Origin of the sequence: Kitasatospora sp. NPDC087271 (assembly GCF_044744605.1) — a bacterium.
Classification (GTDB): Bacteria; Actinomycetota; Actinomycetes; order Streptomycetales; family Streptomycetaceae; genus Kitasatospora.
The window spans coordinates 560386-618056 of the sequence record NZ_JBIUYQ010000002.1; the positions used below are offsets into that span (position 1 = coordinate 560386).

Genomic DNA, 57671 nt, shown 5'->3' on the forward strand with positions numbered 1-57671 from the left:
CCCGGCCTTAGGCCCCCGGGCCGGCCCCTGTTGCCGCCTTAAAATTCGTCCCCCGGGGCGCCCCCCTCCGGGGGGGGGGCCCCCCCCCCGGGGCCCCCCCGCCGCCGTCGTTTCCACCCGCCTCAGAACGGCCGCAGCGCCGGCTCCTTGCGCGCCCCGCCGAGCAGCCGCTCCAGCGCCACCTCCACATCGCCCCGCCAGGACAGCGTGGTGCGCGCCTCCAGCCGCAGTCGCGGGTAACGGTGATGCGAGCGGACGGTCTTGAAGCCGACCGCGAGCAGGTGGTCGGCCGGCAGCACGCAGCTGACCGGCTCAGGACCGGCCGAGCCGAAGGCCTCGATCGCCCGCACCCCGCGCCCGAGCAGGTCCTTGGCCACGGTCTGCACCAGCACCCGGCCGAGCCCCTGCCGCTGGTAGCCCGGAACCACCCGGCTGACCATCAGCTGGACGGCGTCCGGCGAGACCGGACTGGTCGGGAAGGACTGCGACCGGGGGACGTAGGCGGGCGGCGCGTACAGCACGAAGCCGGCCGGCTGGTCGTCCACGTAGACGATCCGGCCGCAGGACCCCCACTCCAGCAGCACCGCGGAGATCCACCCCTCCTTCTCCAGCTCCGGCTTCCCGGACTCCACCGCCGCCTTCCCGCTGACCGGGTCCAGCTCCCAGAACACGCAGGAGCGGCAGGTCGTCGGCAGATCGGCGAGGTTGTCCAGGGTCAGCGGAGCGATCCGGCGTCCCATGCCCCGCACCTCCTCCTCCACTTCACGGTCGAGCATGCCCCCACAGACGCCGACGGGTGCATGTTTCACGTGAAACAGTGCTCACGCGGAACATGCACCCATCGGGTGTCGTCCCCGGCCCGGCTCAGCCCTGCGACAGCCGCAGACCGTCCTCGCCCGGGGCCAGGCTGTCCAGGATCCGGTTCAGGTCCTCCACCGAACCGAACTCCAGCACCACCTTGCCCTTGCCCAGCTTGCCGCCGCGCTGCGACACCTCGACCTTGACCCGGGTGTCGAAGCGGTCCGACAGCCGGCTCGCCAGATCGTTGAAGGCCGGGGAGATCAGCTTGCCCGCCTTCGGCGCCTGGCGCTTCGGCTTCCGGTCCTCCTCCTCGGCCATCAGCGCGACGATCTCCTCGGTGGTCCGCACCGAGAGGCCCTCCGCGACGATCCGCTTGGCCAGCAGCTCCCGCCGCTCGTCGTCCGGCACCCCGAGCAGCGCCCGGGCGTGGCCGGCGGTCAGCACTCCGGCGGCGACCCGGCTCTGCACGGTGGGCGAGAGCTTCAGCAGCCGCAGCGTGTTGGAGACGTGCGAACGCGAGCGGCCGATCCGGTCGGCCAGCTCGTCGTGGGTGCAGGAGAAGTCCCGCAACAACTGGTCGTAGGCGGCCGCCTCCTCCAACGGGTTCAGCTCGGCCCGGTGCAGGTTCTCCAGCAGGGCGTCCAGCAGCAGCTTGTCGTCCTCGGTGGCGCGGACGATCGCCGGGATCTGCTTCAGCCCGGCCTCCTTGGAGGCGCGCCAGCGGCGCTCGCCCATGATCAGCTCGAAGCGGTCGGGCGCGACCTGGCGCACCACGATCGGCTGGAGCAGACCGACCTCCTTGATCGAGACGACCAGCTCGGCCAGCTTGTCGTCGTCGAAGACCTCACGCGGCTGACGCGGGTTGGACGTGATCGCGTCCAGCGGCAGCTCCGCGAAGAAGGCACCGGCCGCCGGCGCCGGCTGCGCCTGCTCGGCCCGCTTCTCCGCGGCCGCCCGGGCCGCCACCGTGCCGCGGCCGGTCGGCAGCGTCGGTACCGAGGTGGGGGACGTCGCACCGGTCGCCCCCACCGGGGCCGGTGCGGGCGCGGCCCCGCCGTCCACCGGCACGGCGGGGCGGATCAGCGCCTCCAGCCCTCGTCCCAAACCCCTGCGACCGCTCACCGATGACCCTCCGTCGTACCGTGCTGTGCCACCGGGGCTCCGTGCCCCGTACCGCTGCCGTGCCGCTGCTGCCCCAGGAGCGGGCCGCCGCCCGTCCCCGCCGCGCGCAGCCCGAGCTCGCGGGCGGCCTCCAGGTAGGAGAGCGCCCCGGTCGAGCCCGGGTCGTAGGTGAGGACCGTCTGGCCGTAGCTGGGCGCCTCCGAGATGCGCACCGAGCGCGGGATCGCGGTGCTCAGCACCTCCTGCGGGAAGTGCGTCCGGACCTCCTCGGCGACCTGGGCGGCCAGCCTGGTCCGGGCGTCGTACATGGTGAGCAGGATGGTCGAGACGTGCAGCGCGGGGTTGAGGTGCGCGCGCACCAGTTCGACGTTGCGCAGCAGCTGGCCCAGGCCCTCCAGCGCGTAGTACTCGCACTGGATCGGGATCAGCACCTCCCGCCCGGCCACCAGGGCGTTGACCGTCAGCAGGCCCAGCGAGGGCGGACAGTCGATCAGGACGTAGTCCAGCGGCTGCTCGTAGGCGGCGATGGCGCGCTGGAGCCGGCTCTCCCGGGCCACCAGCGACACCAGCTCGATCTCGGCGCCGGCCAGGTCGATGGTCGCGGGGACGCAGAACAGCCCCTCGACGTCCACCACCGGCTGCACCACGTCGGCGAGCGGCTTGCCCTCGACCAGGACGTCGTAGACGGAGGGCACCTCGGCGTGGTGGTCGATGCCGAGGGCGGTGGAGGCGTTGCCCTGCGGGTCGAGGTCGACGACCAGGACGCGCAGTCCGTGCATGGCGAGCGAGGCGGCCAGGTTGACGGTGGTGGTGGTCTTGCCGACCCCGCCCTTCTGGTTGGCGACCACGATCACCCGGGTGGCGCCGGGGCGGGGAAGACCCTCACCCGCTCGGCCGATCGCCTGAACCGCAGCCTGGGCAGCCCTCGCGATGGGCGTGTCATCGATCTGGTCGATGGTCTCCGAGTCCTGCATGAGGGTCAGTGTTTCACGTGAAACCGGAGCGGCAACAGTCGCCGCCCGGCTGCGGCCGAGGATTCCCGAGAGCAAGGAGCGACGTTTCACGTGAAACACCATGCCCGCTATGTCGGAAATCTGACGTTGCGACACACCGGTGTCCTCCCGTCGACCGGCCGTCACCCCGACGGCCACCGGAACGCCGACGGGCGGGCGGCTCCCCCCTCAGGAGGAACCACCCGCCCGTCGTCGAGCCTGTCCGGCGTCACCCGCCTCAGCGGCTGCGGCGCCGCCCGCCCCGGCTGCGCTCGCCGGTCCGGGCGCCCGCGTTCCGTCCGGCCCGGGCCGCCTTCGCCCGCCGGGTCGCGGCCTTCACCCCGCCGGGGCTCTCCCCCGCCTTGACCTGGACCACCCGGGTCGAGGTCTCCAGGGTGCCCTCGCCGACCGAGATCACGCTCCACTCGACCGCACCCAGCTTGGTCAGCCCGGCCCGCGAGTCGGCCAGCTCCTGCTCGGCGCTGTCGCCCTTGAGCGCCAGCATCTGCCCGTGCGGACGGAGCAGCGGCATCCCCCAGCCGGCCAGCCGGTCCAGCGGCGCCACCGCCCGGGCGGTCACCACGTCCACCGCGAGCTTGCCGACCATCTCCTCGGCGCGGCCGCGCAGCACCGTGACGTTCTCCAGCCCCAGCTCCCGGACGACCTCCTCCAGGAAGGTGGTCCGCCGCAGCAGCGGCTCCAGCAGCGTCACCGAGACGTCCGGACGGGCCAGCGCCACCGGGATGCCCGGCAGGCCGGCGCCGGAGCCGACGTCGCACAGGGTGGAGCCGGCCGGCAGCAGCTCGGCGAGCACCGCGCAGTTGAGGACGTGCCGGTCCCAGAGCCGGGGCACCTCGCGCGGCCCGATCAGCCCGCGCCGCACGCCCGCGGTGGCCAGCAGCTCGGTGTAGCGGACCGCGGCGTCGAAACGATCACCGAAGACCTCCCGGGCGACGGCCGGGGCCTCGGCCAGCTCGGGCACCTCGGTCGCCTCGACCGCCTCGGCGGCCGGCCCCGCAGCGGCCGGATTCACGTCGTCCGCCCCCGGCCGGCCAGCGGCCGCGTTCTCCGTGTCCATCTCGACCTCTCCGATCCCCGGATCCACCGACCCGCTCTCCGCACAGTTTCACGTGAAACATCTCGCGCCGGGCCCACGCCCCGCGAAGGGACGACGACCCCGCCCGCACGAGGCGGACGGGGTCGCGTCCGGTGAAGCCCACCGGCCGCCTCGGCGGCCGGTCGTCGTACCGCCGGCCTCAGACCGGCAGCACGACCACGCACCGCTCGGGCTCCTCGCCCTCCGACTCGCTGCGCAGACCGGCGGCCGCGACCGCGTCGTGGACGACCTTGCGCTCGAAGGGCGTCATCGGCCGCAGCTTGACCTGCTCGCCGCTGCTCTTCGCCTGCTCGGCGGCCTCGGCACCGAGCGCGGCCAGCTCGGAGCGCTTGCGGGCCCGGAAGCCGGCAATGTCCAGCATGAGGCGGCTGCGTTCCCCGGTCTCCCGGTGGACAGCCAACCGGGTCAGCTCCTGCAGCGCCTCCAGCACCTCGCCGTCCTGGCCGACCAGGCGCTGCAGCGCGCGGTCGTTGCCCTCACCGACGATGGAGACCAGGGCGCGGTCGCCCTCGACGTCCATGTCGATGTCACCGTCGAGGTCGGCGATGTCGAGCAGACCCTCCAGGTAGTCCGCCGCGATGTCGCCCTCCTGCTCCAGTCGGGCGATGACGATCTCGTCGGTGCTGGCGGCGGCCTCGGCCTCGACGGCGGAGGTGGTGCCTTCCGTCACTGATGGACTCCTTCGGAGATGGGCCCAGATTGGTGGGCCGGGAACGAAGCTCTGCGCGCTGTCACAACGGGTCCAGGGCCGGTCAGGACTTCTTCTTCGGCCGCTGGCCGCCACGCTTGGGCTGCTGCCGAGCGGTGCCCGGCTTGGCCGCGCCGGGCTTGGCCGGGCCCTGCTGGGCGGCCGCCGGCTTGGCACCGGAGTCGGCCGGGACGGTGTCGGCGGGCTCCTCGGCCGGGGCCTCGGTGTCCTTGGTCAGGTCGGCGGTCTGCTGACCGGCACCGCTCTGCTGGCGCTGCGCCTTGGTCTGCTTGCGGGGCTGCTGGCGGCGTGCCTGCGCCGACTCCTCGACCACGGCGGCCGCCGCCGAGGCGGCGTCGAGGGTCGACTTGGACGGGGGCAGCAGGCCCCAGAGCGCGCCCTTGATCTCCGAACCGTCCGGGTTCAGCCGGCCGGCCTTCTTCAGGCGGACCTGCCGCTCGTCCCACGCCTTGCTGCCCGGGGTCGGGTTGTTGTGGATGACGATCAGCTGCTGGCCCATCGACCAGACGTTAGTGGTCAGCCAGTAGACCAGGACACCGACGGGGAAGTTGATGCCCATCACGGCGAACATCACCGGGAAGACGTACATCAGCATCTTCTGCTGCTGCATGAACGGCGTCTTGACCGTGAGGTCGACGTTCTTGGTCATCAGCTGGCGCTGGGTGATGAACTGCGACAGCGACATCATGATGATCATCACCGCGGTGACGATCTTGACGCTGGTCTCGTGGCTGCTGACGAAGGTCGCGGAGAGCGGGGCACCGAAGATGTGCGCCTTGCCGGCGCTCAGCAGCAGGTCGCCGTGGATGACGCCGATCGGCTCGCTCTTGGCGACCTTGGCGAGCACGCCGTAGAGGGCGGTGAAGAACGGCGCCTGCACGATGATGGGAAGGCAGCTGGAGAACGGGTTGGTACCCGCCTCCTTGTACAGCTTCATCATCTCTTCGGACTGGCGCTGCTTGTCGTTCTTGTAGCGCTCCTGGATGGCCTTCATCTTCGGCTGGATCGCCTGCATGGCCCGGGTCGCCTTGATCTGCTTCACGAAGAGCGGGATCAGGCAGATCCGGATGACGACCACCATCGAGGCGATGGCCAGACCCCAGGCCCAGCCACCGTCCGGGTCGAAGATGTTGCTGTACAGCGAGTGGAACTGGACGATGATCCAGGACACCGCTGTGTACAGGGGATTCAGGAAGGAGAAGGTCACCGGTCAGGCTCCTTGGACATGTGGATTGGCCCCTCGGGGCCAATGGTCGCCGGGCCCTCGGGGTCCGGACCGGCGGGGGTCGTGGTCACCGGCTGTCCGGTGGCGGACCGGCTGCTCAGCCAGTCTCGCAGCCGCCGGTGCCACACCGGATGCTTACGCGGCGGAACGTGATCGACCCCGCCGGGCGTCCACGGATTGCAGCGCAGGATGCGCCACACGGTCAGTCCGCCGCCCTTGACCGCCCCGTGCACCTTCACGGCCTCGTAGCCGTAGTGCGAGCAGGAGGGGTAGTAGCGGCAGACCGGACCGAGCAGTGGGCTGATGGTCCACTGGTAGACCCTGATCAGACCCATCAGCAGGAACTTCATCGTCCTGCTCCCGTCGGCGCCGTCGTGGCGGACTCCACCTTCAGCAACCGTTTCAGCGCCGCGTCCAGGTCACGTTCGAGGTCCTGGTACGAGGCGGTCGCGGCCTGGGGCAGCGCACGCACCACTATCAGGCTACCGGCGGGCAGCCTGGACAGACGATCACGAACGAGGTGCCGCAACCGGCGCTTGACCAGGTTGCGAACGACCGCCGGGCCGACGGCCTTGCTCACGACGAAACCCGCACGCGCCGAAGGAGTCCCCTCGGCGACGTGCGGGCGGGAGTCGCTGGTCCGGTCGGTCTGCCCCTTGGGGTCGCCTTCTCTGCTGAGATGGACGACCAGAAGGGGCCGGCCGGCCCGGCGACCGCGTTTCACCGCGGTCGCGAAGTCCTGGCGCCGCCGCAGCCGATTCTCGGAGGGCAGCACAACAGACTCTGTCGTGGATCAGGCGGACAGGCTGGTGCGGCCCTTGCCACGGCGGGCAGCCAGGATGGCGCGGCCGGCGCGGGTACGCATACGCAGCCGGAAGCCGTGGGTCTTCGCGCGACGACGGTTGTTCGGCTGGAAGGTGCGCTTGCTCACTCGGGGGCTCCTGAGGTGAATCGTAGGATGACGGGGGATCGCTTGGCCGTCACCGTGCGTCCGCGTGATCTCCCCTGATTCGGAAATCCGACCCATCGCCCCAGTTCGGCTGGGGTTCAGGGCAATCCACGGCGCCCGTGCTGCGCGCCTTATGGAGCGGGTGGACCCGCGGACATGCGGCAGCGGCCATCGACAACTCGACCTGGTTACGGTACGCGGGACGGGGCACGAGGGTCAAACCAGCTTTTTCGAGCGGCCCCCCGGAGGGCGCCCGGAGTCCCCTTCGCCCACAGCCTGTGGACAACGACTTGATCCGGCTCTGTTCGCTGACTACCGTTGCAGGACTTGTCTGGTTTGTTCTTCGAGTTCTTCCTCGTGGGGTCGGTCCGCCGGAGACGGACCCGCCGATCCACAGTCTCCTGATCCACCACCCCCTGCTGGAGCCGCGGGGAACCGAGAAAGCGTGCACCAGTGGCTGATGTCAACAGCGACCTCGTCCCGGTCTGGGCGAGAGTCGTCGAGCGGCTGGTCAGCGACCCGGACGTCGGGGAGATGGACAAGCAGTGGGTGCAGCGCACCCAGCCGATGTGGATGATGCACGACACCGCCCTGCTGGCGACCCCCAACGAGCGGGCCAAGCAGGTGCTGGAGGGCCGGCTGCTGCCGCAGCTCACCGAGGCCCTCAGCCGCGAGCTCAGCCGTCCGGTGCGGATCGCCGTGATGGTCGACGCCAACGCCGTCCCGACCACCCCCGCACCCGCCGCCCAGGCCCCGGCCGAGCCGTACCCCGGCCCGACCGGGGAGGATGCCGGCGGCTACGGCGGCCAGGACTACCAGCAGCCGTACGAGCAGGACTACGACCGGCCCCGCTACGACACCGGCGGCTACGAGCAGCGCCCCGCGCCGTACGGCGGCCCGGCGGCCGGCCCGGCCTGGCCCGGCTACCCCGAGCAGGGTGGCTACCCGGAGCAGGGCGGCGGCTACCCCGACCAGAACGGGTACCAGGAGCAGGGCGGCTACCCCGAGCAGGGCGGCGGCTACCAGGAGCAGCCCCCCGGCTACCGCGACGCCGACGAGCCATCCCGGCCGGCGCCGCGCCCGATGCCCGGCCCGCCCGCGACCACCCAGGGCGACCTGTTCGGCGGCGCCTACGGCCCCGGCCCGAACGAGCAGCCCCGCGCCGGCGCCGGCCGCCGCGCCCCCGGCTCACGCCCGGCCGGCGGCCGTCCCGCGGACAAGAACGCGCCGGAGCGCGCCACCGAACGCCCGGCCGTCCCCGGCGTGCCCGCCCCGCCCGGCGCCCCGCCGGCCGGCGGCTCCCGCAAGGACGAGCCGGCCGCCCGGCTGAACCCCAAGTACCTCTTCGACACCTTCGTCATCGGCGCCAGCAACCGCTTCGCGCACGCGGCGGCGGTGGCGGTCGCCGAGGCCCCGGCCAAGGCGTACAACCCGCTCTTCATCTACGGCGAGTCCGGGCTGGGCAAGACCCACCTGCTGCACGCCATCGGGCACTACTCGCGCAGCCTCTTCCCGGGCACCCGGGTGCGCTACGTGTCCTCGGAGGAGTTCACCAACGAGTTCATCAACTCGATCCGGGACGGCAAGGCGGACACCTTCCGCCGGCGCTACCGGGACATGGACATCCTGCTCGTGGACGACATCCAGTTCCTCGCGAGCAAGGAGTCCACGCAGGAGGAGTTCTTCCACACCTTCAACACCCTGCACAACGCGAACAAGCAGATCGTCCTCTCCTCGGACCGGCCGCCCAAGCTGCTGACCACGCTGGAGGACCGGCTGCGCAACCGCTTCGAGTGGGGCCTGATCACCGACGTCACCCCGCCGGAGCTGGAGACCCGGATCGCGATCCTGCGCAAGAAGGCGATCCAGGAGCAACTCAACGCCCCGGCCGACGTGTTGGAGTTCATCGCGTCCCGGATCACCCGCAACATCCGGGAGTTGGAGGGCGCCCTGATCCGGGTCACCGCCTTCGCCAACCTCAACCGGGCGCCGGTGGACCTGGAGTTGGCCGGGATCGTCCTCAAGGACCTGATCCCGGGCGGGGACGAGGACGCCGGGCCGGAGATCACCGCGCAGGTCATCATGCAGCAGACCGCCGCGTACTTCGGGCTGGGTGTGGACGACCTCTGCGGATCCTCGCGCAGCCGCGTCCTGGTGACGGCCCGTCAGATCGCCATGTACCTCTGCCGGGAGCTGACCGACCTCTCGCTGCCGAAGATCGGCGCGCAGTTCGGCGGCCGCGACCACACCACGGTGATGCACGCGGACCGCAAGATCCGCTCGCTGATGGCCGAGCGCCGGTCGATCTACAACCAGGTCACCGAGCTGACCAACCGCATCAAGAGCTAGCCGCAGGGCCGGTGGCGGGGCCGGGGCCGGGGCCGGGTCCGGCGCCGAGGTGGCCGGAAAGGGCGTCAGGAGCGATCCTGACGCCCTTTTCTCATGTCCGCAGGTGTGCCTCGGGCGCCGGCTGGGCAGAGATGCCGTCGACGGACGTTGCGCCAGTCCACAGCCCGCGCCGAACATCTGACCGGTGATTCGAAAACCGGGGCCGCGCAGGGCAGTTGTCCACAGGGCGGGCACCTTCCCCGTAGTCCACAGGCCGGGGCGTCCGAAGTTATCCAGAATTCGTCCACAGGCGTGTCGCCGCTACGCTCTTCCGCGCAGGTCAGGTGCCTGTGGACTTGTGCACAACCGTTATCCACAGGGTGTGGACAATTGACGGGCCGCCAATGGGCCATCCGGGTTGTCCACCGGTTGTCCCCAGGGGAGGGACGGTTATCCCCAGGTTGTCCACAGCATGATCCACAGTTCGACAAGCGTGGGGCGGCGTTCATGCCCTGGTGTGAAAGGCGTCACGTAAAGTTGACCGGCGCCCGTGGATAACCGGGCCCGGATCTGGGGACAGCCCTGGGGATAACCTGTGGATACCCAGCGTGCCCTGTGGGTAACGCTCCGCTGTCCACAGCACCGCGTGTTCGTCCACAGCCGCCGTCCACACCCGCTGTGGACAAAAAAGTGGGTCTGACCTGGGGAAACGGGGTTATCCACGGTTTCCACAGGCCCTACTACTACCACTACACATTTAGACCCATCGACTCGCTTGAAAGTGGGTGGGCCCCGAATCTGTGGACAACCGCGCCCCGACATCTGTTCGGCTTGCTTCCGCCCGTCTGCCCCGTCTGTCGGCGGAGTACGTCAGACTGTCCTCGGCGACTGGAAGCGGAGTGGCACAGCTCGGTGGACAGCCCGACCGACGATCAAGATCAGACGAACCAGAGTGCGAGCGGGAGCGCTCGATCCAGGAGGCGGTTACCGGTGAAGTTCCGGGTGGAGCGTGACGTCCTCGCGGAGGCGGTGGCCTGGGCTGCCCGCAGCCTCCCGGCACGGCCGCCGGTGCCGGTGCTGGCCGGCCTGCTGCTGACGGCACAGGACGGCAGCCTGGCACTGTCCGGCTTCGACTACGAGGTCTCGGCCCGGGTCGAGCTGGAGGCCGACATCGAGGAGGCCGGCACCGTCCTGGTCTCCGGTCGGCTGCTGAACGACATCTCGCGCAACCTGCCGAACCGGCCGGTGGAGATCTCCACCGACGGCCAGCGGGTCAGCGTGGTCTGCGGCAGTTCCCGATTCACCCTCCCCACCCTCCCGGTGGACGAGTACCCGGCGCTGCCCCAGATGCCGACCGCCACGGGCACCGTCTCGGGCGACGTGTTCGCCTCCGCGGTCAGCCAGGCCGCGGTGGCCGCCGGCCGCGACGACACCCTCCCGGTGCTCACCGGTGTCCGGGTCGAGATCGAGGGCGACCGGATCACCCTGGCCGCCACCGACCGCTACCGCTTCGCGGTCCGCGACCTGCTGTGGAAGCCCGAGCAGTCGGACATCTCGGCCGTCGCCCTGGTGCCCGCCAAGACGCTGCAGGACATCGCCAAGTCCCTGGGCAGCGGCGACAACGTCTCGATCGCGCTCTCCTCGGGCGGCGCGGGCGAGGGCCTGATCGGCTTCGAGGGCGCCGGCCGCCGGACGACCACGCGGCTGCTGGAGGGCGAGTTCCCCAAGTTCCGCAGCCTGTTCCCGACGGAGTTCAGCGCCGTCGCCGCGATCCAGACCCAGCCCTTCCTGGAGGCGCTCAAGCGCGTCTCGCTGGTCGCCGAGCGCAACACCCCGGTCCGGCTCAGCTTCGAGCAGGGCGTGCTGACCCTGGAGGCGGGCTCGGGCGACGACGCCCAGGCCACCGAGCGGATCGACGCCGACCTGGAGGGCGACGACATCTCGATCGCCTTCAACCCGGGCTACCTGGAGGAGGGCCTCAAGGCCATCGACTCCGCCTACGCCCAGCTGAGCTTCACCACGCCGACCAAGCCCGCGCTGCTCAGCGGCAAGGCCTCGGTGGACGCCGAGGAGGACAAGGCGTACCAGTACCTGATCATGCCGGTCCGCCTCTCCGGCTGACCTCGCGGCCGCTGCCCGCAGGCCGTCACCCACAGGCTGTGCACACCGGCTGTGCACAGCCTGTGGGCGTCCTCCCCCGGTCGGCCCGACCACAGGGAGCCGCCACCGCCGCAGCGCGTAGGCTCGGGGCGTGCGGCAACGGCGCCGCCGGCAGGCACGTCACCACAGGTAAGGACTTGGTCATGGAGCTCGGCCTCATCGGTCTCGGCAAGATGGGCGGCAACATGCGCGAGCGGATCCGCCGCGCCGGCCACACCGTCATCGGCTACGACCGCAACCCGGACATCTCCGACGTCGAGAGCCTCCAGGAGCTCGTCTCCAAGCTGCAGGGCCCGCGGGTGATCTGGGTGATGGTCCCGGCCGGCGCCGCCACCCAGGCGACCGTCGACGAACTCGCCGAGCTGCTCTCCCCCGGCGACGTGGTGGTCGACGGCGGCAACTCCCGCTGGACCGACGACATCAAGCACGCCGAGGCGCTGGCCGCCAAGGGCATCGGCTTCGTCGACTGCGGCGTCTCCGGCGGCGTCTGGGGCCTGGAGAACGGCTACGCCCTGATGTACGGCGGCGACGCCGAGCACGTGGCCCGCGTCCAGCCGGTGTTCGACTCGCTCAAGCCCGAGGGCGACTTCGGCTCGGTGCACGCGGGTGCCGTGGGCGCCGGCCACTTCGCCAAGATGGTCCACAACGGCATCGAGTACGCGATGATGCAGGCGTTCGCCGAGGGCTGGGAGCTGCTGGAGGCCGCCCCCGAGGTCACCGACGTGCGCGAGGTCTTCCGCAGCTGGCAGGAGGGCACCGTCATCCGCTCCTGGCTGCTGGACCTGGCCGTCCGCGCGCTGGACGACGACGAGCACCTGGCGAAGCTGCGCGGCTGGGCCGCCGACTCCGGTGAGGGCCGCTGGACCGTCGAGGCCGCGATCGACCACGCGGTGCCGCTGCCGGCGATCACCGCCTCGCTGTTCGCCCGCTTCGCCTCCCGCCAGGACGACTCGCCGCAGATGAAGATGATCGCCGCGCTGCGCAACCAGTTCGGCGGCCACGCGGTCGAGTCCAAGTAACCCGCACCCCCCAGAAGGCGAGCGCAGTCCACAGCCATGCACGTCGCGCATCTGTCGCTCGCCGACTTCCGGTCGTACGCCCGGGTCGAGGTTCCCCTCGACCCGGGCGTGACGGCCTTCGTCGGGCCCAACGGCCAGGGCAAGACCAACCTGGTCGAGGCGATCGGCTACGTCGCCACGCTGGGCAGCCACCGGGTCGCCACCGACGCCCCGCTGATCCGGCTGGGCGCCGAGCGGGCGGTGGTCCGCACCTCGGTGGTGGACCGCGGCCGCACCACCCTGGTCGAGCTGGAGCTGACCCCGGGCAAGGCCAACCGGGCCCGGATCAACCGCTCCGACAACGTCCGCCCGCGGGACGTGCTGGGCCTGCTGCGGACCGTCCTGTTCGCCCCCGAGGACCTCAGCCTGGTCAAGGGCGACCCGGGTGAGCGCCGCCGTTTCCTGGACGAGCTGCTGACCGCCCGGGCCCCCCGGCTGGCAGGGGTCCGGCAGGACTACGAGCGGGTCCTCAAACAGCGCAACGCCCTGCTGAAGACCGCCGCGATGGCCCGCCGGGCCGGTGGCGGCAAGGGCGCCGACCTCTCCACCCTGGAGGTCTGGGACGGCCATCTGGCAAGGGCCGGAGCCGAGTTGACGGCGTTCCGGATCCAGCTGGTGGCTTCCCTCCAGCCGTTGGTGGCGGCCGCGTACGGGCAGCTGGCCCCGGGCGGCGGCGACACCGTCCTGGAGTACCGCAGCTCCTTCGAGGGCGGGCTGCCGACCAGCCGCGAGCAGGCCGAGGAGCAGCTGCTGAACGCGCTGCAGGCGGTCCGCAAGCAGGAGGTGGACCGCGGCATCACCCTGGTCGGCCCGCACCGCGACGAGCTGGTGCTCAGCCTCGGCCCGCTGCCCGCCAAGGGCTACGCGAGCCACGGCGAGTCCTGGTCGTTCGCGCTGGCGCTGCGGCTGGCCTCGTACGAGCTGCTGCGCGCCGACGGCGGCGAGCCGGTGCTGATCCTGGACGACGTGTTCGCCGAGCTGGACGCGGCCCGCCGGGACCGGCTGGCCGAACTGGTGGCCGGCGGCGAGCAGGTGCTGGTCACCGCGGCGGTCGCCGAGGACGTGCCGAAGGCGCTGGCCGGCGCCCGGTTCGCGGTCGCCGACGGCGCCGTCCGCCGGATCGACGCCTGACTCCCCCCGCACCTTCGCAATCGCCGTCCGGGCACTCCCGTAGGCTGGACGGCTCACCGGCGCGCGTCCGCGACCGTTGTCCACAGGCTGGGGAAAGGAGATCGCCGTGAGCGAGCCGGCGGAGCACTCCCCCCGGCCGGGCGACCCGGCGCCGACCGGCGCCGACCTCGCCCGCTCCGCGCTGCGGGCGGCCCGGGCCCAGGCGCGGCAGCGCGGCGAGCAGGTCCGGGAGAAGCGCGAGGCGAAGCGGCACGGCCTGCGCAGCGGAGCCCGGTCGGACGGCCGCGACCCGGTCCCGCTGGGGGCGGCGCTGAACCGGCTGCTGACCGAACGGGGCTGGGAGTCCTCGGCCGCGGTCGGCGGGGTGATGGGCCGTTGGCCCCAGATCGTCGGCCCGGACATCGCCGCGCACTGCCACCCCTCCTCCTACGACGACACCGCCGCGGTGCTCACCGTGCAGTGCGACTCCACCGCGTGGGCCACCCAACTGCGTTGGCTGGCAAGACAGTTGGTAGCCCGTCTGAACCACGAGCTGGGCCACGGCACGGTCCGCACCATCAAGGTGCTCGGCCCGGCGGCGCCCGCCCGCGGCTACGGCCGGCTGCGCGCCCCGGGGAGCAAGGGGCCGGGCGACACCTGGGGCTGACCGGGTTGCCGGCCCGTCGCCGGGGGCGCGGAGCGGACCGCGATCTTCCGGAATCCCTGACAGCCCTTCCAGGCGCTCTGGGCCCCCGGGGCGAGTATCGGGACATGTCCAGAGGGGATTCAGGGCGGCATATCTGCCTTCAAGGGCTGCCAAACGCCCATCTCTGTCAGTCGTACCGGTAGACTGAGAGCCAAACACTGTTGCTAGTGGCAACCGAGTCGAAACGCCGTGGTCGCACGCCCGCCCACACGGGGCGGGAATGCGGCCCGTGCTGTGCCAGAGAGGGCGCTTCGTGGCCGATTCCGGCAACCCCAGCCAGATCCCAGACCAGACCGACCAGGCTTCCTACACCGGTAGCAACATCCAGGTGCTGGAAGGCCTCGACGCCGTCCGCAAGCGCCCCGGCATGTACATCGGCTCCACCGGCGAGCGCGGCCTGCACCACCTGGTGCAGGAAGTGGTGGACAACTCCGTCGACGAGGCGATGGCGGGGTACGCCGACACCATCGACGTCACGATCATGGCCGACGGCGCCATCCGCTGCGTCGACAACGGCCGCGGCATCCCGGTGGACATCGTCCCCGGCCAGGAGAAGCCGGCCGTCGAGGTCGTGCTCACCGTCCTGCACGCCGGCGGCAAGTTCGGCGGCGGCGGCTACGCCGTCTCCGGCGGTCTGCACGGTGTCGGCGTCTCGGTCGTGAACGCGCTGTCCACCCGCCTGTCGGTGGAGATCCACCGCGACGGCTCGCGCTTCACCCAGGACTACAAGGCCGGTGCGCCGACCGCTCCGCTGGCCACGCACGAGGGCTCCGAGCAGACCGGCACGACCGTCACCTTCTGGGCCGACCCGGAGATCTTCGAGACCACGGTCTACTCCTTCGAGACGCTGTCCCGGCGCTTCCAGGAGATGGCCTTCCTCAACAAGGGCCTCTCCATCTCGCTCACCGACGAGCGCCCCGAGCACGTGGACGAGGAGGGCAAGCCGCTCACCGTCACGTACAAGTACGACGGCGGCATCGCCGACTTCGTCGCCCACCTCAACTCCCGCAAGGGCGAGGTGATCCACCCCTCGGTGATCGACTTCGAGGCGGAGGACAAGGACAGGGCGATCTCGGTGGAGATCGCGATGCAGTGGAACTCCTCCTACACCGAGGGGGTCTACAGCTTCGCCAACACCATCCACACGCACGGCGGCGGTACCCACGAGGAGGGCTTCCGCGCGGCGCTGACCGGCCTGGTCAACCGCTACGCGCGGGACAAGAAGCTGCTCCGGGAGAAGGACGACAACCTCTCCGGCGAGGACATCCGCGAGGGTCTGACCGCGATCATCTCGGTCAAGCTCGGCGAGCCGCAGTTCGAGGGCCAGACCAAGGACAAGCTCGGCAACACCGAGGCGAAGACCTTCGTCCAGAAGGTCGTCCACGAGCACCTCAACGACTGGTTGGACCGCAACCCCAACGAGGCCTCGGACATCATCCGCAAGTCCATCCAGGCCGCCACCGCGCGCGTCGCCGCCCGCAAGGCCCGCGACCTCACCCGCCGCAAGGGCCTGCTGGAGTCCGCCTCGCTGCCGGGCAAGCTCTCCGACTGCCAGTCCAAGGACCCGGCCGAGTGCGAGATCTTCATCGTCGAGGGTGACTCCGCCGGCGGCTCGGCCAAGCAGGGCCGCGACCCGCGCACCCAGGCCATCCTGCCGATCCGCGGCAAGATCCTGAACGTCGAGAAGGCCCGGATCGACAAGGTGCTGCAGAACACCGAGGTCCAGGCGCTGATCTCGGCCTTCGGCTGCGGCATCCAGGAGGACTACGACGAGTCCAAGCTCCGCTATCACAAGATCGTCCTGATGGCGGACGCCGACGTCGACGGTCAGCACATCCGCACCCTGCTGCTCACCCTGCTGTTCCGCTTCATGCGGCCGCTGGTCGAGTCCGGGTACGTCTACCTCGCCATGCCGCCGCTGTACAAGATCAAGTGGGGCAAGGACGACTTCGAGTACGCCTACTCCGACCGCGAGCGCGACGCGCTGATCGCGGCCGGGGTCGAGGCCGGGCGCCGGCTCCCCAAGGACGACGCGATCCAGCGCTTCAAGGGTCTCGGCGAGATGAACGCCGAGGAGCTCCGGGTCACCACCATGGACGCCGAGCACCGGCTGCTCCTCCAGGTCACCCTGGAGGACGCCGCCCGCGCCGACGAGCTGTTCTCCGTGCTGATGGGCGAGGACGTCGAGGCACGCCGCTCCTTCATCCAGCGCAACGCCAAGGACGTCCGCTTCCTGGACGTGTGACGCCGCCCGACCGGCAGCGAAGCACGTACCAGTCCGCGTGAAAGGAAACTGACCACCAGTGGTCGACGACAACCGTCCCGAAGGCGAACAGCCCGAGACCTCCACAGCCGCCGAGGCCACCGCCCAGGTGACCATGCGGATCGAGCCGGTCGAGCTCGAGACCGAGATGCAGCGCTCGTACCTCGACTACGCGATGAGCGTGATCGTCAGCCGGGCGCTCCCCGAGGTCCGCGACGGGCTCAAGCCGGTGCACCGGCGCGTGCTCTACGCGATGTACGACGGCGGGTACCGCCCCGAGAAGGGCTACTACAAGTGCGCCCGCGTCGTCGGCGACGTCATGGGCAACTACCACCCGCACGGCGACACCTCCATCTACGACACCGTCGTCCGCCTGGCCCAGCCGTGGTCGCTGAGGATGCCGCTGGTGGACGGCAACGGCAACTTCGGCTCCCCGGGCAACGACCCGGCCGCGGCCATGCGCTACACCGAGTGCAAGATGATGCCGCTCGCCATGGAGATGATGCGCGACATCGACGAGGGCACCGTCGACTTCGCGGCCAACTACGACGGCCGCTCGCAGGAGCCGACCGTCCTGCCGGCACGCATCCCCAACCTGCTGGTCAACGGTGCCACCGGCATCGCGGTCGGCATGGCCACCAACATCCCGCCGCACAACCTGCGCGAGGTCGCCTCCGGCGCGCTCTGGGCGCTGGAGCACCCGGACGCCTCCAACGAGGAGCTGCTCGAAGCCCTGATCGAGCGGATCAAGGGCCCCGACTTCCCCACCGGCGCGCTGATCGTCGGCCACCGCGGGATCGACGACGCCTACCGCACCGGCCGCGGCTCGATCACCATGCGCGCCGTGGTCGAGGTCGAGGAGATCCAGGGCCGCCAGTGCCTGGTGATCACCGAGCTGCCGTACCAGGTCAACCCGGACAACCTCGCGCTGAAGATCGCCGACCTGGTCAAGGACGGCAGGGTCGCCGGCATCGCCGACGTCCGCGACGAGTCCTCCTCCCGCACCGGCACCCGCCTGGTGGTCGTGCTCAAGCGCGACGCCGTCGCCAAGGTCGTGCTGAACAACCTCTACAAGCACACCGAGCTGCAGACCAACTTCGGCGCCAACATGCTGGCCCTGGTCGACGGCGTGCCGCGCACGCTGTCGCTGGACGCCTTCATCCGGCACTGGGTCAACCACCAGGTCGAGGTCATCGTCCGGCGCACCACCTTCCGGCTGCGCAAGGCCGAGGAGCGCGCCCACATCCTGCGCGCCCTGCTGCGCGCCCTGGACATGATCGACGAGGTCATCGCGCTGATCCGGGCCTCGGCGAGCGCCGACGCGGCCCGCACCGGCCTGATGGGGCTGCTCTCCATCGACGAGCTCCAGGCCAACGCCATCCTGGAGATGCAGCTGCGCCGCCTGGCCGCCCTGGAGCGCCAGCGGATCATGGACGAGCACGACGAGCTGCAGCGCAAGATCGACGAGTACAACGCGATCCTGGCCTCGCCGACCCGCCAGCGGGAGATCATCTCCGAGGAGCTCACCGCGATCGTCGAGAAGTACGGCGACGAGCGGCGCTCCACCCTCATCCCGTCCGACGGCGACCTCTCGATCGAGGACCTCATCGCCGAGGAGGACATCGTCGTCACGATCACCCGTGGCGGCTACGTCAAGCGGACCCGCTCCGACCTCTACCGCTCGCAGAAGCGCGGCGGCAAGGGCGTGCGCGGAGCGCAGCTCAAGCAGGACGACATCGTCGACCACTTCTTCGTGACGACGACGCACAACTGGATCCTGTTCTTCACCAACAAGGGCCGGGTCTACCGCGCCAAGGGCTACGAGCTCCCGGACGCCGGGCGCGACGCCCGCGGCCAGCACGTGGCCAACCTGCTGGCCTTCCAGCCGGAGGAGCACATCGCCCAGGTGATGGCCGTGCGCACCTACGAGGACAAGCCCTACCTGGTCCTCGCCACCCGGGCCGGCCTGGTGAAGAAGTCCGCGCTGAAGGACTACGACTCCCCGCGCTCCGGCGGCCTGATCGCGATCAACCTGCGCCAGGACGAGGAGGGCCAGGACGACGAGCTGATCGGCGCCGAGCTGGTCTCCGCCGAGGACGACCTGCTGCTGGTCTCCAAGAAGGCCCAGTCGATCCGCTTCACCGCGACCGACGACGCGCTGCGGCCCACCGGCCGCGCCACCTCCGGCGTCAAGGGCATGGCCTTCCGCGAGGACGACGAAATGCTCTCGATGAACGTCGTCCGCCCGGGAACGTACGTGTTCACCGCCACCGACGGCGGGTACGCCAAGCGCACGGCCGTGGACGAGTACCGTGTCCAGGGGCGTGGCGGCTACGGGACCAAGGCGGCGAAGATCGTCGAGGGCCGGGGCTCGCTGGTCGGCGCGCTCGTGGTCGACGACACCGACGAGATCATGGCGATCACCCTGTCGGGTGGGGTGATCCGCACAAGGGTTTCCGAAGTTCGTGAAACCGGACGTGACACCATGGGCGTCCAACTGATCAACCTCGGTAAGCGCGACGCGGTCGTGGGCATGGCCCGCAACGCGGAAGCCGAGGACGAGGAGACGGTGGAGGACGAGGTCGCGGACACCGCTTCCACCGAAACGGCTGAGGGTGCGGAGACGACGGCCGGCGGCGACGCCGAGGTCTGAACCGAACCACGGGCCGGTGCCGTCGCGTCCTGATAGAGGGGCGTGGCGGCACCGGCCGCCCACCAGTTCCGGGCAATCCCGCCGGGCGCTGGATGACGAGTGACGAAGCAGGGCGGTGCCGCCGTCCTGGTGGGAAGTGCGGGAGGACCAGGTGAGTGGAGCCACGGGTGCTGCGGGAGGACCCTCCGGCGGCCGTCCGGGCGCGCAGGGCGGGGGTGGGTACGGCGCGCCGCAGCCGCCGGCCGAGCACTCGGCCGCGTCCACCTCGCTGATGCCACCGGTCGGCGGAGCGGGACAGGGCGGCGCGACCTACGGCGGACAGACGCCCCCGCCGCCGGGGGCCCCGGCGCCGGGCGCGAGCGGATTCTCGCAGCCGACCACCTATGCCAAGGGGCAGCCGACCCCGGCCCGGGGGACCCGGACCAGCGGCAACACCCCGCCCGGCGGCACGCCCGTCCCGGGCGCGGCGCGCCGGCCGGCCCCGGCCGCCCCACCGGCGGCCGCCGGTGTCGGCCTCGGCCGGACCCGCAAGGCCCGGCTGCGGGTGACCAAGGTCGACCCGTGGTCGGTCATGAAGGTCAGCTTCCTGCTGTCGCTGGCCGTCGGGATCATCATCATCGTGGCCGCGGCGGTGCTGTGGATGACGCTGGACTCGCTCGGCGTCTTCGACTCGCTGACCAAGACCCTCAAGGACGTCACCGGCTCGGACAGCGCCGGCGGCCTCAACCTGATGGACTACGTGGGCTTCGGCAAGGTGATGACCTTCACCTCGCTGATCGCCGTGGTCGACGTCGTCCTGCTGACGGCGCTGTCCACCCTCTCGGCGTTCATCTACAACGCGGCGGCCGGCTTCACCGGCGGCGTCGAGCTGACCCTGGCCGAGGAGGACTGACCCCGGTCGGATCCTGACCCCTGGTCAGTTCGCCGTCCACGGACGGAATGGACGGGCCCCGCAGGCTGTTGCAGCCTGCGGGGCCCGTCGGCATTTCGGGTGACAGCCGGCCGCCCGCGGCGTGCCGCCCGGGAGCGGGCCGGCCGCGGTGGGATTAGCTGGGTGGCGCCCGGTCCACGCCTGGGAGTGCCGCAGGCCGCCCCCGGTCCGCCCGACCGGGTCAGGGGACGTTCCGCAGGACGGCTGGACGGAGGCGCGCGGTGGCGAAGCTCGCAGGTCAACTGGTCGAGGCCCTGGACGGGCTGTTGGGGGTTCCGGTACCGCTGCGGGTCCAGGCCTGGGACGGCAGCGTCGCCGGGCCGCCGGGAGCCCCCACGGTCGTCCTGTGCAACCGGCGGGCCCTGCGCCGCCTGCTCTGGCAGCCGGGCGAGCTGGGCCTGGCCCGGGCGTACGTCGCGGGGGACCTGGAGATCGCCCCCGGCACCGACCTCTACGAGGTGCTCTCGGCCGTCGCCCGGTTCGTCGAGCGGCCGGAGATCCGCCGCCTCGACCTCGGCCCGCGGGACGTGCTCGGCGCCGGCGGGCGCCGCGTCCTCGCGGCCGCGCTGCGGGCCGGGGCGCTCGGCCCCGAGCCCACGCCGCCCCAGGAGGAGGTCCGCAGGGCCCGCGGGCGGCTGCACAGCCGCAGCCGGGACCGCGCGGCCATCAGCCACCACTACGACGTCGGAAACGACTTCTACGGGCTCGTCCTGGGCTCCTCCATGGTCTACTCGTGCGCCTACTGGACCCCGGAGGCCAAGAGCCTGGAGGCCGCCCAGGAGGCCAAGCTCGACCTGATCTGCCGCAAGCTCGGCCTCCGGCCCGGGATGCGCCTGCTGGACGTCGGCTGCGGTTGGGGCTCGCTGCTGCTGCACGCGGCCGAGCACTACGGCGTCACCGCGGTCGGCGTCTCCATCTCGCGGGAGCAGGTCGCGCTGGCCCGCCGGCGGGTCGAGGAGGCCGGCCTGGCCGGGCGGGTGGAGGTCCGACTCCAGGACTACCGGGAGATCGTCGACGGCCCGTTCGACGCGATCTCCAGCGTCGGGATGGCCGAGCACGTCGGCTCCGAGCAGTACCGGGTCTACGCCGAGGGCCTGCACCGGCTGCTGGTGCCCGGCGGCCGGCTGCTCAACCACCAGATCGCCCGCCGCCCCGACCGCCCCGGTGAGCCGCACCGCACCAGCCCCTTCATCGACCGCTACGTCTTCCCCGACGGCGAGCTCTCCCCCGTCGGTTCCACCGTGGCCCGGCTGGAGGAGGCCGGCTTCGAGGTCCGGGACGTCGAGTCGCTGCGCGAGCACTACGGGCTGACCCTGCGCGAATGGGTGGCCAACCTGGAGGCGCACTGGAGCGAGGCGGTCCGGCTGGTCGGCCGCGGCCGGGCCCGGGTCTGGCGGCTGTACATGGCCGCCAGCGCGCTCGCCTTCGAGGAGAACCGGATCGGGATCAACCAGATCCTCGCCGTCCGCAGCACCGAGCAGGGCTCGGCCGGCCTCCCGGCGACCCGCGAGGAATGGCTGCTGCGCCCGGCCGCCGGAGCGCCGCCGCTGGTCGGCGGGGTGCCCGCCGGGAACCCCGTCGGCCCGGATTTGGGAGATCGGCCATCGGTCCGCTAATCTTTCAGTGCGGCAAGGGCCTATAGCTCAGACGGTTAGAGCGCTTCCCTGATAAGGAAGAGGCCACAGGTTCAAGTCCTGTTAGGCCCACCACCGCGAAGGGCCCGGAGTGATTCACTCCGGGCCCTTCGGCGTTTCCCCCGCCGTTGCGGGAACCGCGCGTCCCACCGGGCTGTTCTCCGGGGAGGGAACGTGTGGAGGGATGGTGACGACATGGCGGTCTTCTGGGCGATGAGCATTCCCGGACTGGTCTGCGCCCTGGTGGTGCTCGCGGTGGTCGACCAGCTCGCGCTGCGGGCGCGCCGGTCACGCTGGGTGCCGTGGCGGGGGACCGGCCGGGAGGGGCAGATCTCGGCCACCGGCTTCGAGCAGCTGCACGCGCAGTTCGCCGCCGGCAAGCAGCACGAGCTGGACGAACGCGGCACGACCCTGATGCTGCGCGACGAGGAGGGCGAGGGGGCGCCGCCCCGGACGAAGGTCGACCTGGCGGGCGGGAAGGCCGTGGTGGTGACGCCGTCGAACCGCCCGTCCGACCGCCCGTCCAGCGCCCCGCCGGGCACGCCGTAGGGCCCGGCCGGGGAGGGTCGGCCGTACGGCAGGAGGTGCGGCGTCAATCCTCGGCCCGGACCGCCGGGTTGGCCGCAGCGGTGGCTGGTCACGATTGGGACACTGGTGTGTATCATCGGCCGCAAGGGCAGTCTGGCACCCGGCAGCCCGTTCGCGATCGAAACACATCTGGACTCGTCGGCCCGGTCAGTCCGGCCGGAGCACCGGCTCTTGAGTCCGCCAACGCAAGAAGGACGAGGTCCCGCGGTGAAGAAGCTTCTCCTGGTCGCCCTGGTCGCCCTCGGCGGCTTCTTTGTCTACCGTCAGGTCCAGGCGGACCGCGCCGAGCAGGACCTGTGGACCGAGGCCACCGACCCGGTTCCGGCCGGTCGCTGAGCCCGGACGATCCGACGATCTTCGGAGGCGCTTCACCGCGCCTCCAGGGCCGGCCGGCCCGGTCACCCGACCGGATCGGCCGGATCCCAGGCACCGCCCGGACGCCGCCTCGGCGGCAGGTCCGGTCGGCCCGGGGGGAGGGCGCCGGGAACGGCGCCGGAACCCGGTACGCTAGTGCCCGTCGGCACCCGCGGTGCCGTCGAGGGGCATTAGCTCAGTTGGTAGAGCGCTGCCTTTGCAAGGCAGATGTCAGGAGTTCGAATCTCCTATGCTCCACAGCTCATCGCAGTCGTGACGCCGATCGGCCGCTGACCTGAATCCCGGTCAGCGGCCGATCGGCGTTTCCGCGTCCTCAGGGCGTGTCCGACACGCCCTGAGGACGGGCGACGGGTCAGTGCGGCCCGCGCGGGTCGTGCGGCCTGGGGTGGTCGCCGTCGCCGTCGCCGTCGTTGTCGGGCCGGCCGGGCGGCGGAGCGGGCTCGGTGGCCGCGTCCCCGGCCCGGGGCCCGGCGGGAGCGGCCGGGGCGCTCTGCGGGGCGCCGGCCGCGTCGACCGGCCCGGGGGCCGTCGCGCCAGCGGCGTGCGCCCCGGCGGGTTGCTCGGCCCGGTCGGTCGGGGGTTCGACCAGCCACTCCGGGTTGCTGTGCCGGCGCCACCACTGCCAGGCCACGATCCCGCCGCCGATCGCCAGCGCACCGGCCACGGCGAGGCCGGTGGCCAGGCCGTTGCACCGCTTCCGCCGGGCGTTGCGGGCGGCGAGGTGGCTGATCTCGGCCGAGGTGACGTTGCCGTGCAGCGCGGTCAGCGCGGCCGCGCCCCGGGTCTGGGCCTCCTGGGCGACCGGGGTGACGGCGGCGCGGGCCTCCTCGACGGCCTGGGCGACCCTGGGGCCGACCGTGGCGCGGGCCTGGTCGGCGGCGCGGGCGGCGGAGAGCCGGGCCGCCAGAGCGGCCTCCTGGGCGCGGTGGAAGGCCTTCAGGGCGTTCTGCTGGGCTTCGGGCGGCAGACTGGCGAAGGCGTGACCGAACTGCGGGGCGATGTGCCGGTCGTACTGGACGCGGAGGCTCTGGGCGGCCTGGGCGGCTTTCGGCCCGAAGGTGTCCAGGGCCGGGCCGAGGCGCTGCTTGGCGCCGTCCGCGAGGTGCGCGGCGGTGTCCCGGGTCTTGGTGGCCGTCTCACGAGCCGAGTCCGAAAAGGTCACGAGTCTCTCCTCCTGGGTGGCGTCCTTTATGCACATATCCACCTGAATGCTGATCATGCATGCTGATTTGTCCACCGGCATGTCGGAGTGGGCCGTACGCGGGGTGCGGAAGGAGCCGGGGAGCGGGCCCGATGTCGGATCCGCCGCAGTAGGCTGGCGATTTCGGCGTCCCGTACGGGAGGGGAAGAACCTCATGCTGACCGGCTGCTACCGGCACCCGCAGACGGCCACCGGCGTCTCCTGCACCCGCTGCGAGCGGGCGATCTGCCCGCAGTGCATGGTGGCCGCCTCGGTGGGCTTCCAGTGCCCGGAGTGCGTCGGCGGCGGGCACGCCGGGACGCGGCGGGCGACCACCCGGTTCGGCGGGGCGATCGCCCGGGACGGCGGGCTGGTCACCAGGGTGCTGATCGGCATCAACGTGGTCGTCTTCGTGCTGGCCGCCTACGTGCTCACACCGCGGCTGGGCCAGGTCTGGGAGCTGTACAGCGCCGGGCGGGCCGTCCTGGGCGGTCCGGACGGCGTCGCCGACGGCCCCGCCCAGTGGTACCGGCTGCTGACCTCGGTGTTCCTGCACCTGCAGTGGTGGCACATCGGGATGAACATGCTGGTCCTGTACTGGCTGGGCCCCACGCTGGAGGAGGCGCTCGGCCGGCTGCGCTTCCTGGCCCTCTACCTGCTCTCCGGCCTGGGGGGCAGCACCCTGGCCTTCCTGATCGACGGCAACTCGCTGCGGTCGGTCGGGGCCTCGGGCGCGATCTTCGGGCTGATCGGTGCCACGGTGGTGATGCAACTGCGGAACCGGGGCCCGCTCGCCCCGGTGATGGCGTTCCTGGTCTTCAACCTGGTCGTCACCTTCTCGCGGACGGACATCGACTGGCGGGCGCACATCGGCGGCCTGGTGGTGGGCGCGCTGACGGCGGCCGGTCTGATGTACGCCCCGCGCGAGCGCCGCGGCCTGGTCCAGGGGCTGGCGTTGACGGGGTCGCTGGCCGTGGTGGCGGCGATGCTGATGATCGGGATGGCCCGCTACGGCGCGTGACGCCGCGGGTGTTTGTCCACAGCGGGTGCGGGGTTGTGCACAGGCTGTGTGCCGCCCGGGGTGTGGACTGCTGTTCTACGCGTGTCCTGCTGTGCGGTTTTCCCATTCTCGGGAACTTTTGCACAGCTGTGGAAAGCCCGCGGTCGAAAAGTTATCCACAGGCTGGGGGGACTTTTCCCCAGTGTGGATAACCATGTGGATAAGCAGGAGAGTCTGATGATGGGGATAACCGACCGGTTTCCCGCCCGTGTCCGGGCATGCCTGACCGCCGCCCGGCACCAGCGGTCCGAAACGGCGGAGGTGGCTCGACCGGAGCCTCAGGAGGAGCGGGAGGTCACTTCCACTGGGTGGAGACGCCGAACCCCGCGGCGATGAAGCCGAAACCGACCAGGATGTTCCAGTTCCGCCAGCTCTCGACCGGGTAGCTGCCGCTGGTCACGTAATAGGTGACGATCCAGACCAGGCCGATCAGGAACAGTGCCAGCATCAGCGGTGCGACCCAACTGCGGCCCGAACTGATCTTCACCGCGGCCGTGGTCGGCGGGGTGTAGTCGGACTTCTTGCGGAGTCGAGACTTCGGCACGAGGAGCTCTCCTGTCGATGCGCTGTGAGACCGCGCAGAGGTGCAGCGGGGGTCGGTCGGCCGGTGACGGGCGGTGCGGAACGCACGGGACCGTTCCCGCACGCGCCACCGGCGTCCGTTAGCGTAGTGGCTCGGTGGGTCTTAAGGAGATAAGGGTACGGTGCCTAATTTGTCGATTCCCCCTCGGCCGACCACTACCCGCCGCTCCGGCACCCGAATTGTCGGGCGTGCCCTGACCTGTGCGGTCTTCGCGCTCGCCGGACTGCTCTTCTACATCAGCGCGCAGACCGCCCGCGGCACCGACCTGCGGACGGACAACTCGCTGCTCAGCCTCGGCGACGTGATACGCCAGCGCAGCTCGCAGAACCAGCAGGCCCAGGCCCAGCTGGCCGACCTCCAGGCCCGCGCGCAGGAGCTCACCGGGCAGCAGGGCGGCAACCCCGCCGACGCCGCCCGGCTGGACGGCCTGCGGCTCGGCGCGGCCCTGGAGCCGCTGCAGGGCGGCGGCCTGACCGTCACCCTCAACGACGCCCCGCCGAACGCCACCGCCCGCATCCCGGGCGTCCCCGAGCCCGGCGTCAACGACCTGGTCATCCACCAGCAGGACATCCAGGCCGTGGTCAACGCGCTGTGGCGGGGCGGCGCCGAGGGCGTGCAGGTGATGGACCAGCGGCTGATCTCCACCAGCGCCGTCCGCTGCGTCGGCAACACCCTGCTGCTCCAGGGCCGGGTCTACTCGCCGCCGTACGTGGTCCGGGCGGTCGGCCGCACCGATGCGCTGAAGGCCGCCGTCGACGGCGACCCGACGATCCGCAACTACCTCCAGTACGTCCAGGCGTACGGGCTCGGCTGGAAGGTCCAGGAGAGCGGTGATCTGACCCTCCCCGGATACTCCGGCACCACCGAGCTGCGGTCGGCGGGCGGGCAGCAGTAGCGGACCGGCCCCGCGGTCGTTGATCCCGGGTCTACTCTTGACCCCAGTCCGCTACGTCGAGGGAGCACCATGTACGGCTGGATCTGGCGTCACCTCCCGGGAAACACCCTGGTCCGCGCCGTCATCTCGCTGCTCCTCATCGTGGGGATCGTCTATCTCCTCTTCACCTACGTCTTCCCGTGGGCGGAACCGTTGCTCCCCTTCGGTGACGTCACAGTGGACGGCGGCGAAGGCGCCGCGGCCGGCTGAACCGGCGGCCCTGCTCCTCCACCCTGCCGACCCCGCCCCGCATCCCACGGAGACCACGCGAGAATGACCACCCAGCCGACCGCGCCCCGCATCCTGGTCGTGGACAACTACGACAGCTTCGTCTTCAACCTGGTCCAGTACCTGTACCAGCTCGGTGCCACCTGCGAGGTGGTGCGCAACGACGAGGTGACCGTCGAGCACGCCGTCCGCCGGTCCGGCGGCGAGGACGACCAGGGTTTCGACGGGGTGCTGCTCTCCCCCGGGCCCGGGGCGCCGGAGGAGGCCGGGGTCTGCATCGGGATGGTGCACCACTGCGCGGGGATCGGGCTGCCGGTGTTCGGCGTCTGCCTGGGCCTGCAGTCGATCGCGGTCGCGTACGGCGCGGTGGTCGACCGGGCACCGGAACTGCTGCACGGCAAGACCTCGCCGGTCGAGCACGAGGACGGCGGGGTGTTCGAGGGACTGCCCTCGCCGCTGACCGCCACCCGGTACCACTCGCTGGCGGTCGAGCCGGCCACCGTGCCGGACGAACTGGTGGTCACCGCGCGCACCGACAGCGGCGTGATCATGGGCCTGCGGCACCGCGAACTGCCCGTCGAGGGCGTGCAGTTCCACCCCGAGTCGGTGCTCACCGAGGGCGGGCACCGGATGCTCGCCAACTGGCTGGCGGAGTGCGGCTACCCGCAGGCCGTGGACCGGTCGGCCGGGCTCGCCCCGGTGATCGGCCGGGGCTGAGCGGCGTGACCGCGCTGCGTCCGGAGGGGCGTTACCAGCCGGAGGCGGGCCCGGGCGACGGACGGCCGTACGGCGGCGCGCAGTACGGCGGCGGCCCGTACGGGGACGGCCGGTACGGCGACGGGCAGCACCACGGTGACGCGGCGGCGTACCCGCAGCCGTACCCGGCTCAGCCCGGACAGGGCGCCGCCGAGGACGCCTGGGGCGTGTACGAGCAGGCCGAGCAGCCCGCCGCGTCCGGCCCCGAGTACCCCTGGCTGCCCGACCAGACGCTCCAGCTGCGCCTGCCCCTCGACATCGGCGGGCCGGCCGCGGAGCCGGCCCCGCCCACCGGCGGCCGGGCCGAGCGCCGCAGGGCCGCCCAGGGCCGGACCTCCGTGCGCGCGGGCGTCGGTCGGCGCCGGGCGAACGGCCGGGGCGCCGGGGCGAAGGCGCGGCCCAAGGAGTCCGCGGTCGTGGTGGCCGCGCGGCTCGTCGGGGAGCTGTGCATCACGCTCGGCGTGGTGATGCTGCTCTTCGTCTCGTACCAGCTCTGGTGGACCAACGTGCAGGCCGACGCGGCCGCCGACGGCGCCCGCAACCGGCTGGAGCAGCAGTTCGACGCCGCCCTGGCGCCGCCGAAGCCCGGGCAGCCGGCTCCGGACCCGGCCAAGCCGGAGTCGTTCGAGCCCGGCAAGGGCTTCGCCATCATCTACCTGCCCAAGCTGGGGCTGAAGTTCCCGATCGCCGAGGGCACCTCCAAGCCGGCGGTGCTCGACAAGGGCCTGGTCGGCCACTACACCGGCACCGGGATGCCGGCCGACAAGGCGGGCAACTTCGCGCTGGCCGCGCACCGCAACACCCACGGCGAGCCGTTCCGGTACATCAACCAGCTCGGCAAGGGCGACAAGATCGTGGTGGAGACCGCCACCTCGTACTACACGTACGAGGTCACCAGCAGCATCCCGGAGACCTCTCCCAACAACGTGAGCGTGATCAAGCCCGTCCCCAACGGCGCCGGTTACGCGGGCGCCGGCCGGTACATCACGCTGACCACCTGCACCCCGGAGTTCACCTCCAAGTTCCGCCTCATCGTCTTTGGCAAGATGACCGAGGAACGGCCGCGCAGCCAGGGCAAGCCGGCCGCGATCACGGGCGGGTGACCGCCCGGGCACCCGGCACGAAGGGGGAGCACCGGAGATGACGGACGAGACCGCGCAGTCGGCCGAACCGCGGGAGGAGGCCTTCCCGCCGCCCGAGGCCGGCCCCGCGCCCGCCCGGCGCGGCCGCAGTCGGGCGCTGGCCGCGCTCGGCGTCTTCGGCGAGCTGCTGATCACCCTGGGACTGGTGCTCGGCCTGTTCGTGGCCTACTCGCTGTGGTGGACCAACGTCGAGGCCGACCGCTCGGCGGCCGCGGCCTCCGACCGGCTGCGCGACACCTGGGCCGCGAGCCCGACCGGCACCCCCTCGGCCGCCCCCGGCGGGACGTCCGCCCCCGCCGCGCCGTTCGCGGCCGGGGACGCGGTCGGCTTCCTGCACGTCCCGGCGATGGGCCGGGACTACCAGGTGCTGATCCGGATGGGCACCGACAGCGACACCCTGGCCGAGGGCGTGGCGGGGGTGTACGAGCAGCCCTACCGCGCCGCGATGCCCTGGGACCAGGCCGGCAACTTCGCGCTGGCCGCCCACCGGGACGGCCACGGCGCCAAGTTCCACGACCTGGACGCGGTGCACAAGGGCGCCGCGGTCGTCGTCGAGACCAAGGACAAGTGGTACGTCTACCGGGTCGACAGCACCCTGCCGGAGACGTCCAAGTACGACACCGGCATCGTCGCGCCCGTCCCGGTCGGCTCCGGCTACACCGGCCCCGGCCGGTACATCACGCTGACCACCTGCACGCCGGTGTACACCTCGCGCTACCGGATGGCGGTCTGGGGGAGCCTGGTGCGGGTGGACGACGTGGACGCCAAGCGCACCCCGCCGCCGGAGCTGCGTCAGCCCTGAGCCCGTCGGCCGCTGCTGAGGTCCGGCTGCTGCGGCCTGGAACCCGCGGCCCGGTCGCCGTAGCCCGGCACCGAGAACGCCAGGCACCGAGAACGCCAGGCACCGAGAACGCCCGAGGGCCCGTCGCAACCGCTGCGACGGGCCCTCGGGCGTACGGCCGGACAACTCCCACCAAGCCTCAGATCCAGGGGAACCAGGGCTTAGTTGTTGTTCCCCCCTTTGGTGTTGGAGGGTGAGGGGGAGAGGGGGTCACCCCCTTTGGGTGGATCGGCCGGCTTCGTGATGAGCATCACCTGGGTGTTCGGGTCCAGCTGGGTTCCGGCGGCCGGGTTGGTGCTCACGACGATGGCGTTCGGGTCCGACGGACCGGACACCACCGTGTAGAGCAGCCCGACCTTGCTCAGCTGCGAGATGGCGTCCGACAGCTTGACGTTCTGCAGCGGCGGGACCTGGGGCTTGTCCTGCATCTTGAAGATCGTCAGCGTGATCTTCGTGTTGGCCGGGACCTTGGTGTTGGGCTGGACCGACTGCGCGGCGACGGTGTTCGCCTTGCTCTGGTCGGTGGTCTGCACCGTCTTCGAGGCGTCGACCTGGAAGCCCAGGCCCTCCAGCTGGGCCTGCGCCACCTCCTTCTGCGCGCCGCCCACGTTCGGCACGGTCACCTTCGACTTGCCCTGCGAGACGGTCAGCTTGACCGGCGCGGTCGGGTCGCCGGCGGTGCCCGCCGCCGGGTCCTGGGCGGTGACGTTCTCCTGCGGAGCGGTGTCGTCGTCCTTGTACTCGGTGGTGACGTTGGTGAAGCCGGCGTCGCCGAGCGCCTTGGTCGCCTGGTCCTTGGTCTTGCCGACCACGTTCGGCAGGGGGGCCTTGGCCGGGCCGGAGGAGAGCTGCACCGTGATGGTGCTGTTCTCCGCGACCTGGCCGCCGACGGCCGGGTTCTGGGTGCAGACCTGGTCCTTCTTGACGTTGGCGTCCGGGCAGGCGAGCTTGTCGCCCTCGGCCACCACGAGCTTGGGACCGGCCGCGGCCGCGGCCGTCTTGGCGTCCGCGAGGCTCTTGCCGACCAGGTTCGGCACGGCGACCTTCGGGGTCTCCGTGGTGCCGCCGCCGTTGCCGTTGAACATGGCCTGGGCCACGAAGAAGGTGCCGACCAGGACCAGCACGGCGGCGACCGCCAGCACGATCCAGGAGGTGTTGCTCTTCTTCGGCGGCTGCTCGCCGCGCCGACCGCCGTCCCGGCCGTAGCCGTCGTCGTGGCCGCCGCCCGCCGGGCCGTCGGCGTAGGCCTGGCCGTAGCCGTCGTCCTGGTAGCCGCCCTGCGGGCCGTAGCCGGGCTGCGCGCCGGCCTGCGGCAGGACGGTGGTCGGGCCGCCGCCGGGCTGCTGCGGCAGCACGTTGGTCTGGCCGTACGGGTCGTGCTGCTGCGGGTAGCCGTTCTGGTCGTAGCCGTACCCGGCGCCCATGCCGTACGCGGCGGCCTGCTGGGCGGCGGCCACCGGCAGGCCGTCGAGGAAGCGCTCGATGTCGTCGCGCATCTCGTCGGCGCTCTGGTAGCGGTAGTCGCGCTCCTTGGCGAGCGCCTTCAGCACGATCGCGTCGATCTCGGGGCGGACCTCGGGATCGAAGACGGACGGCGGCTGCGCCTCCTCCCGGACGTGCTGGTAGGCCACCGCGACCGGGGAGTCGCCGACGAACGGCGGGCGGACGGTCAGCAGTTCGTAGAGCAGGCAGCCGGTGGAGTAGAGGTCGGAGCGGGCGTCGACCTGCTCGCCCTTGGCCTGCTCGGGGGAGAGGTACTGGGCGGTGCCGATGACGGCCGAGGTCTGGGTCATGGTCATCCCGGCGTCGCCCATCGCGCGGGCGATGCCGAAGTCCATGACCTTGACGTTGCCCTGCCGGGTCAGCATCACGTTGGCCGGCTTGATGTCGCGGTGCACGATGCCGGCGCGGTGCGAGTACTCCAGCGCTTGCAGGATGCCGATGGTCATCTCCAGCGCGCGCTCGGGCAGCAGCCGTCGGCCGGAGTGCAGCAGCTCGCGCAGGGTGGACCCCTCGACGTACTCCATCACGATGTACGGGATGGAGATGTTGTCGATGTAGTCCTCGCCGGTGTCGTACACGGCGACGATCGCGGGGTGGTTCAGGGACGCCGCGGACTGCGCCTCGCGGCGGAAGCGGGCCTGGAACGACGGATCCCGGGCCATGTCGGCCCGGAGCGTCTTCACTGCGACGGAACGGCCGAGCCGGGTGTCATGGGCGAGGTACACCTCGGCCATGCCGCCGCGTCCGAGGACGCCGCCGAGCTCGTACCTGCCGCCTAGGCGACGAGGCTCTTCCATAGTTCCGACCCTCTCCCTCACCTGCCGGCGAGGTTGTGACGTAGGTGTCCCCGCACGCTCTGGGTGACGCCGAGCGGGTCTCGACCGGTTCTCCGGCCGGGCCGTGCGCCGTCTCGCGGGCGGCAACGGGCACACCCGCTGCTGGCGGATACGCTACCGGTCGCACCGCATCGGACCGGAGTCGGCCGTCGGCCGATATCAGACCGGTATCCGGACGGGGGTGTCGATCGTGACTTTCCACTCACGGTCGGGCCTCCTCCTCACTTGCCGAGGACGGCCTGCATCACCGCCTTGGCGATCGGGGCGGCCAGCCGGCCTCCGCTGATGCCGTCGCGGTTGTTGGAGCCGTCCTCGACCACGACCGCGACCGCGACGGACTGGCCGTCGGTGGTCTTGGCCCACGAGGTGAACCAGGCGAACGGCAGCCCGGCATTGTCCTCGCCGTGCTGCGCGGTACCGGTCTTGCCGCCGACCTGGAGGCCGGGGATCTTGGCGTTCTTGCCGGTGCCGTTCTCCACCACCGAGACCATCAGGTCCTGCATCTTCTGCGCGGTGGCCGGGCTCATCGGCTGGGAGAACTGCTTCTCGGTGTGCTTGGAGATGGTGGTCAGCGAGGCCGAGCGCTCCTGGTCGACCAGGTACGGCTGCATCAGGCTGCCGTTGTTGGCGATCGCGGCGGACACCATGGCCATCTGCAGCGGGGTGGCGCGGGTGTCGTGCTGGCCGATCGAGTCCTGCGCGGTGCCGTCCAGGCTCGCGCTGTTCGGGAAGATGCTCTTCTCGGAACGGACCGGGGTGTCGATGGTGCTGTTGAAGCCGAACTTCTCGGCCTGCGCCCGCATCTTGTCCTTGCCGAGGTCCGCGCCCATCTTGGCGTAGACCGTGTTGCAGGACTGGTCCATCCCCGACTTGACCGTGGCGTTCCCGCACTTCTCGAGCGGCGACTCGTTGTTCAGCACCGTCTGGGTGCCCGGCAGGGTGTACGGGTCCGGCGTCGCGGTCTGGTCGTCGATGTTCTGGTACAGGCCGTTCTCGAACGCGGCGGTAGCGGTCACCAGCTTGAACGTGGAGCCGGGCGGATAGGTCTCCTTCAGCGCCCGGTTGAGCATCGGCTTGTTGGGGTCGGCGTTGAGGTCCGTCCAGGCCTTGGAGTCGCCGCTCTCGCTGCCGGCGATGGTGCCCGGGTCGTAGGACGGGGTGGAGACCAGCGCCAGGATCGCGCCGGTCTTCGGGTCGATCGCGACGGCGGCGCCCTTCTTGTCCCCGAGGCCGTCCCAGGCGGCCTTCTGGGCCTTCGCGTTGATCGTGGTGACGACGTCGCCGCCGCGCTGCTGCTCGCCGGTCAGCATGTCCAGGGTGTTGCGGAAGAACAGCCGGTCGTCGGTGCCGGAGAGGATGCCGTCCTCCAGGTTCTCCAACTGGCTGGAGCCGAAGACCTGGGAGGAGTAGCCGGTGACCGGGGCGTACATCGGGCCGTCGACCCAGGAGCGCTTGTACTTGTAGCGCAGGCCGTTGACGAAGTCGGACTTCGTGACCGGCTGGCCGCCGACGATGATGTTGCCGCGCGGGTGCGCGTACCGGTCGTACTGCTGGCGCTTGTTGTTCTTGTTGGTGGCCCAGGCATCGGCCTGGACGCCCTGCACCCAGTTGGTGCGCACCATCAGGGCCAGGATCAGGACGAGGCAGAAGATCGAGACCCGGCGGATCGGCTTGTTCATCGAGCGGGTCCTCCCTGGCCCTCGGTGGCCGGGGTCGCTTCGACCCCGGGTCGGCGGGCGCTGTCGCTGATCTTCAGCAGGATCGCGACCAGCGCCCAGTTGGCGACCACGGACGACCCGCCCTGGGCGAGGAACGGCATGGTCATACCGGTGAGCGGGATCAGCCCGGTGACCCCGCCGGCCACGACGAAGACCTGCAGCGCCATCGCCGACGAGAGCCCGACGGCGAACAGCTTGCCGAACGGGTCGCGGGCCGCGAGGGCGGTGCGCAGGCCGCGCTGCACCAGCAGGGCGTACAGCAGGAAGATCGCCATCAGGCCGGTCAGCCCGAGCTCCTCGCCGAACGAGCCCAGGATGAAGTCGCTCTTCGCGGCGAAGTTGATCAGCCAGGAGCGGCCCTGGCCGAGGCCCGAGCCGGTCACCCCGCCGGAGCCGAGCGCCATCAGCGACTGGCCGATCTGCTCGGTGGCGCCCTTGGGCGGGTGTGCTCCGAAGGCGGCCATCGGGTCGAGCCAGGCGTCGATGCGGACCTTGACGTGGCTGGTGGTCATGGCGACCGCGACCGCGCCGCCGATCGACATCAGCAGGCCGAACAGGATCCAGCTGGTCCGCTCGGTGGCGACGTAGAGCATCACCACGAACAGGCCGAAGAACAGGAAGGACGTGCCGAGGTCGTTCTCGAAGACCAGGATCAGCAGGCTGAGCAGCCAGATCACGATGATCGGGCCGAGGTCGCGCCCGCGCGGCAGGTACAGGCCCATGAAGCGGCGGCTGGCCAGTGCGAGGGCGTCGCGCTTGACCATCAGGTAGCCGGCGAAGAACACCGTCAGGATGATCTTGGCGAACTCGCCGGGCTGGATGGAGAAGCCGCCCATCCGGATCCAGATCTTGGCGCCGAAGTCCTCCGCCCGGGCCGGGAAGAAGGCCGGCGCGGCGAGCAGGACCAGCGCCGCCACCATCGAGATGTAGGTGTAGCGCTGGAGCACCCGGTGATCCTTCAGGAACACCATCACGGCGATGAACAGCCCGATCCCGAGGGCCGACCACATCAGCTGGTTCCGGGCCGCCGGGAAGTTGGCGCTCAGCAGCTTTCCGGCCTTGTCGAGCCGCCAGATCATCACCACGCCGAGACCGTTCAGCAGGGTGGCGATCGGCAGCATCAGCGGGTCCGCGTACGGCGCGAAGCGGCGCACCAGCAGGTGCGCGACCAGCGCCAGCGCGCCCATGCCGAGTCCGTAGCCGACCATGCCGCTCGGCAGCGTGGAGTCCATCGCGAGCCCCACGTTGGCGTACGCGAGGATCGGCAGCACGACGGCGAAGGCCAGCAGGGCCAGCTCGGTGTTGCGCCGGTTCGGCGCGCCCTGGAGGGAGATGGTGGTGTTGGCCCGGCGCCGGGTGGCGGCGCGGTCGGTGGCCGTCCGGCGCCTGCCGGCCCGGCCGGTGTCGTCGCTCAGGTCGTAGGTGCTCACGTGGTGACCGCTCCCTGACGGCCGGCTGCCCCGCTCGGGGCGGGCCTATGTCGGATCACGGAGGTCACTGCTTCGGGCAGGAGTCGGCCCGGCTGCGCTCCTCCTCGGTCAGCCCGGACAGGTCGCCCGACGGGCCGGTGTTCGGTGCGGCGGCGTTCGGCGCCGGGGCGGACGTGCTCGGGGCGGTCGGGGTCGGGGTGGCCGGGGTCGGGGAGGTGGGAGCCGCCGGGGGGCGGGTCTTCTCCCCCGGGGTGGGCGTGACGGCCAGGAACGCGGCGTGGGTGGCCTGCGCCGCCTGGGTGGCCGGGACGGTCCGGGCGTCGGCGACCTTCTTGCAGAGCTTGACCCAGCCGTCGAGCTCCTGGACGGTCGCGGTGGCGGCGCCCAGGCTGTCGGCCGCGATGGTCTTGTTGAGGTGCTCGGCCTGGTCCTGCGGCAGGTACTTGAGCTCGACGTCCTTGTACGCGGTGTGCACCGAGGACAGGCTCAGGCCGGCCAGGTTCTGGTTGATGCCCTGGTAGACCGCGACGTGGTCGCCCTGCTTGCCGACGTAGTACTGGTCCTGGGTCCACTGGTAGCCGAAGAACCCGGCACCGCCGAGCAGACCGAGGGTGACCAGGACGGCCACCGAGACGGTGAGGCCCTTGCGCTTGCGCTTCGCGGGCGGCTCCTCGTCGAACTCCTCGGCGCCGTACACCGAGGGCTCGCCGGAGCCGTAGCCGTACTCGCCCTCGTAGCCCTCGGCGGGGCCGAAGCCGCCCTGGGCGGCGTCGTAGCCCTCGGCCGGGCCGAAGGCGCCCTGCGGGGCGCGGCCGAGGCCGGCGGCGCGGCCGGCCGGGGTGTCGGCGATCGAGCGGTCCGCGGCGGCCGAGGACGGCGGGGTGTCGGCGACCGCGCCGACCACCACCGGCACGTCGTTGTACTGGCCGCTCGTGGTGTCCGTGGCACCGACGTCGATGACGTCCGCCACGATGCAGGTGATGTTGTCCGGACCGCCGCCGCGCAGCGCGAGCTGGATCAGCTCCTGCACGGTCTGCTCGGGCGAGTAGTAGCTGCCGAGGGTGTCCTGGAGGGTCTGGTGGCTGACCGGGCCGGAGAGGCCGTCGGAGCAGATCAGGTAGCGGTCGCCGGCGCGGACCTCGCGGATCGACAGGTCGGGCTCGACCTGGCCGCGGCCGTCGAGCGCCCGCATCAGCAGCGAGCGCTGCGGGTGGGTCTCGGCCTCCTCCGGCGTGATCCGGCCCTCGTCGACCAGGCGCTGCACCCAGGTGTGGTCCTGGGTGATCTGCACCAGCGAGCCGTCGCGCAGCAGGTAGGCGCGGGAGTCGCCGACGTGCACCATGCCCATCCGCTGGCCGGTCCAGAGCATGGCGGTCAGCGTGCAGCCCATGCCCTCCAGCTGCGGGTCCTCCTCGACCATCTGCCGGAGCCGGTCGTTGGCACCCTGGACGGCGTCGCCCAGCAGGGTCAGCAGGTCGGCGCCCGGCACGTCCTCGTCCAGTCGGACGATCGAGCCGAGCACCTCGGAGGACGCGACCTCGCCGGCCGCGGCGCCGCCCATGCCGTCGGCCACGGCCAGCAGCCGCGGCCCGGCGTAGCCGGAGTCCTCGTTCCCCTCCCGGATCAGTCCCTTGTGGGAGCCGGCGGCGAAGCGCAGCACCAGGGTCATGCGACCTGTGCCCCCCTCTGGGTCATGGACGGGATGCTGTCCCTCATGCGCTACTACTTCCGCAGTTCGATGACGGTCCTGCCGATACGGATCGGCATGCCCGGCTGGAGCGGGGTGGGCGCGGTCAGGCGCTGCCGGTCCAGATAGGTGCCGTTGGTGGAGCCTAGATCCTCGACCGTCCACTGCCCAGTCTGATCCGGATAGATCCTGGCATGCCGGGAGGACGCGTAGTCGTCGTCCAGCACGATGGTGGAGTCGTGCGCGCGGCCCAGGGTGATGGTCTGGCCCTGGAGCGCCACGGTGGTGCCGGCCAGCGAGCCCTGCACCACCACGAGCTGGGTCGGGGCGCCGCGACGGCGTCCGCCGCCCTGGGTCTGGCCCGCCGCGGGGCCGGCGGCCGGGGCCTGTGCGGCGCGCCCGGCGGCCGGAGCGGCGGCGGCGCCGCCCGGAGCGGCGTTGGCGCCACGACGGGAGGAGCGGGGGTTCACCTTGGTCCCGAACAGGTCGCTGCGGATCACCTGGATCGCGACGATGACGAACAGCCACAGCACGGCCAGAAAGCCCAGCCGCATGACCGTGAGGGTCAGTTCTGACATGGCCGGCCCGCCTGTCGGTGAGCGAGGCGCGCGAACAACTCGGACACTACCCTTCGACCTGTCGGTAGACGATGGTGGTGGAGCCCACGACGATGCGGGAGCCGTCGCGGAGCGTAGCGCGCTGGGTGTGCTGTCCGTCCACCACGATGCCGTTGGTGGATCCCAGGTCGAGAACCATCGAAGGGGTGCCGGGGCGGATCTCGGCGTGCTTGCGGGAGACCCCGGGGTCGTCGATCCGCACGTCCGCCTCGGTCGAGCGGCCGAGCACGCAGGCCGCGCCGGTGATCTGGTGGCGGGCGCCGTTCACCTCGATCCAGCGGCGGACCGAGGCGCCGTGGCCGGCGCCGGGGAAGGCGCGGACGTTGCCGCCGGACGTCGCGGGCGGGCCCGGGGGCATCGCCGGGGGCGCGGCCGGCGGCGGGGGCGCGCCGTACTGGCCGGCGCCGGTCTGCTGCCACGGTGCGCCGGGGGCCGGCGCGGCCGGCTGGCGGTCGTAGCCGGACTGCTGCGGGGCGTACTGCTGCGGCTCCTCGGCCGCCAGGGTGCGGCTGCGCACCCGGTACAGGCCGGTGTCCAGGTCGTCGGCCTTCTCCAGGTTCACCTGGAGCGGGCCCATGAAGCTGTACCGCTGGGCCTCCGCGTACTCGCGGACCATGCCGGCCAGCTCGGCGCCCAGCTGCCCGGAGTAGGGGCTGAGCCGCTCGTGGTCGTGCGGGCTCAGCTCGACGATGAAGTCGTTCGGCACGACGGTGCGGTCGCGGTTCCAGATGCTCGCGTTGTTGTCGCACTCGCGCTGCAGCGCACCGGCGATCTCCACGGGCTGGACCTCGGACTTGAACACCTTGGCGAAGGTGCCGTTGACGAGACCCTCAAGCCGCTGTTCGAACTTCTTCAGCACTCCCATGGGACACCCCCTTCCAGGGTTCGTTCGCCTGCCTGCCGACCGGATCCCGCCGGGAGTCGGTCGTGCCTACTTGCGGTACTTCCGTACTGATCGTATCCACGCCGGGCCCTTCCGTACGGTTCCCGGACAGCGTGGTGCCCGGGGGTGGGCTCGGACACACAGGGTGACGCATACCGGGTACGGCACGCCAGGTGTGCCCGCCCGGATGGGCTCCCGTCACTCGCTCGCCCGTTCGTCGTGCATCCGTTCGGATGCGCTTCGTCCCGCCGGAGAACGGATTCGGAGCGGCCCCCCGGGTCGTGCTACTGTTTTCCACGTCGGAAGGGCCGCCCACCAGGGAGGCCGGTCCAAGGGAACGCGAAGACCACATGGTACCGAGCGGTTCGGAAGATCGGTCGGCAACGAAGACGACACCCATGCGCGGGTGGCGGAATAGGCAGACGCGCTGGATTCAGGTTCCAGTGCCCGAAAGGGCGTGGGGGTTCAACTCCCCCCTCGCGCACAGCGAAGCCCCGCAGATCTACGGATCTGCGGGGCTTTCTCGTTGTCCCGGTCAGGAACGGGTGGCGGGCAGCTCGGCGCGGACCTCGAAGCCGCCGTCCTGGGTGGGGCCGGCGCTGAGCGAGCCGCCCAGCAACTGCGCGCGCTCGCGCAGGCCGACCAGGCCGTGGCCGCCGCCCGGCAGGATCTCGTCCGGGTGGACCGGGGGCGCGTCGTTGCGCACCTCGACCCGCAGCCGGCGCCCCTTCGCCCGGACCTTCACGTGCACCGCCGCCTCCGGGGCGTACTTGGTGATGTTGGTGAGCGCCTCCTGGACGGTGCGGTAGGCGGCCCGCTCGACCGCCTCCGGCCACGGGCGGTCACCGGGGTTCAGTTCGGTGTCGGCGGCCAGCCCGCTCTCCGCGATCAGCCGGGGCAGGTCGGCCAGCCGGGGCTGCGGGGCGAGCGGGGCGTCCGGGCGCGGGCTCGCGGTGCTGCGCAGCACCCCGACCATCTGGCGCAGCTCGTCGAGGGTGCGGACGGCCAGTTCGCGGATGGTGCGGGCGGTGGTCGCGGCGGCCGGGTCGCCGGTGCTCACCTGGAGCGCGCCGGCCTGGATGCTGATCAGGCTGACCTGGTGCGAGACCACGTCGTGCATCTCCCGGGCGAGCCGGCCGCGTTCGCTGATCAGCACCCGTTCGGCGAGCAGCCGGCTCTCCCGCTCCTGGCCGCGGGTGAGCTCGTCGAGCCGGGCGGCCAGCTCCCGCCGGGTGCGGGCGAGCAGCCCGGTGGCGGCCGGGCCGGCGGCCAGCATCACCGACTGGATGGCGTAGAGCGCGGTGTCCCGGCTGAGTTCGAGGGTCTGCTCGGACAGCGGCCAGTGGAAGAACTCGACCAGCGTGAACAGGGTCGCGCAGGGGATGACGATCCGCGGGCGGGGGCGTTCGGCGGCCACCGTGTAGACGGCGGTGATCGGGGCCAGCCAGATGTCGTCGACGTAGCTGCCGGGCATGGTGAGCAGCAGCGCCGCCACCGGGAAGCGGCGGCGCCAGAGCAGGGCGACGGCGGCCAGCGTGGAGAGCGCGATCTGCCACCACGGGGAGTTCCGGGCCACCAGGGCGGCGTCCAGGAGGGAGTAGAGGGCGGGCAGCAGCAGCATCAGCCAGGGGGCGGTGCACCAGGCCGGGAGCCGTCTGGACGGCAGCTGTTCGGTGGCCGTCATGCCCCGTCGCCGGGTTTCGGCCGGACCAGCCCGGCCCGGTGGGCGAGCACCGCCGCCTGGACCCGGTTGGCCGCGCCGAGCTTGCCGAGGATCGCGCTGATGTGGTCCTTGACGGTGCCGGTGCCGAGGAAGAGCCGGTCGGCGATCTCGGCGTTGGACAGTCCCTCGCCGAGCAGGGCCAGCACGTCGAGCTCCCGGCCGGTGAGGGTGCGGGCGAGCGAGGTGGCCTCGGCGTCCGGGCCGCCGCCGTCCACGTAGCCGCCGATCACGGTGCGGGTCACGGTCGGGGACAGGATGTTGCCGCCGGCCGCGAGCACCCGGACGGCGTGGACCAGCTGCTCGGGGGCGGTGTCCTTGAGCAGGAAGCCGGCGGCGCCGGCCCGCAGCGCGGTGCCGATGTACTCGTCGCTGTCGAAGGTGGTGAGCATCGCCACGGCGGGCGGGTCCGGCAGGGCGCGCAGCCGGCGCAGCACCGAGATGCCGTCGAGGTCCGGCATCCGGATGTCGAGGAGCACCACGTGCGGGCGCAGGCGCTGGACGTGCTCCTCGGCCTGGCCGCCGGAGCAGTCGCCGACGACGTCCAGGTCGGGGGCGGAGCCGACGATGAGGCCCAGGCCGGAGCGGACCAGGATCTCGTCGTCCACGATCAGCACGCGGGTGTCGGTGATGGTGCCTCCTCGGTTCTGGCGGCCGGGGTCGGGCGGTCCGCGCGGGTCGTTTCGAGGGTAGGGGTAGCCGGGGTGGGGCGCCGAACGGATGGCGGTCCTCACCCCCGCCACATGGCGGGGGTCGGAATCCGCTACCCGGTTCACGCAATTCTCAGGCCGGGTGGGGAACCATGGAGTTGGCTGCCCTTTGTCGGCCTGCTCCATTCAGTGGGCGCCCGGTCGAGGTGAGGGCCGCCGGTCAGTCCGTCGGGCCCCCTGCGGGCACCCGTCGCCGGGCCGTGTGCGGATGCGCCCCACCATCTGATCGTTTGGAATTGAGCTGTGTCGTCCACTGTGAAGTCGGAGCCTTCCGCCACGTCCACCGGGCCCCGGCCCGTCGGCGTGCTCGACCGCTGGCGCCCGCGGGCCGCCGCCGTCTCCGTGTGGTACCTCCGGCTGCTGGCGCTGCTGAACGTGGCGACGGTGCTGCTGGTGCCGTGGGGGAACCAGGTCAACGAGCACAACGAGGGTGAGTACTTCACCCCGTACCTGATGACCTCGGGTCTGGCCAGCGCGGTGCTGGCGGTCTTCCTGGCCATCGCGATGCGGCGGCGCAAGCGGGCCGCCTGGATCTTCAACGCGGCCCTGGCCAGCATGTTCGCGGTGCTGTACCTGCTGGCCATGGTGATGCCCGGCGAGCGGTTCAAGGACCACCCGCTCAACTACATCTCCACCGTGCTGACCTGCCTGTTCGTCCTGGCGCTGGTCATCGGGCGGAAGGACTTCACGTCCAAGGGCGACCGCTCCAACCCGAAGACCGCGGCGGCCACCTTCGTCGGCGGGCTGCTGTTCGGCGGGGTCGTCGGCGCGCTGCTGGTCTGGGCGACCAACGGGCTCGGCGGCGCGGGCTTCTGGGACCTCTTCCGCTACTCCGTCGGCCGGATGATCACGATCAACCCCTCGGAGCACCTGCGCTCGGTGATCTCCTCGCCGACCTGGGTCAACGCGGCGATCAACGCGATGGGCGCGGTGCTCTTCCTGCTGGTGCTCTACGTGGCCTTCCGCAGCCCGCGCGGCAAGGAGCTGCTGAACCCCGAGGACGAGGCGAAGCTGCGCTCGCTGCTGGACAAGCAGGGTGAGCGGGACTCGCTCGGCTACTTCGCGCTGCGCCGGGACAAGGCGGTGATCTTCTCCCCCAGCGGCAAGGCGGCGGTGACCTACCGGGTGATCGGCGGGGTCTCGCTGGCCTCGGGCGACCCGATCGGCGACCCGGAGGCCTGGCCGGGCGCGATCGACTCCTGGCTGGCCGAGGCCCGCGAGCACGCCTGGGCGCCGGCCGTGATGGGCGCCTCCGAGGAGGCCGGCGTGATCTACGCCCGGCACGGGCTGGACGCGCTGGAGCTGGGTGACGAGGCGATCGTCGAGCTGGACGAGTTCTCGCTGGACGGCCGGGCGATGCGGGTGGTCCGCCAGGCGTACAACCGGGTCAAGCGGGCCGGGTACACGGTGCGGATCCGCCGGCACGAGGACATCCCCGAGTGCGAGATGGCCGAACTGGTGGCCAAGGCCGACCAGTGGCGCGACGGGGCGACCGAGCGCGGCTTCTCGATGGCGCTCGGCCGGCTCGGCGACCCGGGCGACGGCCGCTGCGTGATGCTGGAGTGCCACGACGGCGACGGCGAGCTCAAGGCACTGCTGAGCTTCGTCCCGTGGGGCCCGGACGGGCTCTCGCTGGACCTGATGCGCCGGGCCCGGGACACCGAGAACGGCCTGATGGAGTTCATGGTCATCGAGCTGCTGCAGCGTGCCGAGGAGGTCGGGCTGAAGCGGGTGTCGCTGAACTTCGCGATGTTCCGCTCGGTCTTCGAGCGCGGTTCGCGGCTCGGGGCCGGCCCGGTGCTGCGGTTGTGGCGTTCCGTCCTGGGCTTCTTCTCGCGCTGGTGGCAGATCGAGTCGCTGTACCGCGCGAACGCCAAGTACCGGCCGATCTGGGAGCCCCGCTACCTGCTGTTCGAGAAGAGCAGCGAGATCCCGCGGATCGGCATCGCCAGCGCGCGGGCCGAGGGCTTCATCGTCGCGCCGAGCCTGCCCGCCCTGTTCCGCCGCCGGCACTCCGGGGCCGCCGTGGTGGCGCCCCGGCTCCCGGTCGCGGCGCGGGACGGGAAGGGGTAGCCCTCCGCCGGGGGGCGGAGGGGACCGGGCGGTCGGATAGGGGGTGACGTCAGGGATATCCCTCCCCCCAGAGGATGACCCTGATCCGCATCTATGCCGATGTGGATTTGTTAAGAGGCTTCTAATGTGGGGGTAGCTCAGAAAGTTCGGGGATTCGGGAGTAACGGTTGTGATGGACAGGACCCACGCGGGGGGCGTGCGGGAGGGGTCGCTGGCACTGGCCAGATCGGCCGCTGTCGCCGAGTGGGGGACGTTGTACGCGACGGTGCGGGACGCGGTGGTGCGCAAGAAGTTCGCCGCCGTTCCGATGGCCACGGCGGCGACGTTTCTGATCCTCCTGTTCAGCATCACCCAGCACCTGCCGGGCGGTGAGCACTTCGTCAACCGCATCGGGGTGGTGAAGGCGGCGCTGCCGCTGGACGTCTCGCTGCTGCGGACCCCGCTCTCGCTGTACGTGCCGGCGCTGGACCTGCCGGTCTGGGGCGCGCTGGCCCAGGTGTTCGTGGTCTTCGGCGTCGCCGAGATCGTGCTCGGCCGGCGGATGACCCTGGTGGTGGCCTACACCTGCACCCTGGCGGGCACGCTGTTCGCCCGGATCGGCGTGGCGCTCGGCCCGGGCCACCTGTTCGGCTTCCCGAAGTGGGTCGCCTACGTGCGGGACACCGGGCCGTCGGCCGCGGTGGTGGCGCTGGCGATCTGCATCGCGTTCCGCTGCCGGGCCTGGTTCACCGCCGGCCTGGTGGTGGTCATGATGGTCGGCGAGGCGGTCGTGCTGCCGAACCTCGCCGGGCTGGAGCACGTGGTCGCGGTGACCACCGCGCTGCTGCTCGCCGTCTCGGTCGAGGTGTTCGGGGACTTCTGGCCGCGGGTGCTGGCCGGGGTCGGGGCCGCCACCTCGGTGGCCGCGGCCGCGTCGCGGGAGGTCGCGGTGGAGGCCCGGCGGCGCCCGGCGGGCGCGCTCGTCCCCTGATCCACACACCGTCTGACGGCCGTCGGGCAGCCGGCCGTCAGGCGTGCGGCAGGGGGAGTTCGAACCAGACCACCTTGCCGACCGCCTTGCGGGCGGTGCCCCAGCGTTCGGCGAGCTTGGTCACCAGGGTGAGACCGCGGCCGGTCTCGCCCAACTGCTCGGCCGGTTCCAGCGACGGCAGGTTGTGGTTGTCGTCGCTGACCTCCACCAGCAGCTTGTCCACCCGGATCAGCTGGAGCTGGACGCGGTCCCGGGCCACCCGGACGGCGTTCGTGACCAGCTCGCTGACCAGCAGCTCGGTGATGTCGCTGAGCGCCTCCAGGTGCCAGCCGGCCAGCTGCTCGCGGACCAGCGAGCGGGCCCGGCGCACCTCGCGGTGGTCCACCCTGAGGTCCCAGGTGGCCACCTCGGACGGGGCGACCCCGTCGAAGCGGGCCACCAGCAGGGCGACGTCGTCCTTCCGGTCGTCCGAGTGCAGCCGCTTGAGCACCACGTCGCAGGCCTGCTCGGGGCTCTGCAGCGGGTCGATCAGATTGCCGCAGAGCGCGGCCAGGCCCGCTCCTATGTCGCCGCCCCGGACCTCGACCAGGCCGTCGGTGCACAGCACCAGCATCGAGCCGTCCGAGACGTCGATGGTCTTGGCGACGAACGGCACCCCGCCGACCCCGATCGGCGCGCCGGCCGGGATCTCCAGCAGCTCGCCGGAGCCGTCCGGGTGCACCAGCACCGGCGGGACGTGGCCGGCGCTGGCCAGCTCGCAGGTCCGGTTGATCGGGTCGTAGACCGCGTACAGGCAGGTGGCGAGGTGGTCGTCGCCGAGCTTGTGGGCCAGGTTGTCCAGGTGCCGCAGCAGCTGGCCGGGCGGCAGGTCGAGCGCGGCGAGGGTCTGCATGGCCGTCCGGAAGCGGCCCATCGCGGCCGCCGAGTGCAGGCCGTGGCCCATCACGTCGCCGACCACCAGGGCGACCCGGCTGCCGGGCAGCTGGATCGCGTCGAACCAGTCGCCGCCGACCTCGGCCTTCGGGTCGCCCGGCAGGTAGCGGTGCGCGATCTGGACGCCGGGGATCTGCGGCGGGCGGGTCGGGATCATCGAGCGCTGGAGGGTGGTGGCCACCCTGGCCTCGGCGCGGTGCAGCCGGGCGTTGTCCAGGGAGAGCGCGGCGCGGACGGCCAGCTCCTTGAGCGTGGCGGCGTCGCTCTCGTCGAAGGGGGCGCGGTCCGGCAGCCGGAGCAGCTTGAGGATGCCCAGCACGGTGCCCCGGGCGGACAGCGGCACCACCAGCATCGAGCGGCCGGAGACCACCGGGGCCAGCCGGGCCCCGCCGAGCGCGATCGCGTAGTCGACCGCGACGTCCGCGCTGATCACCGGGACCAGGACCGGCTGGTTCAGCTGCAGGGCCATCCCCGGCGGGGTGCGGCGCGGCATGCTGACCAGCGAGCCCTCGGACAGCACGTGGTCCCAGGCGCCGCCGGTCTCGTTGTAGACCAGGGCGACCCGGCGGAGCATGGTGTCGTCGTCCGGGCGGGCGGCCGGCAGCTCGGATTCGGAGATCAGCCCGTCCACCAGGTCCACGCAGGCGAAGTCGGCGACCCGGGGGACCAGCACCTGGCAGAGCTCGTGCGCGGTGAAGCCGAGGTCCAGGGTGGTGCCGACCTTGCCGCCGACCTCGTTCAGCAGCGCCAGCTGCTCGCCGGCCTGCCCGTTGGTCAGGAACGGGCTCAGCCGACCGGACTGGGCGCCCTCGGCGCCGGCGGGGGCGGAAGGGGCCCGGCCGGTGCGGCGGGGTGGACGGCCGTGGGCGGACGGTTCGGCGGCGGCCGGCTCGATGGCGGCTCCTCCTCCGGTCGGGGACGGGGCGGTCGGGGACGGGACCGCCGGGGCCGGGGCGGTCGGTGGGACGCCCGCCGGGGCGCCGGCGGCGCCGGACGGCTGGGCGGCCGCGGACCGCTCGGCGGTCTCGCGCTGGGCCGGCAGCGGGGCGGTCGGCCGCCCCCGGACCGTCCGGGCCGGGGGCGCGGACTGCTCAGGCTGCGGCGGCGGGCCGACCCGGGCGGCGCGCTGCTGGGCGGTCGGGTAGCGGCGGCCGAGTCCGGCGGCGGCGTGCGCGGCGGCGGCCTGCGGGTCGGCGGGCAGGACCGGCAGCACGGTGGCCGGGTCCAGCCGCAGAGCGGGCAGACCGGCCTGGTCCAGCACGTCGAGCAGCAGCGCCCGGCGGTCGGCCGAACCGGCCGGCAGCAGCCCGGCCAGCCGGTCGGCCGACAGCAGACCGGCGCGCAGCCGGCCGGGCGGGGTCAGGGCCGCGCCCAGCCGGTGGAAGCCGCCCCGGGCGGGCGGGGCGGCGGCGAACGGCAGCAGCCGCTCGCCGAGTGCGAGCCGGGGGCCGGCGGTGCGCAGCGGCCGGGCGTCGGCGGCGAGGGCGAGCAGGCCGCCGAACGGGTCGGGCAGCGGCCAGGCCCACCAGAGCACGTCGCGCAGGTGCTCCTCGCGGTCGATGACGGCCAGCTGGCCGGCCCAGGGGCGCCCGTCGGCGGTCAGCGCGGCCAGGGTGTCCAGGGCGTCGCAGCGGCGGCGCACGACGGACCCGGCGGCCTGGCCGGGGGCGGCGAGCGGTTCCACGGCGGGCAGCAGTCCGCTGGCCGGCCGGTCGTGGGCGACCTCGGCGCGGTGCCCGAACAGTTCCTCGGCGGCCCGGCTCCACTGGGCGATCCGTCCGGTCCGGTCGACCAGGACGAGGGCGAGCCGGACCAGGGCGGCCACGCCGGTCGGGTGGTCACCCGGTACGGCCTCGGCGCCCGCCGGACGCGGTGTGGAGTTGGACTCGGCCACCATGGATTCGGTCTGCTCCCGCCTGGCCGCCACGCCTGGAGGCGGCCGTCTCTCCGGAGGAAGGCACGCTGTGCGGAAACCCGGGGCGTGTCTTGTGGATCGTGCCGGGCTTGAGGGCGTGTCTGAACGAGTCCGCCGGGCGCCCGACGCCGCGTGCTGATCCGACGCGAATCATCAGACACGCCCTAGCGAAGCACGGACCGGCCCGGGCGTGATAGCGAAACGGGGAGATTCCTCAGGATCGGTTGCGTGTCGTGCGGCGCGCGCCGGTTCGCACTCCCCGTTCACCCGGACGGGGCCTTCGCGCGCGAGGGTAGGGTGGCAGGCCGGGCCACCCCGCGAGGCGGCTCCGCATGGACGCAGCCGGCCGGACGAGACAGAGGCGAGAAGTGACCGCGCAGAGCCCCGTCCGCTGGACGGACCCGCAGCAGCAGGAGCTGGAGGAGCGGGTCGCCGCCGCCGAACTCGCCTGGCTCAGCATGGACGTCGACGTGCAGACGCTGCGGGTCGAGATCGACAACTTCGCGCTGATCCACCATCAGCTGCTGGGCCCGCTCTACGCCCGGCTGGACGAGCTGGAGGCGCTGGTCGCCGAGGCGGTCGCGGCCAGGACCGGGCACCCCGAGGACCTCCGCCGGGCCGCCGAGGCCCGCCGGCAGGTCGACGAACTGCCCGACCTCGACGCGCTGTTCGACTCCGTCCGGGAGCAGGAGGCGGCCCCGCCGCCGCCCGCCGCGCCGGCCCGGGTGCGCCCCGGGCGGGACGCCCAGCGGATCTACCGCGAGCTGGTCCGCCGGGCCCACCCCGACCTCAGCACCGACCCGGCCGAGCAGCAGCGCCGGGCCGCGTTCCTGGCCCGGGTGAACGAGGCCTACGCGGTCGGCGACGCCGCCGCGCTGGAGGGCCTGTCCGCCGAGTGGTCCACCGCGCCGGAGGCCGCGCCCGGAACCGACTCCCCCGACCGGCTGGAGTGGCTGCGCCGCCGGCTGGAGTGGCTGACCGGCAAGATCACCGAGACCGCCACCGAGCAGGTCCGGCTGGAACAGACCCCGATGGGTCAGCTGCTCGCGCTGGCCCCGCAGGACCCGGACCGGCTGCTGGAGCAGCTCGCCGAGGAACTGCTCGCCAAGGCCGCCGCCCAGCAGGCCGAACTGGAGCGGCTGCTCGGCGCCCCGGCCGCGGCGGGCGACGGCCACCGGCGGCCCGTGGGCGACAATGGCACCGACCCGACCCAGCCCCAGGAGAGCCACACGATGTTCGCGCAGATCCCTTCCACCACCGCCGCCGCAGTGCCCGCCGACGCAGCCCTGCTGGACGTGCGCGAGCAGGACGAGTGGGACGCCGGCCACGTGGACGGCGCGCTGCACATCCCGCTCGGCGAGGTGATCGCCCGGATCGGCGAGCTGCCGGACGGGAAGCTGTACGTGCTCTGCCGGGTCGGCGGCCGCTCCGCGCAGGTCGTCCAGTACCTGGTGCAGCAGGGCCGGGACGCGGTGAACGTGGACGGCGGCATGTACGCCTGGGAGGGCGCGGGCCGTCCGATGGTCAGCAGCACCGACCAGGACGCCTTCGTCCTGTAGGCCTGTAGGCCGGTGGCCCCGTGGCCCCGTGGCCCCGTGGCCCGGTGGCCCGGTGGCCCCGTCCGGCACCGTCGTGTTCGCCCGGTAGGGCAGGATGGGCGCGCGACCGCGCCGGGACGGGACCCGGGCGGCGCGCCGACCGGGCCGGGGAGGCCATGACGGAGACGACGGACCGCCCGGCCGCCGGACGGGTCTGGTCGACGCCCGCGCAGCTCGTGCTCGGCCTGACCGCGGCGGTGCTGGTGGTCGGCACCGGGCTCTTCCTCGCGGCGGTGTTCCTGCACGTCGCGCCGGCCAACTCGCTGTCCCGGCAGTACCGGGACGAGGTCGACGGCCTGGTGTACCCGGAGTTCGAGCAGAACTGGCGGCTGTTCGCGCCGAATCCGCTGCAGCAGAACGTCAGCCTGGACGCCCGGGTGCGCACCGCCGCCGCCGACGGCACCACCCGCACCCGCGACTGGACCGGGCTGACCGCGCAGGACGTCGCCGCGATCCGGCACAACCCCGCCCCCAGTCACGTCGACCAGAACGTGCTGCGCCGGGCCTGGGACTTCTACGACGGCTCGCACAACCCGCAGGACGAGGCGCTGACCAACACCCGCGGCAGGCTCGCCGAGCAGTACCTCAAGCGGATCGCCCTGCAACGGATCGGCCGGGAGGTGGACGGCGAGCGGATCCTGGAGGTCGAGTTCCGGGCCACCGCGGTGACCGTCCCACCGCCGTCCTGGAGCGGCGAGGCCGCGCCACCGGCGCCGAAGGTGCGGGAGCTGCCCTGGTGGCCGGTGGACGACGAGGACTACCGGGAGCTCGGGTGAGCGAGGTGTCGCCGGAGGTGTCGTCCGACGTGGCGTCCGAGCTCTCGCCGGCGGCCGAGCCGCGGTGGTCGGAGGGCATCCCGCGCCAGGCCGGGCAACCGCCCGCCGCCGGCTCGGCCCCCGGGCCCCGGCCCGACCCGGCGCCGCGCGGGCCCGGCCCGGCCGACCTGGCCGCCCGGGCGATGGCGGCCTTCACCGGGCGTGCGCTGGGCCGCCACCAGGCCGCCGTGGTGCGGATCGGCTTCGGGCTGGTCTGGCTCGCCTACCTGCTGCGCGAGTGGCCCAACCGGCGGGTGCTGTACGGGGACCGGTCGCCCTGGTCGATGGACCTGGCCGAGCGGCTGCTGACCGACAACGGGGCGTTCACGGTGCTGCCGTGGTTCGGCGGGCGGCCCTGGTTCGAGCTGGTCTACCACCTGGCGGTGCTGGCCGCCGTCGCGGTGGTGCTGGGCTGGCGGACCAGGGCCAGCGCGGTGCTGTTCCTGGTCACCGTGCTGTCGCTGCAGAACCGCAACGTCTTCCTCGGCGACGGCGGCGACAACGTCGTCCACCTGATGGCGGTCTACCTGGTCTTCACCCGCTGCGCCGAGGTGTGGTCGCTGGACGCCCGGCGGTCCCGGCCGGGGCGGGCCGGGGTGGTGCTCTGGGTGCTGCTCGGCGCCGTCCTGGCGGCCTGCCAGGTCGGCGGCTTCTCCGGTGAGAGCCTCACCTGGACGGTCCGGACCTTCCCGTACGCGGGCTGGGCGCCGTTGTTCTGGGGGCTCTGGGCGGTGGCCGGGCTCTGGTGGACGCTGGGGCGGCTGCGGCCGGACGGCGAACCGCGCGCGGTGCTCGACGCGCTGGCGAACATGGTGCACAACTGCGCGATGCTGGTGATCGCCGTCGAGGTGGTGCTGATCTACGCGACGGCCGGCTGGTACAAGGTGCAGGGCTCGCGCTGGCAGGACGGCACCGCGCTGTACTACCCGCTGCACCTGGACTACTTCACGCCCTGGCCGTGGTTGTCCGGGCTGGTCGGCTCGGCGCTGCTGCCGGTCTTCCTGATCTCGTACGGCACGGTGGTCGTGCAGGTCGCGTTCCCGTTCACGCTGCTCAACCGGCGGGTCAAGAACGTGCTGCTGGCGGTGCTGCTGGCCGAGCACCTGGGGATCGCGCTGCTGCTCGGGCTGCCGGTGTTCTCGCTCGCGATGATCGCGGCGGACGCGGTGTTCCTGCCGACCGGCGCGCTGCTCTGGGTGGCGGCGCGGCTGCGGCGGATCCGGCGGTCACGAGCGCCGGTCACGGAGGGCGTGCCCTAGGCTGACCCGTATGTCCTGGTTCGCCGCCCTTCGTGACACCGCGCGGACCGGACTCACCCTCGACCGGGCGCTCACCGACCCCAAGCGGGCCCTGCGCGGGGCCGTCGCGGTGGCCTTGGTGCTCTTCCCCACCCTCGCGCTCGGCGGGGTCGCGCTCGCCACCTCGGCCGCGATGGGCGCCTTCATCGCCGGCACGGCCACCTTCCAGCGCAGCTTCCGGCCCCGGGCCAGTCTCGCCGTCGCGGCCGGGGCCGGGCTCGGGATCAGCACCTTCCTCGGCTACCTGGCGGCCGGGGTCCCCGGGTTGTTCCCGGTGCTGCTCGCGGTGTGGGCCTTCGGAGCCGGGCTCGCCTGGGCGATCGGGCCGACCGCCGGGGTGGTCGCGACCAACACCGTCTCGGTGATGCTGATCGTCGTCCAACTGCCGGTCAGCGCGACCGCCGCGCTCGGACACGGGCTGGTCGCCGCCCTCGGCGGGGTCGTCCAAGCCGTCGTCATCACCCTTTGGCCGATCGGGAGCTGGAGTGCCCAGCGGGACGCCCTCGCCGACACCTACGCGGAACTCGCCGACTACGCGCGCAGGTTGAGGCAGGATCCGACCGCGCACGTCGACCCGGCGCCGTTCATGACGGCCCGGCACGCCGCCGCCCTGACGCCCTGGCAGGACCGCCACCGGCCGGCCGAACTGCGCGGCCTGCGCGGCCTCGCCGAGCGCATCCGGCCCACCCTGGCCGCGCTCGCCGATCCCAAGGTGGGCGCCCCGGAGGAGGGGCCCGAACGCGACCGGGCCCGTGAGGTGCTGGCGGCCGCCGCCGAGGTCATGGACGCCCTGGCCCGGGCCGTCCGCACCGGCGACCCCGTCCGGCTGCCCCGCTCGGCGCCCACGCTCACCCTGGTCCCGCCGGACGAGGGGCCGCGGTTGCAGGGGGCGGCCCGGCGGTCGGCCCGCCGGCTGGGCGGGCTGCTGCGCAAGGCCGCGGACACGCTGGAGCGGGGCGACGCGGACACCATCACCACGCCCGTGATCGGCGCGGGCGGGGCGCTGCACAAGCCGTCGATCCTCCGGATGCTGCCGGTCGCGCTGCGGACGGTGCGCCGGCAGCTGCGGCCGCGCTCGGCGATCTTCCAGCACGCCGTCCGGCTCGCCGGGGTGGTCACCGTGGCCTACCTGCTGGCCCGGCTGGTCGGGTTCCACCACGGCTACTGGGCGCCGATGACCGCCGCGATGGTGATGCGGCCGGACTTCGCCCAGACCTACAGCCGGGGTGTCGCCCGGCTGGCCGGGACGGTCGTCGGGGTCGCCGTCTCGACGCTGGTGGTGCAGCTCACCCACCCCGGGGAGTGGGTGCTGGCCGCGCTGGCCGTGCTGTGCATCGGCGGGTCGTACCTCGCGTTCCGGACCGGGTACGCGCTGACGACGGTCGGGATCTCGACGTACGTGGTGTTCCTGCTCGGGCTCCAGGCCGGGAACCCGCTCACGACGGCCTTCGAACGGGTCGGGCTCACCCTGCTCGGCGGGTCGGTGGCGCTGGTGACGTACGCGCTCTTCCCGACCTGGCAGACCGCCCGGCTCGGGGAGCGGCTGGCCGAGTGGCTCGCCGCCGCCGGGCGGTACGCGGCCGCGGTGATCGCCTGCTACGAGGACCCGGCCGCGCCGCGCGGGCGGGCGGTGCGGACCGCGCTGCTGGACTCCCGGGAGGCCCGCTCGGAACTGCTCCAGGCCATGCAGCGCGCCGACGCCGAACCGGGCCGGCACGCCTCCGGGCTGCCCGGGGTGTCCCGGCGCCAGGTCGACCGGGCCCGGGCGGCCGTCGGGCACCTCGGACGGGTCGCCGTCCTGCTGGAGGCGCACCTGCCGGCCGCCGACGCCGACCCGGTGCCGGGGACGGCGGAGTACGCGGAGGAGCTGCGGCTGGCCACCGCGCTCGCGGGGGCGGCGCTGCTCACCGGGCAGCCGGTGGAGTTCGGCGCCGTGCGGGAGGCGCAGGCGCGGCTGGAGGAACGGCTGGCGCAGGCGCCGGCGGGGGTGCAGCGGGACGTGGTGCGGGCGGGGACGCGGCTGCTGGGGCAGGCGCTGAAGGACCTGGAGCGGGCGCTGCGGGGGCGGGAGGACGTGCGGGGGCCGCAGTAGGCGACGTTCGCCCCTCCTGGAAGGGCGAACGTCGGGGGGAGAACGTCGGGGCCGAACGGCGTCGGGGCGTCAGGCGGCGCGGGCGGCGGCCTCCAGCCAGTTGGCGAACTCGCAGGCGAAGTGCCACTGGTGGCCGGTGCCGAGGAGGGCGGGGGCGGCCTCGGGGAACTGGACGGTGAGGCGGATCCGCAGGCCGTCCGGGGTGTCGGCGAACTCGTGCATCACCCGCAGCACCTCGGTGCCGTCGGCGAGGGTGCCGGTGCCGCCGATGCGGACCGGGAAGGCCTGGTGGCCGGGCCCGGCGATCGGGACGTCGTCGTGGAAGCGCAGGAAGAAGCGGGCCGGGCCGGTGCCGAGGGTCTCGATGATCTCGACCCGTTCGCCGGTGGAGTCGGCCAGGTAGTGCTCGGGGTTGGCGGCGAGCAGGGCGTCCCGGTCGGGGGCGTGCAGGCGGCCCTGCCACCAGGTGAGGAAGCGGTCGGCGTCGATGCCGGCGGCGGTGAGCTCGGTGACGGCGGTGCTCCACCGGCCACCGGAGGCGTGGGCCCAGGCGGCCAGGGCGGTGTCGGCGGCGGTGGTGTCGGGGGTGAGCAGTTCGCGCGTCCGGTCGTCGCCGAGGCGCTGCTTGAGCAGGCGCAGGGCGGCGCGGGCGCGGTCGAGCTCCCAGGCGAGGACGGCCTCGCGCGGGTGGCTGGTGCCGTCGATGTCGGTGTGGACGGTGAGCGCGGTGGTGTTCACGGCGTCACTCCTCGGCTCCTCAACGATGCGGAGAGATTTTCTCCGCTTCACTGGACGCTAGCATAGGGGGAGAGAATTTCTCCGGTTAGGGAGTTGCCGATGAGGGCCGACGCGGAACGCAGCCGGCGCAGGATCCTGGACGCCGCCTGCGAGGTGTTCCTGGAACGGGGCCCGGACGCCCCGCTGGACGCCGTGGTCCGGCGGGCCGGCGTCGGCCCGGCCACCCTCTACCGGCGCTTCCCCGACCGGGAGGCCCTGGTCCGCGCCCTGGTCACCGACCTGCTGGCCCGGCTCGCCGAGGCCGCCGAACGGGCCCGCCGCGACGAGACCGACCCGTACCGGGCGCTGCGCCGCTTCGTGCACGCCGCCGCCGACCTGCGGATGGGCGCGGCGATCGTGGTGCTGCTGGAGCGGCTGGTGGTGGACGAGGACCTGGTCGCCGTCCGCCGCGAAGCCGTCACCGCCGTCGAGGCGCTGCTGCGCGCCGCCCAGGACGCCGGGCGGCTGCGGGCCGACGTGGGGATGGGCGACCTGGTGCTGCTCTGCGTCCGGGTGTCCCGCCCGCTGCCGGGCGCGCTGGCCGCGCTCGACGCGGACGGCTCGCTGGTCCACCGGCACCTCGACCTCGCGCTCGCGGGGCTCGCCGCCGATCCGGACGGCCCGACCGGCCGGCCGCTCGGCTTCGACGAGGTGATCGCCGCCGCGGGCCGCCCCGGCGAGCCCGGCCCGGGCGGGGCTGCCCCAGGCGGGGTGGTCCTGGATCAGACGGTCCTGGATCAGGTGGCCTCGGATCAGACGGCCTCGGACGAGGTGGCAGAGTGAACGCCATGAACGCCATGAACGCCATGGACGACGAGGTGCTGCGGGCGTGGCGGGCGGCGGAGCGGGAGCCGGGGGCCGTCCTGCTGGACGGGTTCCACCCGCTGAAGCACGCGCTGCGCTTCGGCGGGGACGTCCGGCGGGTGCTGACCGCCGACCGGGCGGCGCTGCTGGCCCTGGCCGGGGAACTGGCGCCGGACGTCGCGCCGGCGCTGGACGCGCTGGCGGTGGAGCTGCCCGAGGAACGGCTGCGGACGCTGGCACCCCGGCTGCACCCGACCGGGGTGGTCGCCCTGGCCGCGCGGCCGTCCGTCGGGGCGAACCTGGCGGCCCTGGCCCGGCGCCCGCGCCCGGCCCCGGTGGTGCTGCTGGAGAACCCGCGCAACCTGGGCAACGTCGGGGCGGTGATCCGGCTGGCGGCCGGCTTCGGCGCCACCGGTGTGGTGACCACCGGCGATCTGGACCCCTGGCACCCGACCGTGCTGCGCGGCAGCGCGGGCCTGCACTTCGCCACCGCGGTGGAGCGGCTGGCCCTGCCGGAGCTGCCCGCCGGGCCGCTGTACGTGCTGGACCCGGAGGGCGCGGACATCCGGACGCTGCCGTTCCCGGACGACGCGCTGCTCGCCTTCGGCACCGAGCGGCACGGCGTCTCGGCGGAGCTCAAGGCGCGGGCGGACCACCTGGTCTCGGTGCCGATGCAGCCGGGGGTGTCCAGCTTCAACCTGGCCACCAGCGTGGCGATGGGCCTCTTCCACTGGATGTCGTCGAAGCCTCAGGGGTGAGGCGTGGCGCCCGCCGGGGCGGGCACCACGCCGTCGGCGTGCGTCAGGCGAAGAGCCGGCGCCAGGTGTCCGGGCCGGGGTAGCCGTCGGCCTCGGCGCCGCGCCAGCCCTGGGCCTGCTGGAAGGCCTGGACGGCCCGCCGGTCGCTCTCGCTCCAGCGCGGGCCGGGGCCGACGCCGTACGAGCCGCCGAAGCCCTTGCGCACCAGCTGCTCGCCCAGCAGGCGGACCTGGTCGTTGTTCTGACCCGGTCCGAAGTACTGCCGGCCGGGGAAGGCGGGCGCCCCGGTGCCGGGCCGGACCGGCGGCGGTAGCGGGGTGGTGCCGGCGCCGATGGCGCGGCCCTTGCCGTTGACCAGGTAGTCCCAGGTGTCCTTGCCGGGGATGCCGTCGGCCTCGGCGCCGCGCCAGCCCTGGGCCTCCTGGAAGGCCTGGGTGGCCCGCCGGTCGGCCTCGCCCCAGTGCGGGTCGGGGCCCTCGGAGTAGAACCGGGCGCCGCCGCGCTGCACCAGCAGCCGGCCGAGCTCGGTGACGTACGCGTTGTTCGCGCCGGGGCCGAACTTGTCCGCGCCCGGGAAGGCGGTGGCCGGGGTGCCGTCGTTGCTGCCGCCGGACAGGCCGGTGTAGCGGTACGGGACGTAGGCGCCGGAGTTGTTCCAGTAGGCGTACGGGGTGTCGCGCTTCTTGGTGCCGGGGGAGGTCTGCTCGTAGGCGAGGTAGCGGGTGAGGGAGGAGTCCGTCCAGCCGCCGAAGATCGTCACGTGCGACCCGGACTGCGGGCTGGCCGGGTTGTTGTAGATCAGCACGTCGCCGGGCTGGAGGTCGGCCTTGCCGATCCGCTCGGCGAAGTTCGGCAGGGTCCAGGTGGTCTGGCTGCTGCCGAGGCCCCAGGCCATCGAGACGAAGCCGGAGCAGTCCTGGCGGTAGCCGTCCGACCAGTAGCTGCCCATGCCGTACGGCACCTGCTGGTCGACCCAGCCCTGGGCGCGCTGGATGATCTGCGCCCGGGTGGGCGGCTGGGCGGCGGCGCGCGGGGCGGCGAAGGCGCGGGCGCCGGGTGCTTGGCCGTAGAGGCCGCTGACCTCGCCCTGCGGGGTCTGCGGGGGCTGGGCGGTGCTGTTGCCGCCCGGGGTGGGGCCGGGGGTGGGGGCCGCGGTGGCGTGCCCGGCGGCGGCCGTCCCGCCGCCCACCGCGGTGCCGACGGCGGCCATCAGCACGGCGGCCCGGCGGCGGATGCTGCGGGCCGCGGCGTGCCCGCCCTCGTGCACCGGTGCGGCGTGCCGCCGGGCGCGGCGGCGGGCGTTGCAGCCCCCGCATATGCAGTCCTCGTCCGGTTCGACCTCGTCGAATTCCAGCAGCGGGGACAGGTGGTCGGTACGGGTCATGCTCCGCCTCTTTCCTGCGGTCTTCCTGGTCGACGCCTGACGGCGTGACAGGACTGGCCTTCCCGGGCCGGCCCCGCGTGTTATCGGGACCAAAGTCCCAAAGCGGGCGGAAGGTGGCACGGCGGGTTGCGCCGGACGGGTGACAACCGTTCGGCGGCCCGGGCGTGGCGGGGGCGGGGAGGAGACGGTAGTGCCGGCGCGGAGCCTGGCGGGCGGTCAGGTGTGGCGGGGGTGCGTGGGCCGGTTCGAGGACGGCGGGGGCGGTTGGACGCCGGGGCGGCCGGATGTCGGGGAAGACTGGACGCCGGGGACGGCTACTGCCACTCCCAGCGGATGCCGATGTGCCCGGGCTGCTGGTCCGGGGCGAGCACGTGGGCACTCGCGGAGGCGCCGATCCAGAGCTGCTCGCGGCGGTGGTCGACGTCCGCGCCCGGCTCGCGGTCGTAGCGCTCGCAGTGCGCCGGGACGGCCGCCGGGTCGAAGTGCACCTGGAGCACGTACTCGCGCACCGGGGTGGCGAAGCGGCGGCTGTACTCCAGCGTCGGGCCGCCCGGCGGGATCTCCACCTCGTACTCGAAGACCGTGCTGTCGCCGAGCGCCAGCGGGCGGTCCAGCATCAGCTCGCCGACGGTCAGGCCGGCCTCCGGACGGCGCCGGACCCGGCCCAGCCGGCCGTGCCGCACCGAGGTGATCTCCGGGCAGCCCGTCGCCTCCTCGTCGGCCTTGTGCACGACCAGGCAGCGGCCCACGCCGCCGACGGTGGCGCGCACCACCTGGCGCATCCGCAGCAGGTTGCCGCGCCGCTCGGCGTCCACGTAGTACGAGTCGTGGATGCTCAGCCGCTCCAGTTCGCCCTGCGGCGGGGCGTCCAGCTCGGCGAAGATGTCCGCGATCTGCCGTTCGCCCGGCCAGACGTCCTCCAGGCCGAGGTGGCAGGTGTTCGCGACGGCGGCCCAGCGGCCGCGCGGGCGGGGCGGGCCGAGCAGCGAGGTGAGCGCGCTGTGCGGCAGTCCGAGCAGTTCCTCCAGCAGGTGGACGGCTCTCAGCGAGCTGGCCCGTTCGGGCTGGCTGCGTCCGCGCCGCCAGTAACTCAGCGTCGTGACGCTGACTCTGACGCCACGTTGGGTGAGGGCGGCTCTGATCCGGTCCAGGCTGAGGCCACTGGCCTCGATGGCCAGGTGCAGGGTGTCCGCGAAGCCGCCGGGGGCGGTGGCCCGCCCGGCGTGCGCGGGTGCCGGAGGCGGTGCGGGTACGGACGGGCCGGGGCGCTCCGGGCGCAGTCCGACCAGCCGGAGTCGCGCGGAGTCCTGAGGCTGCTGTGCGGCCATGCGGTGACCCTCCCCGCCAGGTGAGTTCGGAGGGGCCTGGCCGGCGCCGAGGCTCGCCGCCGACGGCTTCACCGAGCTTTGGGGAACCCTATGCACGGTCGAGAGGCTACGTCATCAGTCGTGCGTATGACAGGGGTCACGGCACGTGAACCGAAGGGTTGATGATCTTGAAACAGTTCGGAAACACACGCCCTCGCCGCCCGCCCTCGCCGCCCGCCCTCGCCGCCCGCCGCGACCGGGCGGACGCACACCGCCGGGGCGGGCCCTGTCGGCGCCGCCCCGGCGGGGGTCAGGTGGTGCTACCCGCTGGTGGTCAGTTGACGTTCAGCGCGATGTCGTCGATCACGAAGCTGGTCTGGTTGGAGCCGTCCTCGGTG

Annotated in this window: 49 protein-coding genes and 3 tRNA genes (1 of these 52 running past the window's edge); 28 read left to right on the forward strand and 24 right to left on the reverse strand. The window is 72.6% G+C overall.

From position 1 onward, the window contains the following. Window positions 1-122: 122 nt before the first annotated feature. From ACIO9K_RS05620 to rpmH, 9 genes are all read right to left on the reverse strand, one after another. A complete protein-coding gene (locus tag ACIO9K_RS05620; RefSeq protein ID WP_350876727.1) occupies window positions 123-740 on the reverse strand; it encodes a GNAT family N-acetyltransferase in 618 nt (205 codons plus the stop codon). A 124-nt stretch (window positions 741-864) separates the two neighbouring features. Beyond that, window positions 865-1923, reverse strand: coding sequence for a ParB/RepB/Spo0J family partition protein (locus ACIO9K_RS05625; protein ID WP_363579872.1), 1059 nt, complete (start codon window positions 1921-1923; stop codon window positions 865-867). Further along, on the reverse strand, window positions 1920-2870 hold the full coding sequence (locus tag ACIO9K_RS05630; RefSeq protein ID WP_350876943.1) for a ParA family protein: 951 nt from the start codon (window positions 2868-2870) through the stop codon (window positions 1920-1922). Before ACIO9K_RS05630 ends, ACIO9K_RS05625 begins: the two co-directional genes overlap by 4 nt. A gap of 283 nt (window positions 2871-3153) precedes the next feature. Continuing rightward, window positions 3154-3993, reverse strand: coding sequence for a 16S rRNA (guanine(527)-N(7))-methyltransferase RsmG (gene rsmG / locus ACIO9K_RS05635; protein WP_363579873.1), 840 nt, complete (start codon window positions 3991-3993; stop codon window positions 3154-3156). A 178-nt stretch (window positions 3994-4171) separates the two neighbouring features. Beyond that, window positions 4172-4702 (reverse strand): R3H domain-containing nucleic acid-binding protein, encoded by a 531-nt coding sequence (locus tag ACIO9K_RS05640; RefSeq protein WP_363579874.1) that lies wholly within the window; start codon window positions 4700-4702, stop codon window positions 4172-4174. 82 nt (window positions 4703-4784) lie between these two features. Then, window positions 4785-5948 carry a membrane protein insertase YidC gene (yidC, locus tag ACIO9K_RS05645; protein WP_363579875.1) on the reverse strand — a complete coding sequence of 388 codons (1164 nt, stop codon included), beginning with the start codon at window positions 5946-5948 and terminating at the stop codon, window positions 4785-4787. Continuing rightward, window positions 5945-6316, reverse strand: a complete 372-nt coding sequence (yidD, locus tag ACIO9K_RS05650) for a membrane protein insertion efficiency factor YidD (protein ID WP_063348465.1) — start codon at window positions 6314-6316, stop codon at window positions 5945-5947. Before yidD ends, yidC begins: the two co-directional genes overlap by 4 nt. Then, on the reverse strand, window positions 6313-6741 hold the full coding sequence (gene rnpA, locus ACIO9K_RS05655; protein ID WP_350876735.1) for a ribonuclease P protein component: 429 nt from the start codon (window positions 6739-6741) through the stop codon (window positions 6313-6315). Before rnpA ends, yidD begins: the two co-directional genes overlap by 4 nt. Before the next feature lie 18 nt (window positions 6742-6759). After that, on the reverse strand, window positions 6760-6897 hold the full coding sequence (gene rpmH / locus ACIO9K_RS05660; protein ID WP_030392420.1) for a 50S ribosomal protein L34: 138 nt from the start codon (window positions 6895-6897) through the stop codon (window positions 6760-6762). A gap of 471 nt (window positions 6898-7368) precedes the next feature. Here rpmH and dnaA point away from each other — a divergent pair, with 471 nt between their 5' ends. The 13 genes from dnaA (at window position 7369) to ACIO9K_RS05725 (ending at window position 22958) form a co-directional block, all read left to right on the forward strand. Next, window positions 7369-9264: a chromosomal replication initiator protein DnaA gene (gene dnaA, locus ACIO9K_RS05665; protein ID WP_363619400.1), complete on the forward strand. Its 1896-nt coding sequence runs from the start codon at window positions 7369-7371 to the stop codon at window positions 9262-9264. Window positions 9265-10233: 969 nt separating this feature from the next. After that, window positions 10234-11364: a DNA polymerase III subunit beta gene (gene dnaN / locus ACIO9K_RS05670; RefSeq protein ID WP_363579877.1), complete on the forward strand. Its 1131-nt coding sequence runs from the start codon at window positions 10234-10236 to the stop codon at window positions 11362-11364. 182 nt (window positions 11365-11546) lie between these two features. Then, window positions 11547-12422 carry a phosphogluconate dehydrogenase (NAD(+)-dependent, decarboxylating) gene (gene gnd / locus ACIO9K_RS05675; protein WP_363368219.1) on the forward strand — a complete coding sequence of 292 codons (876 nt, stop codon included), beginning with the start codon at window positions 11547-11549 and terminating at the stop codon, window positions 12420-12422. A 36-nt stretch (window positions 12423-12458) separates the two neighbouring features. After that, the gene (recF, locus tag ACIO9K_RS05680; protein WP_363619399.1) at window positions 12459-13592 is read left to right on the forward strand and encodes a DNA replication/repair protein RecF; all 1134 of its coding nucleotides are present in this window, start codon (window positions 12459-12461) and stop codon (window positions 13590-13592) included. A gap of 106 nt (window positions 13593-13698) precedes the next feature. Then, complete coding sequence (locus ACIO9K_RS05685) at window positions 13699-14238, forward strand: DciA family protein (protein WP_363579880.1); 540 nt, start codon at window positions 13699-13701, stop codon at window positions 14236-14238. 268 nt (window positions 14239-14506) lie between these two features. Continuing rightward, window positions 14507-16522 carry a DNA topoisomerase (ATP-hydrolyzing) subunit B gene (gene gyrB, locus ACIO9K_RS05690; protein ID WP_363579881.1) on the forward strand — a complete coding sequence of 672 codons (2016 nt, stop codon included), beginning with the start codon at window positions 14507-14509 and terminating at the stop codon, window positions 16520-16522. 133 nt (window positions 16523-16655) lie between these two features. After that, a complete protein-coding gene (gene gyrA, locus ACIO9K_RS05695) occupies window positions 16656-19193 on the forward strand; it encodes a DNA gyrase subunit A (protein WP_363619519.1) in 2538 nt (845 codons plus the stop codon). Between the two features lie 151 nt (window positions 19194-19344). Continuing rightward, complete coding sequence (locus ACIO9K_RS05700) at window positions 19345-20085, forward strand: DUF3566 domain-containing protein (protein WP_363619398.1); 741 nt, start codon at window positions 19345-19347, stop codon at window positions 20083-20085. A gap of 260 nt (window positions 20086-20345) precedes the next feature. Beyond that, a complete protein-coding gene (locus ACIO9K_RS05705) occupies window positions 20346-21740 on the forward strand; it encodes a class I SAM-dependent methyltransferase (protein ID WP_400327270.1) in 1395 nt (464 codons plus the stop codon). A gap of 16 nt (window positions 21741-21756) precedes the next feature. Next, window positions 21757-21833: transfer RNA gene (locus tag ACIO9K_RS05710), tRNA-Ile, on the forward strand. 120 nt (window positions 21834-21953) lie between these two features. Continuing rightward, the gene (locus ACIO9K_RS05715) at window positions 21954-22307 is read left to right on the forward strand and encodes a DUF6191 domain-containing protein (protein WP_400327272.1); all 354 of its coding nucleotides are present in this window, start codon (window positions 21954-21956) and stop codon (window positions 22305-22307) included. 246 nt (window positions 22308-22553) lie between these two features. Then, window positions 22554-22682, forward strand: coding sequence for a DLW-39 family protein (locus ACIO9K_RS05720; protein ID WP_014137031.1), 129 nt, complete (start codon window positions 22554-22556; stop codon window positions 22680-22682). A 203-nt stretch (window positions 22683-22885) separates the two neighbouring features. After that, window positions 22886-22958: transfer RNA gene (locus ACIO9K_RS05725), tRNA-Ala, on the forward strand. 115 nt (window positions 22959-23073) lie between these two features. On the opposite strand, the gene ACIO9K_RS05730 is transcribed toward ACIO9K_RS05725, so the two are convergent. After that, window positions 23074-23883 carry a DUF5324 family protein gene (locus ACIO9K_RS05730; protein WP_400327274.1) on the reverse strand — a complete coding sequence of 270 codons (810 nt, stop codon included), beginning with the start codon at window positions 23881-23883 and terminating at the stop codon, window positions 23074-23076. Window positions 23884-24076: 193 nt separating this feature from the next. Between ACIO9K_RS05730 and ACIO9K_RS05735 the strand changes: the two genes are divergently transcribed. After that, on the forward strand, window positions 24077-24922 hold the full coding sequence (locus tag ACIO9K_RS05735; protein WP_400327276.1) for a rhomboid family intramembrane serine protease: 846 nt from the start codon (window positions 24077-24079) through the stop codon (window positions 24920-24922). A gap of 334 nt (window positions 24923-25256) precedes the next feature. Here the strand turns inward: ACIO9K_RS05735 and crgA are convergent, their stop codons facing one another. Beyond that, on the reverse strand, window positions 25257-25505 hold the full coding sequence (crgA, locus tag ACIO9K_RS05740) for a cell division protein CrgA (protein ID WP_350876761.1): 249 nt from the start codon (window positions 25503-25505) through the stop codon (window positions 25257-25259). A 175-nt stretch (window positions 25506-25680) separates the two neighbouring features. Here crgA and ACIO9K_RS05745 point away from each other — a divergent pair, with 175 nt between their 5' ends. From ACIO9K_RS05745 to ACIO9K_RS05765, 5 genes are all read left to right on the forward strand, one after another. After that, window positions 25681-26439 (forward strand): DUF881 domain-containing protein, encoded by a 759-nt coding sequence (locus ACIO9K_RS05745; protein ID WP_363628084.1) that lies wholly within the window; start codon window positions 25681-25683, stop codon window positions 26437-26439. A 69-nt stretch (window positions 26440-26508) separates the two neighbouring features. Continuing rightward, window positions 26509-26688 carry a hypothetical protein gene (locus tag ACIO9K_RS05750; RefSeq protein ID WP_363587974.1) on the forward strand — a complete coding sequence of 60 codons (180 nt, stop codon included), beginning with the start codon at window positions 26509-26511 and terminating at the stop codon, window positions 26686-26688. Window positions 26689-26751: 63 nt separating this feature from the next. Then, on the forward strand, window positions 26752-27423 hold the full coding sequence (locus ACIO9K_RS05755) for an aminodeoxychorismate/anthranilate synthase component II (protein WP_063348449.1): 672 nt from the start codon (window positions 26752-26754) through the stop codon (window positions 27421-27423). A gap of 5 nt (window positions 27424-27428) precedes the next feature. After that, entirely contained in the window at window positions 27429-28565 is a 1137-nt protein-coding gene (locus ACIO9K_RS05760; protein ID WP_400327279.1) for a class E sortase, read from the forward strand. A 37-nt stretch (window positions 28566-28602) separates the two neighbouring features. Beyond that, the gene (locus ACIO9K_RS05765) at window positions 28603-29406 is read left to right on the forward strand and encodes a class E sortase (protein WP_363587978.1); all 804 of its coding nucleotides are present in this window, start codon (window positions 28603-28605) and stop codon (window positions 29404-29406) included. Between the two features lie 200 nt (window positions 29407-29606). Here the strand turns inward: ACIO9K_RS05765 and pknB are convergent, their stop codons facing one another. The 6 genes from pknB to ACIO9K_RS05795 form a co-directional block, all read right to left on the reverse strand. Continuing rightward, window positions 29607-31745, reverse strand: a complete 2139-nt coding sequence (pknB, locus tag ACIO9K_RS05770; protein ID WP_363619392.1) for a Stk1 family PASTA domain-containing Ser/Thr kinase — start codon at window positions 31743-31745, stop codon at window positions 29607-29609. Window positions 31746-32005: 260 nt separating this feature from the next. Continuing rightward, complete coding sequence (locus ACIO9K_RS05775; protein ID WP_363619391.1) at window positions 32006-33463, reverse strand: penicillin-binding transpeptidase domain-containing protein; 1458 nt, start codon at window positions 33461-33463, stop codon at window positions 32006-32008. Further along, window positions 33460-34836 (reverse strand): FtsW/RodA/SpoVE family cell cycle protein, encoded by a 1377-nt coding sequence (locus tag ACIO9K_RS05780; protein WP_363588014.1) that lies wholly within the window; start codon window positions 34834-34836, stop codon window positions 33460-33462. Before ACIO9K_RS05780 ends, ACIO9K_RS05775 begins: the two co-directional genes overlap by 4 nt. A 160-nt stretch (window positions 34837-34996) precedes the next feature. Further along, on the reverse strand, window positions 34997-36601 hold the full coding sequence (locus tag ACIO9K_RS05785; RefSeq protein WP_363619390.1) for a protein phosphatase 2C domain-containing protein: 1605 nt from the start codon (window positions 36599-36601) through the stop codon (window positions 34997-34999). 53 nt (window positions 36602-36654) lie between these two features. Then, window positions 36655-37197: an FHA domain-containing protein gene (locus ACIO9K_RS05790; RefSeq protein WP_363619389.1), complete on the reverse strand. Its 543-nt coding sequence runs from the start codon at window positions 37195-37197 to the stop codon at window positions 36655-36657. Between the two features lie 46 nt (window positions 37198-37243). Beyond that, window positions 37244-38101, reverse strand: coding sequence for a DUF3662 and FHA domain-containing protein (locus tag ACIO9K_RS05795; RefSeq protein WP_363587988.1), 858 nt, complete (start codon window positions 38099-38101; stop codon window positions 37244-37246). A gap of 418 nt (window positions 38102-38519) precedes the next feature. Between ACIO9K_RS05795 and ACIO9K_RS05800 the strand changes: the two genes are divergently transcribed. Beyond that, window positions 38520-38603, forward strand: a tRNA-Leu gene (locus tag ACIO9K_RS05800). 51 nt (window positions 38604-38654) lie between these two features. Here the strand turns inward: ACIO9K_RS05800 and ACIO9K_RS05805 are convergent. Continuing rightward, the gene (locus tag ACIO9K_RS05805; RefSeq protein WP_363619388.1) at window positions 38655-39803 is read right to left on the reverse strand and encodes a histidine kinase; all 1149 of its coding nucleotides are present in this window, start codon (window positions 39801-39803) and stop codon (window positions 38655-38657) included. Further along, window positions 39800-40471 (reverse strand): response regulator transcription factor, encoded by a 672-nt coding sequence (locus ACIO9K_RS05810; protein WP_363588016.1) that lies wholly within the window; start codon window positions 40469-40471, stop codon window positions 39800-39802. The genes ACIO9K_RS05805 and ACIO9K_RS05810 overlap by 4 nt, the downstream gene beginning before the upstream one ends. Window positions 40472-40792: 321 nt before the next feature. On the opposite strand from ACIO9K_RS05810, the gene ACIO9K_RS05815 reads away from it, so the two are divergent. Both ACIO9K_RS05815 and ACIO9K_RS05820 read left to right on the forward strand, forming a co-directional pair. Continuing rightward, window positions 40793-42622: a phosphatidylglycerol lysyltransferase domain-containing protein gene (locus ACIO9K_RS05815; protein ID WP_400327283.1), complete on the forward strand. Its 1830-nt coding sequence runs from the start codon at window positions 40793-40795 to the stop codon at window positions 42620-42622. A 172-nt stretch (window positions 42623-42794) separates the two neighbouring features. Continuing rightward, window positions 42795-43592 (forward strand): hypothetical protein, encoded by a 798-nt coding sequence (locus ACIO9K_RS05820; protein WP_363587992.1) that lies wholly within the window; start codon window positions 42795-42797, stop codon window positions 43590-43592. A gap of 37 nt (window positions 43593-43629) precedes the next feature. Here the strand turns inward: ACIO9K_RS05820 and ACIO9K_RS05825 are convergent, their stop codons facing one another. Further along, the gene (locus ACIO9K_RS05825; RefSeq protein WP_400327286.1) at window positions 43630-46452 is read right to left on the reverse strand and encodes a SpoIIE family protein phosphatase; all 2823 of its coding nucleotides are present in this window, start codon (window positions 46450-46452) and stop codon (window positions 43630-43632) included. Window positions 46453-46808: 356 nt separating this feature from the next. Here ACIO9K_RS05825 and ACIO9K_RS05830 point away from each other — a divergent pair, with 356 nt between their 5' ends. From ACIO9K_RS05830 to ACIO9K_RS05845, 4 genes are all read left to right on the forward strand, one after another. Beyond that, complete coding sequence (locus ACIO9K_RS05830; protein ID WP_363619386.1) at window positions 46809-47999, forward strand: rhodanese-like domain-containing protein; 1191 nt, start codon at window positions 46809-46811, stop codon at window positions 47997-47999. Between the two features lie 155 nt (window positions 48000-48154). Next, window positions 48155-48814 carry a DUF5819 family protein gene (locus ACIO9K_RS05835; RefSeq protein ID WP_363619385.1) on the forward strand — a complete coding sequence of 220 codons (660 nt, stop codon included), beginning with the start codon at window positions 48155-48157 and terminating at the stop codon, window positions 48812-48814. Beyond that, window positions 48811-50112, forward strand: a complete 1302-nt coding sequence (locus tag ACIO9K_RS05840) for an HTTM domain-containing protein (protein ID WP_400327289.1) — start codon at window positions 48811-48813, stop codon at window positions 50110-50112. The genes ACIO9K_RS05835 and ACIO9K_RS05840 overlap by 4 nt, the downstream gene beginning before the upstream one ends. A 10-nt stretch (window positions 50113-50122) precedes the next feature. After that, the gene (locus tag ACIO9K_RS05845; RefSeq protein WP_400327291.1) at window positions 50123-52243 is read left to right on the forward strand and encodes an FUSC family protein; all 2121 of its coding nucleotides are present in this window, start codon (window positions 50123-50125) and stop codon (window positions 52241-52243) included. Window positions 52244-52312: 69 nt separating this feature from the next. Here the strand turns inward: ACIO9K_RS05845 and ACIO9K_RS05850 are convergent, their stop codons facing one another. Further along, the gene (locus tag ACIO9K_RS05850; RefSeq protein WP_400327293.1) at window positions 52313-52981 is read right to left on the reverse strand and encodes a hypothetical protein; all 669 of its coding nucleotides are present in this window, start codon (window positions 52979-52981) and stop codon (window positions 52313-52315) included. Between the two features lie 99 nt (window positions 52982-53080). Here ACIO9K_RS05850 and ACIO9K_RS05855 point away from each other — a divergent pair, with 99 nt between their 5' ends. After that, window positions 53081-53803 (forward strand): TetR/AcrR family transcriptional regulator, encoded by a 723-nt coding sequence (locus ACIO9K_RS05855; RefSeq protein ID WP_400327295.1) that lies wholly within the window; start codon window positions 53081-53083, stop codon window positions 53801-53803. 23 nt (window positions 53804-53826) lie between these two features. After that, the gene (locus ACIO9K_RS05860) at window positions 53827-54582 is read left to right on the forward strand and encodes an RNA methyltransferase (protein ID WP_363588022.1); all 756 of its coding nucleotides are present in this window, start codon (window positions 53827-53829) and stop codon (window positions 54580-54582) included. A gap of 43 nt (window positions 54583-54625) precedes the next feature. Here ACIO9K_RS05860 and ACIO9K_RS05865 read toward each other — a convergent pair whose 3' ends face one another. The 3 genes from ACIO9K_RS05865 to ACIO9K_RS05875 form a co-directional block, all read right to left on the reverse strand. Next, complete coding sequence (locus ACIO9K_RS05865; protein WP_400327297.1) at window positions 54626-55966, reverse strand: peptidoglycan-binding protein; 1341 nt, start codon at window positions 55964-55966, stop codon at window positions 54626-54628. Between the two features lie 314 nt (window positions 55967-56280). Further along, window positions 56281-57294, reverse strand: coding sequence for a hypothetical protein (locus ACIO9K_RS05870; protein WP_079135727.1), 1014 nt, complete (start codon window positions 57292-57294; stop codon window positions 56281-56283). A gap of 313 nt (window positions 57295-57607) precedes the next feature. After that, window positions 57608-57671 carry the 3' end of a protease pro-enzyme activation domain-containing protein gene (locus tag ACIO9K_RS05875; RefSeq protein WP_400327299.1) on the reverse strand. Its footprint extends 2087 nt past the window's final position, so only the last 64 of its 2151 coding nucleotides appear in the window; its start codon lies off the right edge, out of view; its stop codon occupies window positions 57608-57610.

Coding starts and splice junctions, on each gene's coding strand:
- ACIO9K_RS05805 (WP_363619388.1), bottom strand. CDS start 39,803: ATGACGGCCACCGAACAGCTGCCGTCCAGACGGCTCCCGGCCTGGTGC.
- ACIO9K_RS05855 (WP_400327295.1), top strand. CDS start 53,081: ATGAGGGCCGACGCGGAACGCAGCCGGCGCAGGATCCTGGACGCCGCC.
- ACIO9K_RS05715 (WP_400327272.1), top strand. CDS start 21,954: ATGGCGGTCTTCTGGGCGATGAGCATTCCCGGACTGGTCTGCGCCCTG.
- ACIO9K_RS05750 (WP_363587974.1), top strand. CDS start 26,509: ATGTACGGCTGGATCTGGCGTCACCTCCCGGGAAACACCCTGGTCCGC.
- yidD (WP_063348465.1), bottom strand. CDS start 6,316: ATGAAGTTCCTGCTGATGGGTCTGATCAGGGTCTACCAGTGGACCATC.
- gyrA (WP_363619519.1), top strand. CDS start 16,656: ATGCGGATCGAGCCGGTCGAGCTCGAGACCGAGATGCAGCGCTCGTAC.
- rsmG (WP_363579873.1), bottom strand. CDS start 3,993: ATGGACACGGAGAACGCGGCCGCTGGCCGGCCGGGGGCGGACGACGTG.
- ACIO9K_RS05755 (WP_063348449.1), top strand. CDS start 26,752: ATGACCACCCAGCCGACCGCGCCCCGCATCCTGGTCGTGGACAACTAC.
- ACIO9K_RS05620 (WP_350876727.1), bottom strand. CDS start 740: ATGGGACGCCGGATCGCTCCGCTGACCCTGGACAACCTCGCCGATCTG.
- ACIO9K_RS05835 (WP_363619385.1), top strand. CDS start 48,155: ATGACGGAGACGACGGACCGCCCGGCCGCCGGACGGGTCTGGTCGACG.
- gnd (WP_363368219.1), top strand. CDS start 11,547: ATGGAGCTCGGCCTCATCGGTCTCGGCAAGATGGGCGGCAACATGCGC.
- ACIO9K_RS05870 (WP_079135727.1), bottom strand. CDS start 57,294: ATGGCCGCACAGCAGCCTCAGGACTCCGCGCGACTCCGGCTGGTCGGA.
- recF (WP_363619399.1), top strand. CDS start 12,459: ATGCACGTCGCGCATCTGTCGCTCGCCGACTTCCGGTCGTACGCCCGG.
- ACIO9K_RS05795 (WP_363587988.1), bottom strand. CDS start 38,101: ATGGGAGTGCTGAAGAAGTTCGAACAGCGGCTTGAGGGTCTCGTCAAC.
- ACIO9K_RS05775 (WP_363619391.1), bottom strand. CDS start 33,463: ATGAACAAGCCGATCCGCCGGGTCTCGATCTTCTGCCTCGTCCTGATC.
- ACIO9K_RS05735 (WP_400327276.1), top strand. CDS start 24,077: ATGCTGACCGGCTGCTACCGGCACCCGCAGACGGCCACCGGCGTCTCC.
- ACIO9K_RS05865 (WP_400327297.1), bottom strand. CDS start 55,966: ATGACCCGTACCGACCACCTGTCCCCGCTGCTGGAATTCGACGAGGTC.
- ACIO9K_RS05790 (WP_363619389.1), bottom strand. CDS start 37,197: ATGTCAGAACTGACCCTCACGGTCATGCGGCTGGGCTTTCTGGCCGTG.
- ACIO9K_RS05845 (WP_400327291.1), top strand. CDS start 50,123: ATGTCCTGGTTCGCCGCCCTTCGTGACACCGCGCGGACCGGACTCACC.
- pknB (WP_363619392.1), bottom strand. CDS start 31,745: ATGGAAGAGCCTCGTCGCCTAGGCGGCAGGTACGAGCTCGGCGGCGTC.
- ACIO9K_RS05820 (WP_363587992.1), top strand. CDS start 42,795: ATGGACAGGACCCACGCGGGGGGCGTGCGGGAGGGGTCGCTGGCACTG.
- ACIO9K_RS05765 (WP_363587978.1), top strand. CDS start 28,603: ATGACGGACGAGACCGCGCAGTCGGCCGAACCGCGGGAGGAGGCCTTC.
- ACIO9K_RS05860 (WP_363588022.1), top strand. CDS start 53,827: ATGGACGACGAGGTGCTGCGGGCGTGGCGGGCGGCGGAGCGGGAGCCG.
- ACIO9K_RS05785 (WP_363619390.1), bottom strand. CDS start 36,601: ATGACCCTGGTGCTGCGCTTCGCCGCCGGCTCCCACAAGGGACTGATC.